The 57671-nt window shown below is 28.0% G+C and carries 61 protein-coding genes (2 of these 61 cut by a window edge); 6 read left to right on the top strand and 55 right to left on the bottom strand.

Translation table 11 applies throughout. The features are described 5' to 3' along the window. The 47 genes from fliQ to ACYUE0_RS06530 form a co-directional block, all read right to left on the bottom strand. Positions 1–133, bottom strand: the 5' portion of a protein-coding gene (gene fliQ, locus ACYUE0_RS06300; RefSeq protein ID WP_010292382.1) for a flagellar biosynthesis protein FliQ. The gene continues 131 nt to the left of window position 1, outside the view; only the first 133 of its 264 coding nucleotides appear in the window; it begins with the start codon at positions 131–133; its stop codon lies beyond the left edge, outside the window. A gap of 11 nt (positions 134–144) precedes the next feature. After that, positions 145–957, bottom strand: a complete 813-nt coding sequence (gene fliP / locus ACYUE0_RS06305; protein ID WP_061994890.1) for a flagellar type III secretion system pore protein FliP — start codon at positions 955–957, stop codon at positions 145–147. Positions 958–994: 37 nt separating this feature from the next. Beyond that, positions 995–1342 carry a flagellar biosynthetic protein FliO gene (locus ACYUE0_RS06310; RefSeq protein ID WP_460269899.1) on the bottom strand — a complete coding sequence of 116 codons (348 nt, stop codon included), beginning with the start codon at positions 1340–1342 and terminating at the stop codon, positions 995–997. 9 nt (positions 1343–1351) lie between these two features. Next, positions 1352–1858, bottom strand: coding sequence for a flagellar basal body-associated FliL family protein (locus tag ACYUE0_RS06315; RefSeq protein WP_199868856.1), 507 nt, complete (start codon positions 1856–1858; stop codon positions 1352–1354). A gap of 4 nt (positions 1859–1862) precedes the next feature. Continuing rightward, the gene (locus tag ACYUE0_RS06320; protein ID WP_199868854.1) at positions 1863–2591 is read right to left on the bottom strand and encodes a flagellar motor protein MotB; all 729 of its coding nucleotides are present in this window, start codon (positions 2589–2591) and stop codon (positions 1863–1865) included. Continuing rightward, positions 2584–3387, bottom strand: coding sequence for a motility protein A (locus tag ACYUE0_RS06325; RefSeq protein ID WP_460269900.1), 804 nt, complete (start codon positions 3385–3387; stop codon positions 2584–2586). The genes ACYUE0_RS06320 and ACYUE0_RS06325 overlap by 8 nt, the downstream gene beginning before the upstream one ends. Before the next feature lie 12 nt (positions 3388–3399). After that, positions 3400–3591 carry a flagellar FlbD family protein gene (locus tag ACYUE0_RS06330; protein ID WP_061994895.1) on the bottom strand — a complete coding sequence of 64 codons (192 nt, stop codon included), beginning with the start codon at positions 3589–3591 and terminating at the stop codon, positions 3400–3402. 492 nt (positions 3592–4083) lie between these two features. Beyond that, on the bottom strand, positions 4084–5094 hold the full coding sequence (locus tag ACYUE0_RS06335; protein WP_460269901.1) for a flagellar hook-basal body complex protein: 1011 nt from the start codon (positions 5092–5094) through the stop codon (positions 4084–4086). Between the two features lie 92 nt (positions 5095–5186). After that, the gene (locus ACYUE0_RS06340) at positions 5187–5582 is read right to left on the bottom strand and encodes a TIGR02530 family flagellar biosynthesis protein (RefSeq protein WP_061994897.1); all 396 of its coding nucleotides are present in this window, start codon (positions 5580–5582) and stop codon (positions 5187–5189) included. Between the two features lie 26 nt (positions 5583–5608). Continuing rightward, entirely contained in the window at positions 5609–6400 is a 792-nt protein-coding gene (locus ACYUE0_RS06345) for a flagellar hook capping FlgD N-terminal domain-containing protein (protein ID WP_460269902.1), read from the bottom strand. 42 nt (positions 6401–6442) lie between these two features. Further along, positions 6443–7693, bottom strand: a complete 1251-nt coding sequence (locus tag ACYUE0_RS06350; protein WP_460269903.1) for a flagellar hook-length control protein FliK — start codon at positions 7691–7693, stop codon at positions 6443–6445. Positions 7694–7698: 5 nt separating this feature from the next. After that, positions 7699–8136 (bottom strand): flagellar export protein FliJ, encoded by a 438-nt coding sequence (gene fliJ / locus ACYUE0_RS06355; protein ID WP_061994900.1) that lies wholly within the window; start codon positions 8134–8136, stop codon positions 7699–7701. A 94-nt stretch (positions 8137–8230) separates the two neighbouring features. Then, positions 8231–9544, bottom strand: coding sequence for a flagellar protein export ATPase FliI (gene fliI, locus ACYUE0_RS06360; RefSeq protein ID WP_061994901.1), 1314 nt, complete (start codon positions 9542–9544; stop codon positions 8231–8233). Positions 9545–9561: 17 nt separating this feature from the next. Further along, complete coding sequence (locus ACYUE0_RS06365) at positions 9562–10323, bottom strand: FliH/SctL family protein (RefSeq protein WP_460269905.1); 762 nt, start codon at positions 10321–10323, stop codon at positions 9562–9564. Continuing rightward, a complete protein-coding gene (fliG, locus tag ACYUE0_RS06370) occupies positions 10307–11323 on the bottom strand; it encodes a flagellar motor switch protein FliG (RefSeq protein WP_061994903.1) in 1017 nt (338 codons plus the stop codon). The genes ACYUE0_RS06365 and fliG overlap by 17 nt, the downstream gene beginning before the upstream one ends. Positions 11324–11326: 3 nt before the next feature. Then, positions 11327–12895: a flagellar basal-body MS-ring/collar protein FliF gene (fliF, locus tag ACYUE0_RS06375; RefSeq protein ID WP_460269907.1), complete on the bottom strand. Its 1569-nt coding sequence runs from the start codon at positions 12893–12895 to the stop codon at positions 11327–11329. 15 nt (positions 12896–12910) lie between these two features. Further along, positions 12911–13219: a flagellar hook-basal body complex protein FliE gene (fliE, locus tag ACYUE0_RS06380; protein WP_061994905.1), complete on the bottom strand. Its 309-nt coding sequence runs from the start codon at positions 13217–13219 to the stop codon at positions 12911–12913. Positions 13220–13228: 9 nt separating this feature from the next. After that, positions 13229–13660, bottom strand: a complete 432-nt coding sequence (gene flgC, locus ACYUE0_RS06385) for a flagellar basal body rod protein FlgC (RefSeq protein WP_061994906.1) — start codon at positions 13658–13660, stop codon at positions 13229–13231. 3 nt (positions 13661–13663) lie between these two features. Then, complete coding sequence (flgB, locus tag ACYUE0_RS06390) at positions 13664–14050, bottom strand: flagellar basal body rod protein FlgB (protein ID WP_082761149.1); 387 nt, start codon at positions 14048–14050, stop codon at positions 13664–13666. An 86-nt stretch (positions 14051–14136) separates the two neighbouring features. Further along, positions 14137–14961 (bottom strand): flagellin N-terminal helical domain-containing protein, encoded by an 825-nt coding sequence (locus ACYUE0_RS06395; RefSeq protein ID WP_061994907.1) that lies wholly within the window; start codon positions 14959–14961, stop codon positions 14137–14139. A 797-nt stretch (positions 14962–15758) separates the two neighbouring features. Then, positions 15759–16103, bottom strand: a complete 345-nt coding sequence (locus tag ACYUE0_RS06400; protein WP_460269908.1) for a hypothetical protein — start codon at positions 16101–16103, stop codon at positions 15759–15761. A 5-nt stretch (positions 16104–16108) separates the two neighbouring features. Continuing rightward, positions 16109–17620 carry a flagellar filament capping protein FliD gene (fliD, locus tag ACYUE0_RS06405; RefSeq protein WP_460269909.1) on the bottom strand — a complete coding sequence of 504 codons (1512 nt, stop codon included), beginning with the start codon at positions 17618–17620 and terminating at the stop codon, positions 16109–16111. 177 nt (positions 17621–17797) lie between these two features. Continuing rightward, positions 17798–18187: a flagellar export chaperone FliS gene (fliS, locus tag ACYUE0_RS06410; protein WP_460269911.1), complete on the bottom strand. Its 390-nt coding sequence runs from the start codon at positions 18185–18187 to the stop codon at positions 17798–17800. A gap of 19 nt (positions 18188–18206) precedes the next feature. After that, positions 18207–18611, bottom strand: a complete 405-nt coding sequence (locus ACYUE0_RS06415) for a flagellar protein FlaG (RefSeq protein ID WP_061994911.1) — start codon at positions 18609–18611, stop codon at positions 18207–18209. Between the two features lie 15 nt (positions 18612–18626). Beyond that, the gene (csrA, locus tag ACYUE0_RS06420; RefSeq protein WP_010292432.1) at positions 18627–18842 is read right to left on the bottom strand and encodes a carbon storage regulator CsrA; all 216 of its coding nucleotides are present in this window, start codon (positions 18840–18842) and stop codon (positions 18627–18629) included. After that, complete coding sequence (fliW, locus tag ACYUE0_RS06425) at positions 18836–19273, bottom strand: flagellar assembly protein FliW (protein ID WP_460269912.1); 438 nt, start codon at positions 19271–19273, stop codon at positions 18836–18838. The genes csrA and fliW overlap by 7 nt, the downstream gene beginning before the upstream one ends. A 19-nt stretch (positions 19274–19292) precedes the next feature. Then, positions 19293–20465 carry a flagellar hook-associated protein FlgL gene (gene flgL / locus ACYUE0_RS06430; protein ID WP_199868836.1) on the bottom strand — a complete coding sequence of 391 codons (1173 nt, stop codon included), beginning with the start codon at positions 20463–20465 and terminating at the stop codon, positions 19293–19295. A gap of 12 nt (positions 20466–20477) precedes the next feature. Next, positions 20478–22085 carry a flagellar hook-associated protein FlgK gene (flgK, locus tag ACYUE0_RS06435; protein WP_199868834.1) on the bottom strand — a complete coding sequence of 536 codons (1608 nt, stop codon included), beginning with the start codon at positions 22083–22085 and terminating at the stop codon, positions 20478–20480. Between the two features lie 12 nt (positions 22086–22097). Then, positions 22098–22514, bottom strand: a complete 417-nt coding sequence (locus ACYUE0_RS06440; RefSeq protein WP_460269913.1) for a flagellar protein FlgN — start codon at positions 22512–22514, stop codon at positions 22098–22100. Then, complete coding sequence (flgM, locus tag ACYUE0_RS06445) at positions 22514–22792, bottom strand: flagellar biosynthesis anti-sigma factor FlgM (protein WP_199868830.1); 279 nt, start codon at positions 22790–22792, stop codon at positions 22514–22516. The genes ACYUE0_RS06440 and flgM overlap by 1 nt, the downstream gene beginning before the upstream one ends. A gap of 210 nt (positions 22793–23002) precedes the next feature. Continuing rightward, on the bottom strand, positions 23003–24130 hold the full coding sequence (gene fliY, locus ACYUE0_RS06450; protein WP_460269914.1) for a flagellar motor switch phosphatase FliY: 1128 nt from the start codon (positions 24128–24130) through the stop codon (positions 23003–23005). Then, the gene (gene fliM / locus ACYUE0_RS06455) at positions 24123–25115 is read right to left on the bottom strand and encodes a flagellar motor switch protein FliM (protein ID WP_061994918.1); all 993 of its coding nucleotides are present in this window, start codon (positions 25113–25115) and stop codon (positions 24123–24125) included. The genes fliY and fliM overlap by 8 nt, the downstream gene beginning before the upstream one ends. A gap of 30 nt (positions 25116–25145) precedes the next feature. Then, positions 25146–25544 (bottom strand): chemotaxis protein CheW, encoded by a 399-nt coding sequence (locus tag ACYUE0_RS06460; protein ID WP_010292448.1) that lies wholly within the window; start codon positions 25542–25544, stop codon positions 25146–25148. Positions 25545–25555: 11 nt separating this feature from the next. Beyond that, positions 25556–25915, bottom strand: coding sequence for a response regulator (locus ACYUE0_RS06465; RefSeq protein ID WP_061994919.1), 360 nt, complete (start codon positions 25913–25915; stop codon positions 25556–25558). Beyond that, positions 25908–26522 (bottom strand): chemotaxis protein CheC, encoded by a 615-nt coding sequence (locus tag ACYUE0_RS06470; RefSeq protein ID WP_061994920.1) that lies wholly within the window; start codon positions 26520–26522, stop codon positions 25908–25910. The genes ACYUE0_RS06465 and ACYUE0_RS06470 overlap by 8 nt, the downstream gene beginning before the upstream one ends. A gap of 15 nt (positions 26523–26537) precedes the next feature. Continuing rightward, positions 26538–28964 carry a chemotaxis protein CheW gene (locus ACYUE0_RS06475; protein ID WP_061994921.1) on the bottom strand — a complete coding sequence of 809 codons (2427 nt, stop codon included), beginning with the start codon at positions 28962–28964 and terminating at the stop codon, positions 26538–26540. An 11-nt stretch (positions 28965–28975) separates the two neighbouring features. Continuing rightward, positions 28976–29740: a CheR family methyltransferase gene (locus ACYUE0_RS06480; RefSeq protein ID WP_199868821.1), complete on the bottom strand. Its 765-nt coding sequence runs from the start codon at positions 29738–29740 to the stop codon at positions 28976–28978. Between the two features lie 4 nt (positions 29741–29744). Then, positions 29745–30794 (bottom strand): protein-glutamate methylesterase/protein-glutamine glutaminase, encoded by a 1050-nt coding sequence (locus tag ACYUE0_RS06485; RefSeq protein WP_460269915.1) that lies wholly within the window; start codon positions 30792–30794, stop codon positions 29745–29747. A 25-nt stretch (positions 30795–30819) separates the two neighbouring features. Continuing rightward, on the bottom strand, positions 30820–31308 hold the full coding sequence (locus tag ACYUE0_RS06490) for a chemotaxis protein CheD (protein ID WP_061994924.1): 489 nt from the start codon (positions 31306–31308) through the stop codon (positions 30820–30822). An 8-nt stretch (positions 31309–31316) separates the two neighbouring features. Continuing rightward, on the bottom strand, positions 31317–31763 hold the full coding sequence (locus tag ACYUE0_RS06495; RefSeq protein WP_061994925.1) for a chemotaxis protein CheW: 447 nt from the start codon (positions 31761–31763) through the stop codon (positions 31317–31319). An 11-nt stretch (positions 31764–31774) separates the two neighbouring features. Continuing rightward, a complete protein-coding gene (locus ACYUE0_RS06500; protein WP_061994926.1) occupies positions 31775–33541 on the bottom strand; it encodes a FapA family protein in 1767 nt (588 codons plus the stop codon). 211 nt (positions 33542–33752) lie between these two features. Continuing rightward, complete coding sequence (locus tag ACYUE0_RS06505; protein ID WP_460269916.1) at positions 33753–34556, bottom strand: aminotransferase class IV; 804 nt, start codon at positions 34554–34556, stop codon at positions 33753–33755. A 14-nt stretch (positions 34557–34570) separates the two neighbouring features. Further along, entirely contained in the window at positions 34571–35212 is a 642-nt protein-coding gene (locus ACYUE0_RS06510; RefSeq protein WP_061994928.1) for an HAD-IB family hydrolase, read from the bottom strand. A 185-nt stretch (positions 35213–35397) separates the two neighbouring features. Next, positions 35398–35799 carry a DUF1292 domain-containing protein gene (locus tag ACYUE0_RS06515; RefSeq protein WP_460269918.1) on the bottom strand — a complete coding sequence of 134 codons (402 nt, stop codon included), beginning with the start codon at positions 35797–35799 and terminating at the stop codon, positions 35398–35400. Between the two features lie 242 nt (positions 35800–36041). Beyond that, a complete protein-coding gene (nifJ, locus tag ACYUE0_RS06520) occupies positions 36042–39563 on the bottom strand; it encodes a pyruvate:ferredoxin (flavodoxin) oxidoreductase (RefSeq protein WP_460269919.1) in 3522 nt (1173 codons plus the stop codon). Between the two features lie 279 nt (positions 39564–39842). Continuing rightward, a complete protein-coding gene (locus ACYUE0_RS06525) occupies positions 39843–41168 on the bottom strand; it encodes an MBL fold metallo-hydrolase RNA specificity domain-containing protein (RefSeq protein ID WP_460269920.1) in 1326 nt (441 codons plus the stop codon). Positions 41169–41324: 156 nt separating this feature from the next. Continuing rightward, the gene (locus ACYUE0_RS06530; protein ID WP_460269921.1) at positions 41325–42392 is read right to left on the bottom strand and encodes an undecaprenyldiphospho-muramoylpentapeptide beta-N-acetylglucosaminyltransferase; all 1068 of its coding nucleotides are present in this window, start codon (positions 42390–42392) and stop codon (positions 41325–41327) included. Between the two features lie 375 nt (positions 42393–42767). On the opposite strand from ACYUE0_RS06530, the gene ACYUE0_RS06535 reads away from it, so the two are divergent. The 4 genes from ACYUE0_RS06535 to ACYUE0_RS06550 all read left to right on the top strand — a co-directional run bounded on the left by ACYUE0_RS06535 (position 42768) and on the right by ACYUE0_RS06550 (position 43808). Continuing rightward, complete coding sequence (locus tag ACYUE0_RS06535; RefSeq protein ID WP_010292473.1) at positions 42768–42956, top strand: alpha/beta-type small acid-soluble spore protein; 189 nt, start codon at positions 42768–42770, stop codon at positions 42954–42956. Between the two features lie 94 nt (positions 42957–43050). Continuing rightward, a complete protein-coding gene (locus ACYUE0_RS06540; RefSeq protein WP_460269922.1) occupies positions 43051–43239 on the top strand; it encodes an alpha/beta-type small acid-soluble spore protein in 189 nt (62 codons plus the stop codon). Between the two features lie 88 nt (positions 43240–43327). Beyond that, a complete protein-coding gene (locus ACYUE0_RS06545; RefSeq protein WP_460269923.1) occupies positions 43328–43516 on the top strand; it encodes an alpha/beta-type small acid-soluble spore protein in 189 nt (62 codons plus the stop codon). A 103-nt stretch (positions 43517–43619) separates the two neighbouring features. Continuing rightward, complete coding sequence (locus tag ACYUE0_RS06550; protein ID WP_010292479.1) at positions 43620–43808, top strand: alpha/beta-type small acid-soluble spore protein; 189 nt, start codon at positions 43620–43622, stop codon at positions 43806–43808. A 242-nt stretch (positions 43809–44050) separates the two neighbouring features. On the opposite strand, the gene ACYUE0_RS06555 is transcribed toward ACYUE0_RS06550, so the two are convergent. Then, the gene (locus ACYUE0_RS06555; protein ID WP_460269924.1) at positions 44051–44278 is read right to left on the bottom strand and encodes a hypothetical protein; all 228 of its coding nucleotides are present in this window, start codon (positions 44276–44278) and stop codon (positions 44051–44053) included. 326 nt (positions 44279–44604) lie between these two features. On the opposite strand from ACYUE0_RS06555, the gene ACYUE0_RS06560 reads away from it, so the two are divergent. Then, positions 44605–45114 (top strand): QueT transporter family protein, encoded by a 510-nt coding sequence (locus ACYUE0_RS06560; RefSeq protein ID WP_061994935.1) that lies wholly within the window; start codon positions 44605–44607, stop codon positions 45112–45114. Positions 45115–45164: 50 nt separating this feature from the next. Here the strand turns inward: ACYUE0_RS06560 and recJ are convergent, their stop codons facing one another. After that, positions 45165–46931, bottom strand: a complete 1767-nt coding sequence (recJ, locus tag ACYUE0_RS06565; protein ID WP_460269925.1) for a single-stranded-DNA-specific exonuclease RecJ — start codon at positions 46929–46931, stop codon at positions 45165–45167. Positions 46932–47162: 231 nt separating this feature from the next. On the opposite strand from recJ, the gene ACYUE0_RS06570 reads away from it, so the two are divergent. Next, positions 47163–47981: a TIM barrel protein gene (locus tag ACYUE0_RS06570; RefSeq protein ID WP_460269926.1), complete on the top strand. Its 819-nt coding sequence runs from the start codon at positions 47163–47165 to the stop codon at positions 47979–47981. 55 nt (positions 47982–48036) lie between these two features. Here ACYUE0_RS06570 and ACYUE0_RS06575 read toward each other — a convergent pair whose 3' ends face one another. From ACYUE0_RS06575 to ACYUE0_RS06600, 6 genes are all read right to left on the bottom strand, one after another. Further along, positions 48037–49251: a M16 family metallopeptidase gene (locus ACYUE0_RS06575; RefSeq protein WP_460269927.1), complete on the bottom strand. Its 1215-nt coding sequence runs from the start codon at positions 49249–49251 to the stop codon at positions 48037–48039. A 78-nt stretch (positions 49252–49329) separates the two neighbouring features. Beyond that, complete coding sequence (locus ACYUE0_RS06580; RefSeq protein WP_460269928.1) at positions 49330–52239, bottom strand: DNA topoisomerase IV subunit A; 2910 nt, start codon at positions 52237–52239, stop codon at positions 49330–49332. Between the two features lie 12 nt (positions 52240–52251). Beyond that, entirely contained in the window at positions 52252–54195 is a 1944-nt protein-coding gene (locus ACYUE0_RS06585; RefSeq protein ID WP_061994940.1) for a DNA gyrase/topoisomerase IV subunit B, read from the bottom strand. A gap of 528 nt (positions 54196–54723) precedes the next feature. After that, positions 54724–55755 (bottom strand): tRNA 2-selenouridine(34) synthase MnmH, encoded by a 1032-nt coding sequence (mnmH, locus tag ACYUE0_RS06590; protein ID WP_061994941.1) that lies wholly within the window; start codon positions 55753–55755, stop codon positions 54724–54726. A 331-nt stretch (positions 55756–56086) separates the two neighbouring features. Further along, the gene (locus ACYUE0_RS06595; RefSeq protein ID WP_460269929.1) at positions 56087–57451 is read right to left on the bottom strand and encodes a vWA domain-containing protein; all 1365 of its coding nucleotides are present in this window, start codon (positions 57449–57451) and stop codon (positions 56087–56089) included. Positions 57452–57460: 9 nt separating this feature from the next. Next, positions 57461–57671 carry the end of an ATP-binding protein gene (locus ACYUE0_RS06600; protein ID WP_460269931.1) on the bottom strand. It continues 908 nt past the right edge of the window, so the window shows 211 of its 1119 coding nt (coding positions 909–1119); its start codon lies off the right edge, out of view; the stop codon is at positions 57461–57463.

Below are 57671 nucleotides of genomic sequence, written 5' to 3' on the forward strand. Positions count from 1 at the left end.
GTATTTGAGTAGTAGCTTGAAAAATACTTATCACAAGTCCTACAACTGTTGCTGTAATAAGCATAGGTCCTGCTAAAATAAGCGAGGTTTTTATAAGCTCCCTCATAAGTGCTATAACCAAATTTTCTGACATATAATCACTCCTTACTTAAAGCTCATAATCAATGATTGACTTATTAAATTCCAACCATCTACCAGTACAAATAATAACAATTTAAACGGTAATGATATCATTACTGGTGATAACATAAACATTCCCATTGCCATAAGTACACTGGAAGTAACTATATCAATTACTAAAAATGGAATAAATAATAAGAATCCTATTTCAAATGCCGTTCTTAATTCACTTATCATAAATGCTGGCATTATAGCATAAAGAGGAACATCGTCATATATTGGAACTTCTACGTTATCTTTTCCTTTTTCATATTTTACTGTGTCTTCAAGATTACCTACTTCTAAAAATAATTTTAAATCCTTTGTTCTTGTTTGCCTTAGCATAAAATCTCGCATTGGATTTATCGCATTAGTATATGCCACTTCAGTGGTAATTTTATTCTCCATATAAGGTTTTATTGAATTGTTATTAATATCTGTAATTGTAGGCGCCATAACAAAAAACGTAAGAAAAAGTGAAAGCCCTATTATAACCTGTCTTGGGACAGACTGCTGAATCCCTATAGCATTTTTTAATATAGATAATACAGTAACAATTCTTACAAAACCTGTTGTCATCATTATTATAGATGGTAATAATGTAAGTACTGTTAATGCTAATAGTATCTTTATATTCTCTACAAAATCAGTAGGATTTTCTCCACCTTTAAAATCAACACTTATATTAGGAATTGGTATTGTATTATTAGGTGCAGCACTTACTACCTTATATCCTATAAAGGAAATTATTAACGCCAACATAATTGTGGTAACATATTTCTTTTGTCTATTTTTCATATAAATTCCTCTTTTATATTTTAATTTTCTTAGAATATTATTTTTTGTGTTTTCGTCTATTTTTCCATATATCACTATATTTTTTTATACTTTCTTCATAATTGTTACTTTTCTCTTCTAGAATTTTTATCTCATCGCCATCTAATTCTCTTAGAATTCTTATTTCATTGTTAGTTGAACTTACTACACATACTTTTTCACCAATTTTAACTATTAAAATTGAACCCTCTTTAGATAAAGAGAGTTTTTCTATAACTTTCATATATTTTCCTGGAGGAGTTACATAAATTTTACTAGTAACTCTTCCAAGCAAATATATAAGAATTAGTATACATGGTAAAAATATTATAAGTTGTAGAAAGCTTTTTATAATTTCACTTTCCATAATAGACCTCTATTGAACTAATATTTCTGAAAAATAAACATTGTATAATTGTCCTGTACTTAATAATTCATTAATTCTTGTAATTAATTCATCCTTTAACTGTTCTTCTCCTTCTGGAGATAAATCAGCAGTTTTTTTAGTTCTTAAAGTATTTGTTATTGAATCTCTAATTGCAGATTTCTTTTTTTCTATTTCTGGTAGTAAATCCTTGTTTTTCTCATCATATCCTAATGAAATTTTTATCTTCAAATATCTTGGTTTTCCTTCATCTGCCAAATTTACTAAGAATTCATCTAAATCATAATATCCTTCATTTTTTAGTGAATTATTACTAATTACTTGTTGCTCATTTCCACTTACAGGAACATCATCCTTTGTACCGAAAAAATATCCTGCAAACATACATCCACCAGCTAATATTAAAAATAAAAGTATAATTAAAACAACTTTTAATACATTGCTCTTCTTGTTTTCACTACCTTCAATATTTTCTTTTTTGTTTTTTTCTTTAGCCATAATTCTACTCCTTTTTATTTGTAACAATAATTATATTTACCCTTCTGTTTTGAGCTCTATGCTCATCACTATCATTAGGTACTATAGGACTATATTCACCACAAGATACTGCCATAAACCTTTCTGGATTTTTATTGCCTTTTTCATTTATAAAATATTGCATTACGCTTATAGATCTTGCTGAAGATAAATGCCAATTGCTAGGATATATATCACTGTTTATAGGTACATTATCCGTATGTCCCTCTATAATTATTTTATTATTTATGTTAGATATTATTGTGTTAATTTTTGATAATATTTCCTTACTTTCAGGTAAAAGATCTGCCTTTCCAGAATTAAAAAGAACTGTCTCTTTCATTTGAATGTTTATACCTTTTTCATCTTCATAAACATTTACATCTGATTTTAAATCATTTTCCATTATAATTTCCATAACCTGTTCATATACATTATCTTGCATATGTTGACTGCTGTTTTTTTCACCTTCTGTCATTTCAGGTTGTCCAACAATTGGAACTTCTCCACTAGATGTATTGAAATCTAACACATTTTGTGATGAACTACCAGTAAACATAAGTTGGAAAGAATTAGACAATTGCATAAACTTTTCTTCATTTACTGTTGACATAGAATATAGTAGAACAAAGAATGTTAAAAGCAGTGTCATAGTATCTGCAAAAGTTCCAAGCCATTCATCAGTCCTCATATCCTTTTTGCTTTTTCTAGCCATTCTCTACCTCACCACCTGATTCAACTTTAAATGTTTCTTTTTCTACCGGTGATAAGTATGCTAATAATTTATCTTCCACAATTCTTGGGTTTGCACCAGATTGTATTGCAATAACTCCTTCAACTATCATTTCCATATTCGCAACTTCTAAAGCTGTTTTATTATCTAACTTTGCTGCTATAGGTAGTGCAATTAAATTTGCAATTAATGAACCATAAAATGTAGTTATAAGTGCTGCACCCATACCTTTTGTTAAAGCATCAGCATCAGTCATGTCTGATAGCATTTGTATAAGCCCTATAAGAGTACCACACATACCAAAAGCCGGAGCATATGCTCCCCATGATTTCAGCATTGCTGAGCCTTGGGAATGTCTAGTTTCTAATTGTTCAATTTCTAATGCCATTATTTCTTTTATCGCTTCTGGCTCTATTCCATCGACTACCATGCTTAATGCTTTTTTTGTAAATGGATTTTCTATAGATGAGATATCATCTTCTAAGGATAATAATCCTTCTCTTCTTGCTTTTCTTGACATCTCTGTAAAATTCAATACTATATCTGTTTTAGAACTAGCATCTTCTTTAAATGCTTTTGCTATAACTTTTCCAAGTCTTTTAATATCTTTCATTTCATAAGATATTAATACTGCACCTATAGATCCACCTCCAGTTATAGCAATAGACGCTACATCTATATATATCTTGGCATTACCTCCTGCATCCATTATTCCATAAATAACTAGCACCCATGCTACGATAAGGCCAATAATTGTTAGCATATCGTTCTTTTTCATATTTATGTCCTCCTAAAAGTTTCCTGAAAATATTTTTCTTTTAAATTCAATTATTTTTTTTATTACTTCATCACGATTTTCTTTTACTAAATAAACCTTACCATTACTTAAGGTAATAACTGTGTCTGGAACTGATTCTATTTTTTCAATATGATCACAATTTATAATAACTTTTTTCTCATTTAAAGTTGTAACTTCAACCATACCTCTCACCCTTTTCAATTTCAAATTTATATAAACACAAAATAAAGGAATTATCATCTAATAGATAGTTTGTCCACTTTTAGAAGATGTTAAATTTGTATCAGCTGATAACAAGATATTGGTAAATAAATTTTAACTTTAAGTTATTCCTCTTATAGGGTTCCAAGTTAACTTTTAAAATTATCCATTTCAAAACTTGAATACCTAAAATAGTGAGACATGCTCCGAATCACTTAGAATTCAACTCTACATTTTGTATAAAATATTTTAAGAGTGTTGAATAAATTTAAATTGGAGCTTGTTTTCCTATATTTGTGTTACATTCAAACCTAAATTTATTAAACTTTTTATATTATTTATAAGTATTATGTATAACAATATTTATATTTTTATATCCAACCTGCAAACTAATTTACAGGTTGGACAATGTATTAAAACTTTTAAATGCTTTTTAATTTTCTCTTAAATTTAAATTCTTATTAATTAAATTTTTTATCTTTTTAAATTAACTAACTCTTGAAGTATTTCATCACCAGTTGTTATAACCTTACTACAAGCTTGGAAAGAACGGCTGGCAACTATCATCTCTGTAAACTCTACAGCTAAATCTACGTTAGACATTTCAAGCATACCATTTATTATACTTCCATAAGCTGCTGCTGCTTTTTCATTTTCTGATCCCTTTCCTGGTCTATAGGCTGGCTTTCCTGAATTTACACCTGGAACATACATATTTTGACCTACCCCTTCAAGTCCGCCATCATTTACAAATGATGCCATAGCAACTTGACCTATTACAGCTGAAGTTCCATCTTCTAAAGAAACTTTTAAAATTCCATCTTTTTCTATAGTAAAACCTGTAACTTTAATCTTTTCTCCCTTACCATTTGTTACATTTTCAGGAATTACCAAAGGCTTTAAGTCTCCTTTCAAAGTACCTTCAGCTCTTTCCATTTCCCCTTCACCTAAGTCAGTAACTGTAACTTCTATTTTTTTAGACGTATCATTATAAGCAACAGTAGCTCCACCAGTATCTGGATAGTACCCCATAACTCTATACCCATTAGGTGTTACTAAATTTCCTAAGCTATCTCTTTTAAATTCTCCATCTCTTGTATAAAAAGGTTCTATAGTACCTTCAGCATCGCCAGTACCAGTAATATTTACACTACCAGTTACAGGCCCTTTTCCAACTATAAAATATCCACTTCCATCAATTGCATTATCTAGTGGTCTTCCTGTTGGGTTTAAGCTTCCCTGTCCTGTATTTACTTCTATACTTTGAAGATTAACGCCCATACCTATTTGCTTTGGGTTACTTCCTCCTAATGCTAAAACTGGTCCAGAACCTTTTCCTATAGTTTCACGCATTGTATCTTGAAAAGTAACTCTTGATGATTTAAATGATGTTGTTCCTGAGTTTGCTATATTATTACCTATAACGTCTAACTTTTTTTGTTGTGCATTCATTCCTGATATGCCTGAATACATGGATTTTATCATCTTTACTTCCTCCTTTAATTTCATCTCAAATCTATCGTTCATTGAGATAGAAGGCTTCCTAAAAAGGTCCAGCCTTTATTTAATATTTTTTACTATAATAGAACTACAGAATCTACATTAGTTACTACATTAATTTCATCTTTATTTTTTTCCATAGCAGTTATTATTGTTCTATTTTTTATACTTGCTATTAAGGCCATATCTTTATAAAGAATCAATGCTTCCCTACTTCCCTTTTCACTTGCTTTATTTATTCCTTCGTTGATTTTATCTAAAAGTTCACCACTAAGTTCTATATTTCTTTCTTTAAGTCTTTTTGCAGAGTGGTTTGATAAAGTAAATCCCTGGTTTTTGGCTTTTTCTGATTTAAATATATCATCAAAGCTTTTGCTTTCCTTAGCTTCATTTTTAGTAATATTTTTTTTATCCTGTAAATTACTAAAATCACCTATGGGATACAAAACTCCATTTATAATTCTATAACCCATTATAAAACCTCTAATCTTTTATAATTTTATTGTTGTTTTTTTATATTCATAATGTAATCAAATGGATAATCTTTAATCTCTGGTTTTCCATTCTCATCATATTTTAAGTTGCCATCTTCATCTTTAAGATGTACTTTTACTTTTATGCCTTCTTCATCTCTAAATATTTCTGTTACTGTACCATAAGGTCTCTTTTTCTCTGGTTTTTCAATTGGCTTTTCTTCTTCATCGCCTTCTTCATTACCTTCCTCAGGATCTTTTCCATCTACATCTTTATCCCAAAGTTCAATATCTTTACCTATTAAATTTGCTCCATTTATGAAGTTGATATAATCTAAAGTTGGATCATCTATTTCAGCTACTTCTAACACATCATTATAATCAAAGCTTTTAATCTCTCCATCAGCAGTTACAACTGTTATATATACATTGGATCCATTTTTATAAACAGATTGAACCACACCAACCTCTTGCTCACCCTTAGTATTAGCCGCATTTAATGCTACAAACTTTCCTACCAATCCTTGAGCACCAGAAAGTCTCATAGTAGTATTCAAATTAGCCATTTGTTCCAAGCTTGAAAATTGAGCCATTTGAGTTACATATTGAGTATTATCCTGTGGTTGAGTTGGATCTTGGTTTGCAAGTTCAGCAGCTAATATTTGTAAAAACATATTTTTATTCATATCATCGCCAGGTTTAACAACATTAGTTCCTCTTTCAGTTTTGCTAGCTGTAGCTGACGCTTTACTATCTTTCTTTAACTGATCCATTTGGAAACTAGAATTACCAGTTTTAGGTAAACTTACATTTGGCACTTTTAAAACCTCCTTTTCTTTTATAGTAAAATAATTCAAAACTTACACTAATACATTTAACATATCATCATTAGAATCTTTATCTTCACTTTCACTATTTAAATTTGATTCATCTATATTTTCTGTACCGTTAATATTATTATTTTTTTCTTTATTATTCTCATTAGATTGATTTTCTTTATAACTACCATCATTAAAATATGTTGTATCTTCGTTATAAACTGATACTTCAACATTTTGAATTTTTATTGTATCATTTGTAAGCTTGTCCATAATTTCTTTTACATTTGCGTTAAGTAATGCAACAGTTTCTTTATTAACAGCTTTTAATTGAGCTTTCATCATATCCCCTTCCATAGTAAGATTTATTACAATCTCACCTAAATGCTTAGGATTGACTTTCACAACTAGATCTTGAATATTATTAAGATTCATATACTTTATAGATTTAATAATATCCTCATTAAAAGAAGTTTTATTAATTAAGAAATTATCTTTTGGTATGTCTTCTACTGGATTATTACTTATTTTGCTTAAAAGATTATTAAACTTATTTAAAGGCAATTCTTGTTTTTCACCACTTATTTTTTCTAGTAATTTATCCTCTTTAATTAACTCACTTTTTAAAAGATTTTTACTACTATCATTGTTATTTTTATTGCTATTTTCCTTAGTATTGTCCTTTAAACTGTCTTTAGAATTCTCTTTGATATCTACTACTAATTTAGGCATTTCTTTATTTTCTGCATTGTTTACTTCTTTTTTAAATGAATTTATAGCTTCTTTCAATGATTTTTCAATTAGTTCCTTTATACTGCTATCGTTTATGTTTTCATCCATATTTAACTGTGATAATAGCTTTGTTAAGGATTCATCTAAAGAATTTTTATTTAAAATTTCACTAAAATCACAATTATCATTGATAAATTTACAAATTAAATCTTTTAACTGTTTATTACTTATATTTTCAACTTGTATTTCATCTGGATATACCTTAGCTAGTAAATTTACTATTTGTTTTCTTAACTCTTCTAAAGAATTTTCATCTAAATTTTCTATACATTCTTCAACTTTTTCTTCTAATTTTTCTTCAACCTTCTCGCTTTTCACTTCATTACTTCCAGATACTTTTTCATTATTAGATATCTTCTTTTCATCTGTATTAGTCTTACCTTTATCTAAAAGTTTTTGAAATGTATTAGAGTTTTCTTTATCTTTTGATACACTTTTTTCTTTTTGTGGTAAATTTTCCATTGCATCTTTTCTAATAGTATTTAAAAAATTTATTTCCATATTTTTCACCTCCTTTCAGCAACTTTCCTTATGTGACCATATAAAGCAAATTCATCTGCTTGCTTTTGCTCTTTCATTGATTCTTCATCTTTAAAACGTTTATAATCCTTTTCTTTTAAGATTTCTACGGTTTTTCTTTCCACTTGAGCCTGTACTAACTCTTTTCTTTTATTTTCTGTAGCTACCTTTCTATTTTTCAATTCCTTTTCTTCAGTTTCTATAGCCATATTTAATGTATTTAAATATTTAAGGACCACTTTTCTTTCTATAGTACTTAAATTTAAAGGAACATTTTTATACTGATTATAATCGGTTTTAAATTCCTTTATTTTCTTTTCAACTAAGTTTTGAGAAGTCACAGCTTGTACAAATTCTCTTTTTTTACCCTCTTCTTTTTCTTCTCTTATATCTAATAGCTTTTGAAGTTTAAATTTGTATGACATAGGTTCCCCCTTATATAAAATCAATTCTTAACCAAAACAAGTTTAAAATTTTATCATTTGATAAATATAATAAGTTTAAAAATTATTTTGAACTCTATAACTGACTAAATGTATTCTCAAGGAAAGACACATTTTCATCAAAATTTGATTCTTCTTTTATCCCTTGTCTTAAAAAATTTATAAGAACATCATTATATTTTATAGCCATATCTATTTTAGGATTACTACCTTCTACATATGCACCTAAATTAATTAAATCTTCGGCATCTTTATAAGTAGCTAATAAATCCCTAGCTTTAGATGAAGCATTTTTATGATTTTTACTACATATTTCTGGCATAAGTCTACTAACACTGTTTAATATATCTATAGCTGGGTAGTGATTTTTAGCTGCTAATGCCCTAGATAAAACAATGTGTCCATCTAATATACCTCTAACAGCATCTGCAATAGGTTCATTAAAGTCATCACCATCTACTAATACTGTGTAGAAAGCTGTTATTGAACCTTTATCAGACATCCCACTACGTTCTAATAATTTAGGCAGCATAGCAAACACTGATGGTGTATATCCTTTAGTAGCTGGTGGTTCACCTATAGCTAGTCCGACTTCTCTTTGTGCCATTGCAAAACGTGTTACTGAATCCATCATTAAAATTACTTTTTTTCCTTTATCTCTAAAATATTCTGCAATTGCTGTAGCTGTAAAGGCCCCTTTTAATCTTACAAGGGCAGGTTGGTCAGAAGTAGCACATACTACTACTGACTTTTTTAACCCTTCTGGTCCTAAATCTTTTTCTATAAAATCAAGAACCTCTCTTCCCCTTTCACCTATAAGACAAATAACATTTATTTCCGCCTGTGCTTCTCTAGCAATCATACCTAAAGTTGTACTTTTACCAACACCACTACCAGCAAAAATTCCTATCCTTTGACCTTCACCACAGGTTAAGAATCCGTCAATGGCTCTAACACCTGTTGGAATAACTTCTTTTATTCTTCGTCTTTTTAAAGGGTCCGGTGGCATAGCTTCTAAGGAATAATTAGTAAAAGTTGAAATTTCATACTCATTTAATGGATTTCCAAGTCCATTTAATACCTTTCCAAGTAATTCATCACTACATTTAACACTTAATGGTTTTCCTGTAGGAAGAACTCTACACCCTGGAGCAATACCCTTTAATTCACCTAAAGGCATTAGTATTACATTATCCCCTCTAAATCCAGTTACTTCACTTTCAACAGCTTCATTTAACTGATTATAAACTTTACAGACTTCTCCTACAAAAGCCCTTATACCTTTTACTTCTATAGTTAAACCTATAACATTTACTACTATTCCTTCTTTGTAATAATAATCAGCATTCTTAATTTTATCTTCTAGCTTGTTAAAATTTAAAGTTAACATTTAATATCACCTTTTAGCTATCTTTCCATAATTAATTCTTTTAATTTGTCCATAATATAATCAATACCTATCTCAACTTTTCCATTTTCTTTTTCTATAATGGCAACTCCATCTTCTAGTGAGTTATCCTCTACAATAAATATATCTCCACTAAAAGCTAACCTATTAATCATATTAAGCTTTTCATCTTCTAATGAATTTTTATATTTACAGTTGCATCTTATAATAAAATAATTTTCATTTTTTTCTTTCGAAAGAATATCATAGACAATATTGTTTAATGCATCGAAGTTGCTTAATTCCTTTTTTAACACTTCATTAACAGAAATTAATACAAGGTTTCTAAAATGCTCTTCTTTTTCTTCAACATACTTTTTATATTCTTCTTTAGCATTTGCAAGTACTGCCTTAGCATTTTCTATTATAAGAGCACCCTCATTTAAAGACTTTTCCATTCCTTCATCATAGCCTTTTTCAAAACCATTATTATATCCTTCTAAACTTCCTTTTTCAAAAGCATTGGTCTCTATTTCTTTAGCATCTTCTGATGCCTTAACTAAAATTTTGTCACTTTTTATTTGAGCATTTTTTATAATGCTATCAGCCATATTTTCCATACTTTTTAAAAGTTCATCATTATTAACTATATTAATAGTTTTCTCATTCTCTTTTCTATCTTCTTTTTCCTTATCAACAAGTTTGAAATTAATGGCAGAGATTTCTTTTTTTCCTTCTGTTATAACATCTTTGTTTTTAATAATATTATAAGATGATTGCATCCTCTCCACCTCTTGCTATTTGTATTTCACCAGCATCTTCTAATCTTCTTATTATTGCAACAACCTTTTGTTGAGCTTTTTCAACTTCAACAAGCCTTACTGGACCTAAGAATTCCATGTCCTCTTTTAGTGTAGCCGCTGCCCTCTTAGACTGATTCTTAAATATGGCATTTGCAACTTCTTCAGAGCACCCCTTAAGGGCAAGACATAATTCTTTATTATCCACTTCACGTAATATTCTTTGAATAACTGGATCTCCAAGAGTAATAATATCCTCAAATACGAACATAGATTCCTTAACTTTTTCTGCAAGTTCACTATCTTCATGATCTAAAGCTTCTGTAATATTTTTTTCTGTACTTCTATCAACCTGATTTAATATATTTACTAAGGAAGGAACACCTCCCACAATAGTACTTTCACTATTGTGGATTATATTAGATAACTTATCATTAAGCACTCCTTCGATTTCCTTAATAACCACAGGGTATATAGTGTTCATAGTGGCTATCCTATAAGCAACTTCCGCTTGAAGTTCAGGAGGAAGTTCTGACATTATTTGTCCTGCTTTATCCGGTTGAAGATAACAAAGTATTAACGCTATTGTTTGAGGATGTTCATTACGTATAACATTCATAAGCTGAGTTGCATCAGCTTTTCTAGCAATAGAGAATGGTCTGTATTGCTGGGTTGCTTCTGTAACTCTTTCTAATATTTCTGATGCTCTTTGAGTTCCTAATGCCTTAGATAAAAGATTTCTTGCATACTCTATTCCACCTTCTAAAATATAATCTTTAGCCTTATTCATCTCTAAGAATTCATCTAATATAAATTTTCGTTGTTGTGACGATACTGAGCTCATGTTAGCAATTTCATAAGTTACCTTTTGTATATCTTTTTCTGGTAGCCTTTTTATAATTCCTGAAGATGCTTCAGGCCCTAATGTTATAAATAATATTGCCGCTTTTTGAACACCGGTCAATTTCTCTACTTTAGCCATAAATTATCCCCTTTCATCATCTGCTAACCATGATTTAACAACATCTGCTACCTGTTCTGGCTTATTAGTTGCATACTTTTTAACTTCACCTGTAACATGCTCATTTTCATTTTTAGCGTCTAAATTTAAAGTTTCAAAAACTTCTTTTGGTTTTACGTCATCTCCGATTATAATATCAAAGTTTGAATCCTCATCTTCATACTCTTCTTCATCTTCTCCCCTTGATTTCTTAACTGCTAAAATTATTGCTAAAATTGCTATAAGCGCACCAACTCCACCTACTACCATAGCTATAATCTTGTTTCTTTTCGCAGCAGCTTCTTGTTTTTTCATATCTTCTAATTCTTTTTGAGCTGCTTCTTTTTCTGCATTATCAAAATCTAATGATTCAACAGTTACTGAATCTCCTCTTTTTTTATCTAATCCAATAGACTCGGTAACTAGATTTCTTATAGCATTTTTTGCTTGAGCATCTACTTTACCATCTACTACTACAGATGCTGATAATTTTTGAACTTCTCCTGGTGCTTTAATAACTGTTTGTTCCTTTTTAGATAGCTCATAATTTGTAGTATTTTCTTTATGAGTAACTCCTTTTTCTGTCTCTTCATTATTCTGAGTGTTATTCATATTATTATCTACTGGACTACCTGATGTGTTACCACTATCATTTTCTGTAGTAACAACTTCATGATTACTTACAACTGCGCCTTCTTTACCATAATCCACACTATTTTGCTCTACTGCATCAAAATTTAATTCTGCATTTACAGATACTCTAACTTTGTCTTTATATATAGGTTCAAGTACATTCATTATTTTTTTTGAATATTCTTCTTCCAATTGCTTTTTAGCTTGTAATTGCTTTTCAGTAGAATTAATAGATTTATTTTCACCTTTTTCATCATAAAGACCTTCTGTTAATAACTTGAAATCGTCAGATACAACAGTTACATTTTCATTTGGAAGGTTTTCTACACTTCCTGAAATCAATGAAACAATAGCCTTTACTTGATCCTCAGATAATTGCTTGCCTTTGCTCATTAATAATGTTACTGATGCCGATGCTGGAGTCGGTTTAGTTATAAATGCAGATTTATCTGGTATAACTAAATTAACTTTTGCATTCTCCACTTCCTCAAAAGATTTTATAGTTCTTTCTAATTCTCCAGCTAACGCCCTTTGATACATAACTTTAGTTTCTGTATCTGTAGAACCTACTGAACTTTTCTCATCAAACAATTCAAAACCATTGCTACCTTCTTTGAAAGATACTTGTGATAATAATTCCATTCTTAACTTATCTACATTTTTCTTTTCTACTAAAATAGAATCCCCTTGAATTCTATATTTATATTTTTTCTCTTCTAATTTTTCTATTACTGCGCCTGAATCCTCTGCTGTCATTTTGGAGAATAATACTGCATATTTAGGTTTTAAAGCAAGTACTGACATCGTTATTACAGTTATTATAGCAACGGAGGTAAGTATAGCTACAGCTATCTTTTTAGCCTTGCTCATTTCTTTTATTTTATCTTTTTGCTCTTTTAAGCTCTCAGATAGCTTACTCATTCTGTGCACTCCTTACTATATTTGCATTTTATTAAATTCTTCATAGGCATTTATAAGCTTATTTCTTACTTGAACTGCTAGTTCTAATGTCAATCTAGCTTCTTCCGCTGAAACCATTGCTTCATGTAAATTAACATCACCTTTTATAAAACCATTTGTTTCTTCTTCTGCTTTTACTTGTGTTTCATTAACCTTATTTAAAGCCGAATTTAACATTTCAGAAAAACTACTTCCTATATTGTTTTGCTCATTCTTATTCTCAATATTTCCTTTTACCCCTTCATTAAAAACCTTAATGCCGGGAACAAATTCGTTTGTTACCATAAAATTCACCTATCTTCCAATTTCTAATGTTTTTGATATCATATTCTTTTGAGTATTTAATGCTGTTATATTTCCTTCGTAGGCTCTTGAAGCAGCAATTAAATCTACTGTTTCATTTAATATATTTACATTAGGCATTGTTACATATCCCTTTTCATCTGCATCAGGATGGGATGGATCATAAACTTTTTTTAGTGGAGATTTATCATCTTCAACACCGACTGCTTTAATTCCCATCGGTTTTAGTTCTACCTTACCACTTGACTTATCTATCTCTTTTTGTAAATTTTCTTCAAAGGTTGCAATTTTTCTTACATAAGGCTTTCCATCAACGCCTCTTGTAGTATTTGCATTTACTATATTAGATGTTATTGTATCTAGTCTTAATCTTTCTGCTGAAAGACCACTAGCACTTATTCTCATACCTCTAAATGCTTCCATCTATTAATTACCTCCTTTTATCACTGTACTTCTCATATTGAATCTAGTATTAGCTTGTTTTACTAGCGCATCATACATTAAACTATTTGATGCTGCACTGGTCATTTCACTTTCTATATCAACATTATTTCCGTCTTCTCTCATACTAGATTTATTATCTTTTTTTACTTCTATATCATCTGCAGAAAACCCCATATGTTTATTGCTAGTTTTTTTTAATTCATAATTTTTTGAATTTTCCTCTTTAAGTGCTTCATCAAAATTAACATATTCTCTTTTATAATCCTTTGTATTTACATTTGATATGTTATTGTTTATAACCTTTCCACTTAAAGTTGTTACATCCATTCCTTTTTTTATTAAATTATATGTAACATTATCTATTCCCAATATTATCCCTCCTCTTTATACACTTAACTTCAGAATTACATCAAAAACTAAAGCTTATTTCCCTATATAGTTTCACTTTAATTTCTTTATTTTTTACCTATATTTCCAATAATGTTCAGCACATCTTGAGGAAGCTTATTTGCCTGAACCATAAGTGATAATCCTGCATTTACTAGAACATTATTTTTAGTATACTCTATAATCTCCTCGCTAATATCTGCACCAGTTAAAGAGCTCTCCGCATTTTGTGTTTTTAATGATAATTCATTTAACATTTCAGTATTACTAGTTAATCTATTTGATATAGCTCCCATTTTACTTCTGCAATCGTTTAATTTACTTATAGCAGTATTTATTGTATCTATAGACTTATTTATTTCTTCTGTAGTTAATACTTTAATTTGTCCATCTAATCCTAACCCTGAAGAACTTAAATCACTTGTTGGGATTGTAGTTTGCTCGCCGGCATTACTACCACATTGAACTAGTATTCCTTTATCTGACGATAATATCTTTTTACCGTTTATTTCTGTATTTTTAGCTATATCATCAATTCCTTCTAATATAGAATTTATTTCCTCTTGAATTATTTTTTTATCTTCTTCAGAGCCTGTCCCCCCTGCCTGTATAGTAAGCTCTTTAATTCTTATTAATGAATCTGATATATTCTGCGATGCACTATCAGCTGTTTGTAACATACTTATAGTATCTTGTGTATTTCTTGATGCCATTTCTAATGATCTTATTTGTATTTTCATATGCTCACTACTAGACAATTTATTAGGATCATCCTTAGCTGTTGCAACTTTTAATCCTGAATGAATTCTGCTCATAGCTGCATTTTGTTTAGATAAATTTTTACAATAGGCATTATATATGTTTAGAGCTGACATATTATGATTTAATCTCATCTACTTCACTCCATATTCTTAATTTAATATTTGTAAACACTGTATACAACAAATAGTTTACCACACTCTTATATAAAGACAATTACATAAGTATTTAGTAAACTTTTCAATAATTTAGATCTATTCCATATATGTATACTACCTTTTAATCCCTTAATGCTATAGGTAAACAAGCTCCAATTTAAATTTATTCAATAACCTTAAAATATTTTTATAAAAGATATAGTGTTGAATTCTAAGTGTTTCAGAGCATGTCTCACTATTTTGGGCATCCAAATTTTAAAATGAATAATTTTAAAAGTCAACTTGGAACCCTATAGTATACGAATTATATTAACATTGGATATTAATATATAAGTAAATCAAGCAAAAATTTCAACTTATACATTATCCAATTTTAAAATCATAATACTATAATGTTGATAGCGTCACTATAGTATTATGATTAAATTTGGGTTGATTTTTATAAACACATTTTTCGATAGTTATCATGTCTCACTATTTTGGGTATCCAAGTTTTAAAATAATCAATTTTAAAAGTTAACTTGAAACCCTATAGTTTATATTAAACAAGGTAGGTTGTCTTGTTTATTAGAACTTAAACACTTTTCTTACTTCTATATTAAGTTTTTAAATTTGCTTTTTCAATAAACTTGTCACAAAATGCACTTTAATTGTAACATATATACAAAATTATCATATATTTATCAAAAAATATCATAACTTCTATAATTTTATGAAATTTTATAAAAAAATTAAAGTCTACATAAACTTTTTATGTAGACTTTGTTTTAAATTTATACTTTTTCATTTATGAAATAAGAATTTCTATAAAAATCTTTATTATATTGATTATTAGCTACTTTATTTTTTGATATAATTTTTATCTTATCCTTTATTTCATCTTTTCTTGTGTTAAATAAAATTTTAATCTTTTTCTCATCCTCTAATAAATTTAATTTACATATAACACTTTTTAATCTTTCTTTATCTACATTAGAATTTTCTATTTTATTTATTATCATTTGTTTTTCTATAATTAAGCTTTCTATATTATCATAAGACGCATTTTCAATATCTTCACTAAGGCTTCTTATTATTTCTTGATTTATAGAAGAACATCTTTCAAGTAAATTTTCCATGTATCTTAACTACCCATCTGCTGTGTAAACCAATTCATTTGAGAATTTAATGAATTCATAACCTTCTCTAACTGAGCAAACTGTAGATAATATCTATTTTCCATTTCATTCATTTTCTTTACTTGTTCTTTTATCATATCTTCTTTATCTAATATGCTTTTAGTTAAAATATTATTCTTATCTGTTACACTACCTTCAATTCCAGCTTTTTCTAGTAGTAATCCTCTATTTCCAGTATCACCTAATATTCTTGTACTTGCATATTTTTTAAATGTTGTATCTACTTTTTCCATTCCTGTTTTAAAAGTATTAAATGTTTTTTCTGCATCTTCATTTAAGGCTTTTTTAAACTTATCTTCATCTAAAACAAGTTTTCCACCTTCTCGCACATTATCAGATGTTTCTATCCCTATACTAAATAAAGTATCCTTATCTCCAAACATATCCATTCTTAACTCTGACATCATGTTCTTAAGATAACTATCTCCTTTTAATATACCTTTTTTAGATTGTTCTTCCCATTTTTTTATTTCTTCCTCTTTCATATCTTTCTTTTCATCATCTGTAAGAGGCTTATAACTATAATTTCTTTTTTCTGTATTAAGTTTGTTAACCTTATCTATTAATTTATTATAATCTTCAATAAAGCTTTTAACTGTTTCCATTGCTTTACCATTGTCTTTAGTTATAGTTATAGTAAAATCTCCATCTTCGCTAGATACTTTACCATTTAAATCAGTATTTATTCCATTTAAATCAAAGTTTATTCCATCTTTTGAAAATTTATTTGTTTCACTATTTATATCTCCACTTTGTCCATTAGGAAGTGTTACTTTACAAGATGCGTTTTCACCTTTTGCTATATTCTCTGTTCCATCATCGGCTAAAACATTTAGTTTAAGTTTATCTTTTAGAAACTCTCCACCACTAATAACTTTTAAATTTGAATTAACCCCTGTTTTTAATGTACTTAATTCAAAGCTCTCAGTAATTTCACTATATTCAAGCTTTATTTCACCCTTACTTGCCTCTGATATAGCTTTAGCTAAATCACCAATTGTCATATCAGCAGTTGCTTCAACTTTGATAGTTTCTGTACTTTTGTTAACTTGAAATTCAAATGTTTTATCTTTACCTATTTTTGTTGACATATCTATTTCTTTCTCAACTTTTTCACCTTTAAAACTAGCATTTTCTGCAAGTTGTTCTACATTAACTTTATATGTTCCTTCTTTAGCCTCTGAATTTGCTGATATGTTTAACATTTCATTACTGCATTTAACTTTAGAACTATTTAAAGACTCTGAAGATAGTAAGTACGTATCTTTATTTAAAACATCAAAATATTTACCCATTAACCCATGAACGTCTTTTATAATGTCTCTATATATTTCTTGTTGCCAAAGCACTACTTGTTGTTGTTGCTTCATCGAATCTATTTTAAGCTGTTGTGGTTTAAGCATGTCTTTTATCATGGTATCTGTATCCATGCCTGTTGCCATACCTGTTATTCTCATATATTTCACCTCTCTAAAATTATAGGTTTTAAATTTAATGAATAAACTTAAATATAAACTTGTTTTCCTATAACAATATAGGGAATAAATTAGTTTTTATTCCCTACATACCTCTTAGCTAATATAATTAACATATTTATAAAAATTCAATGTATATGTTAATTTATATTTTCTTACTTATCTTTGTTTAGCTGATATTTTATATGCATCATTCCACATACTTCTAATATCTTCTATAAGTGGTATAATCTCATCCATTATCTTTATGTCAGATTTTATATTAGCTTCCATTAATCTATTATTTATAAATTCATATACAGATGATAAACCATCTATCCATTGTAGATTCGTACTTCTATCTAATGATATCATTAACTCATAAAATATATCCTGAGTTTTTACTAAGTTTTCATGCTTCTGTTTTATATCCTTGTCTAATATTGCTTGTCTTCCTATTTTGGCATATTTTACTGCTCCGTCTAAAAGCATCAATAATAATTGCTCTTTTGAAGCATAGTTTATGCTATTATTTTTATAAGCATTATATCCATTAGCATAAGAATTCATCCTTTAACCCACCTTTTACCTATGCTTTTTCATCTAGTAGAACTCCTGCCATTTCACACATAGCTGCCACCATATCTAATATTTTTTTAGGTGGTATTTCTTTTATTACTTTATCGTTTTCTTTATCCATTATTTTTACTATAAAAGTATTTCTAAAGAATTCATGCTGTTCATATTTTACATAGGAATCATGTTCCTTTAAAAATACATTTAATTTTTCTACAGCATTCTTTAATTTCTTCTCTTCAATATTTTCCTTTGAATTATATTTATCATTCAAACCAATACCTTTATTTTTTTCACCTTGAATATCTGAAGCTTTGTCTTGTTGTTCTACTAAATTAGCATCTTTTTTTTTGTTAGAATTTAATTTATTATAGTTTACTTCCTTGTTATCTACAATTTTCATTGTTCCAACTTCCATGTTTACACCTCTTAATTATTTTTTTAATTTTCCAAGGATTGAGGTATCTACTGAGACTGCATTTTTATTTTCTATAGTTACAGCATCCTTCAATTCCTTTCTTAGGATTGTAACATCTTTTGGTGCATTTATAGATAATTTTACTGACCCATTATCTAGTTTAACTACAACGATTTCAACATCTTCACCTATTAATATAGATTCCCCTTTTTTTCTACTTACAACTAACATTTTAAATTCTCCTTAAATAGTACTTCCTTTATATTATAGCTTTCATTATCTATTATAATTTGTTTTCCAAGATTGCTACTTATATTTAAAACTATAGGGGCTTTTAAATTAGTTGTAATTTTATTTATATCTGAATTTAATGTTACTGTAGTATAAACCGCTACTTCTTTTTCATTTTTAATCTTTAATTTAGATACTATTTTATCACTCAAATTAAACTCATAATCTTTCCTTACTAAAAATGGTGACATAATAACTATGCCTACTGATTCATCTTCAAGTGAATGAATAACTTTAAAATCTTCATTATCTTTTAGTGAAAATATTATATATTTTTTTAAATGCTCAAATCCTAAAAGACCATCACTTAAAGTTATAATTTCATCTTCATCATATTTTATAATGCCATGATACTTAGTCTTTAGTTCCATAATTTTTACTCCTTGTTCATTATCTTATAAAGTCTAATAAAGATGGTGGTAATATTTTAGATGCTGTTTGAAGCGATGCTAAATAAACAGTTTGTATCATTCCCATCTCCATGCTTTTTTCCACCCAGTCTATATCTTCATTGTAAGACAATATTGCTTTAAGGTTTATATTTTGGTCTTCATTTACATTTTTTGCACCTTTCATTCTATTTTGAAAAGTTCCAACCTTTGAACGAACACTTAAAAGATTACTAATTGCACTATCTAATCTTTCTAAGTCCTCATTATTAACTTTGGATATATCTCCATCTTCTCCTAAATCCTTTATTATATCATTTAATAAACCACTTAAAGTATCATCAGAAAAAGTTTTAGTTGTAGTTATCTTATTATCTATAGTTATTCCAGCTTCAGTTCCATCTTCTTTTAATAACTTTCCAGTATCTTTATCTACTTTTAACAACTTACCATCCTTATCAGTAAGTTTTCCGTCATTACTAACTGAAATGGCTCCTCCATTATACTGAATTTTATCGCCACTTTCATCTATTAAATATGAATCACTATTTACTCGTAGAGTGTTGCCATTTGCATCAAGCTTCACAGCCTTTTTATTTTTATCCTCTAAAGTTTGATTTTTAAAGTTTAAAAATTCATTAGCATTAACACTATATTCAATAACAACTCCAGAGGAGATTTCAACCTTTAAATTGTCTCCAATGGTTCCAGAGATAAGTTCTCCATCTTCACCTACAGTGGTAGGTTTTTTGTCACCATGGGTTCCACCAAAAATATATTTTCCATCAAAGGACGTATTTAATATTTGAGAAATTTCATTTACTTTCTCTGATATTTCATCTTTAACTGCTTTTAACTCATCTTTATCATAAGTACCATTTCCAGCTGAAACCATAAGTTCTCTTATTCTACTTAAAGACTTACCTAAATTATCTAATGCACTATCTGTTGTATCTAACCAGTTTATAGTATGATTTATATTAGTGTTATACTGCTCATTTGCATAAATTTCACTGTATATTTGCATAGAACGGGCTGCTCTAAATGGACTATCAGATGGTCTTTTAAATTCTTTACCTGTATCAAGTTGCTCTTGTTTACGTTTCATATGATTTAAGTTTATATTCATATCTGCTAAAAATGAATTTGACATCATTTTGTTAGTTATTCTCATAAAACCACCGTCCTAACGTTTTAATCCATTTATTACTACATCTAATAATTCATCTACAGTGGATATCATCTTTGCATTTGCTTGATAAGCATGATTAAACTGAACTAAATTTATAGTCTCTTCATCAATAGAAACTCCTGATGTAGACTCTCTTTTTTCAATAAAACTACCTAATAATATTTGTTTATTAGCAACATCTCTTTTAGCAGCTTGAGCTTCAATACCTAAGGTATTTATTATGCCTTTATAATATCCTTCTACACTTGCACCATCTTTATTATTTTCAAAGGTTACAATGCCTTCTGAAGTAACACCATCTTTTGTCTTATAACCATTATGTTTTTTAAAATCATCTAATGTAGTGTCTTTGTTTACACCATTTGTTTCATCATCTATTATAAATTTTATATCCCTAAGTTGTGCTATAACCAAGGCTCTTTTTCCATCTGTTCCACCACTATCTAAACCACTACTTACATTTAGAAGCATAGGATTTTTCAACAAATCCTCATTTATAGTTATATTTCCTGCAGTTATATTCATACCTGAATCGTCATTACCTATTTTATCTTCCTCTGTTCCATCAGTGAAAAAGTTTCTATTTCCACCACCATCTGAATGTATTGCATTAGTAGATAATGCTATAGTTTTTGCTAAGTTATCTAATTTATCTATGTTAGATTGTATTTTTTCATCTAATTTTAGTAATCCACCTAATGTTCCAGCTGATGGCTTAAAATCAACTATCTTAATAGTTAACTCAACTTCATACTGACTATCAGAACCTTTTCCTTCTTCATTTGATTCAATATTTTTACTAGTTTCTTTTGTAGCAACAAATTGATATCCTTTACCTTCTTCATACCTTATATGATATTTTAAATCACTATCTGTATCCTGTATTAAATTTATATCAGTTCCTTCTGGTTTTAATGATATTCCATTAAGATTCTCTGAAGTTACATCAATACCAAATTTTGTACTTAATTCATCTAATAATAAATCTCTAGAATCTAATAGATCATTAGGATTATTTCCGGCAAAAGTAACCTTTTTTATCTCTTTGTTAAGTTCATTTATTTGATCCAATAAATTATTTATATCTTCTACTGATTGTTTTTTTTCTGTCTCTAAGTTTCCTTTAGTATCTTCCAGTTGTTTATGTGTATGATTTAATAAATCTGTTAATTGTTTAGCTGTTTGAACTACTACTTGTCTTGCTTCTGATTTTTCTGGGTTTAATGATAATGTTTGCCATGCATCATAATACTCTGACAATAACTTTGATATAGCTGTATCGCTAGGCTCATTAAATATCCCTTCAATTTCAGATAAATATTTTTCTTTAGCTATTGAGTCAGCAAGATTACTAGACTCTCTTCTTATTTGATAATCTAAAAAAGTATCTCTTGTTCTTGTTATAGCTACTACATTTACCCCTGTTCCTATTTGACCTGGACCTGCAAGTGTTATAGGACGACTAGCGGATAAAATAGCATGTTGTCTTGAATACCCAGGAGTATTCACATTAGACATGTTATGTGATGTAGTGTTAAGAGCAGATTGTTGCGCAAGCATACCTAATTTAGATACTTGCATTGTCCCAAACAAACCTGACATTTTATCACCTCGCTACCTTCTAATTTTCCCATAAGAATTATAAGTGTTTATGGCACCTTTATCTTGTGGTTTTAACATGTTAATCATTGCATTAGTATAATTTAGTGCTTGCTTTAACAAAATGCTATTACTATCTTTTTGCATCTTTGTTTCCTCTAAAAGCATAATGCAATCATCATAATTTTTTTCTAATTCTCTATCTTTATATTCATCTATTACTTCTTTCATAGATCTTCCTTTTGTAATTTTTCTTCTTTCCATTTCAATTATTGCAATTTCTTTATTTGATTTTTCAATGTTAGAAATGATTGACTCCAACCCCAAAGCATCATCTTTAACTATTAAATTGTATTGTTGTTCTAATAAATTTAAAACTTCTCTAATAGCTTGTTTTTCCTTAATTAAAATATCATTCAATTTATTATTCATTAGTAGTATTCTCTCCCATTTAAATGTTCTATGATTTTTTCTGCTACTAACTTACTATCAACCTTATAAGTTCCTTCTTTGATTTGAGCTTTTATTTTCTCAATTCTTTCAGTAGAGGCTTCTTTTAAATCAGTTGCAGCCATAGTATTTAAAGTTTTTCCTAAGTTTGAAATTTCACAGCTATCTTTAATTGAAACTTCATTAGTTTTAGCCACTGTTTTATTCACATTTTTATATGAATTAATGGCCATAAAATTTGATGTACTATTAATTTTCATTTTTCATACCTACCTTGTGTTTATTCTAATAATTATATCGTTATCTTATATTAAAAGTTTATAGAAGAAAGTTTAAAAAATTATACTAAATTTAAATAAAAGTTAACATTTTTAAAATAAAAGGCTGCGAAAAATATATTTAATATACTTATTCACAGCCTTTTATTTATATCAATAGATTATAACTCTTAAAAATGTATACCATTGATTTTATTTACCAAGACTTCTAACTCTTTCTTCACCACTTACTATTCCTGTGATTTTAACACCAAAATTTTCATCAACTACAACTACTTCACCATAGGCTATTTTTTTGCCATTAACTAAGATATCCACTGGTTCCTCTGCTAATGTGTCTAACTCTATTAGTGATCCTGTAGTTAATTCTAATACTTCTCTTATATTTTTTCTAGTTTTACCAAGCACAACAGATACTTCTAGTGGTACATCTAGTATTAAATCTATATTATTTGGCATACTTGTAGTTGGTCTATTATTCAATTGACTAAAGGCAGCTTGTCTAACTTGAACCGGCTCATCATTAGTCTCTATTGATTTTGGTTCATAATCATAGTTAACATTTTCATTTTTTATCTGAATTTCTTCATTTGTGTTATTTTCTTCCACTACATTTTCTTCTTTAGGCGTAGTTTCTTCTTCTGTTCCCATCATTATAGTTATAATTTTTTGAGCAGTAACTAGTGGTAATACTTGCATAATACTACTGTCTACTAAATCTTCAATATTCATTCTAAATGATATAAATGCAATTTCTTCTTCTTCATTAATTTCTTCTGATAATGGTGATGTTGTTTCATCACAAATACTTGATAATGGTGGTGAAATATTTACTTCTCGTCTGAACATAGTAGCCATAGAAGTAGCAGCCGAACCTATCATTTGATTCATAGCTTCAGATACTGCACTAATTTCTATTTCTGAAAGCTCACTGATTCCATCTACTTTTCCATCTCCACCCATCATAAGGCTTGCAATAACCGCTGCATCGCTTATTTTCATTATTAATAAATTTCCACCCATTATTCCACTAGTAAATTTAACATCTAAAACTACATTTGGCGTTTCAAAGCCTTCTCTTACTTTTCTTAAAGTACTTACTTGTATATTTGGTGTAGTTATATTTACCTTTTTTCCTATAATGGTGGAAAGCGCTGTTGCAGCGGATCCCATAGAAATATTTCCAACTTCACCAAGAAGATCTTTTTCTATATCACTTAAAACTTCCTTTTCTTTTTCCTTTTCACTCTCTTTAGGTGAAGAGTCATTTCCATTTAATAAAGAATCTATTTCTTCTTGTGATAGAAATCCGTTACTCATCGTTCTCCACATCCTCGCTTATATATTCTATTATTTGAACTGCTCTTTGCTTTCCACTTAAGCCAGGTTTACCAATATAAGTCAATTGTTCTTCTACATAAACCTCTGCTGGTGAATCTATATTATTATCTAAAGTTATAACATCTCCTATATTTAAAGATAAGAAATCACTAACTGTTATTTCTGTTTTTCCAAGTATAGATAAAATATCTACATTTACTTTATCTAGTCTATGTCTTACCTTCTTCTTATGCTCATTTGCTAGTTCGTCATCATTGCTAAACCAATATCTAATTACGAGCTTATCTAAAACTTTCTCTATACTAAGATATGGTATACAAATATTCATAAACATAGTAGTGCTAAACATTTCAACGGTAAATGTTATAAGAGCAACTGGCTCATTAGGCGCTAGAGTTTGATTTAATGCTGGATTCGTTTCTATTTCTTGAATTTCTGGTTGTACGTCTAAAACATCTTCCCATGCTAATTTCAAATTTGATACTAATCCACTATTTAAAACTTTAATAAGTTTCTTTTCTATTTCTGTAAGCTCCTTTAATTTAGGCTTTTTATAACCTGAACCTCCTGCTAAAACATCATACATTCTAAGAACAAATTCTGCATTAGTTTCAAGTAATATATCTCCACTTAATGGTGGCATTTTAAAAAGTGTAAGCACTGTAGGATTTGGTATAGAGTGAATAAACTCTTCATAAGTTATTTGCTGAACACTTTCTACATTAACTTTTATATTACTTCTAAGTTGTGCAGTTAAATAATTAGAAATTATTCTACTGTAATTGTCATGAACAAGCTCTAAAGTTCTTATATGATCTTTAGTAAATTTTTGAGGCCTTCTAAAATCATAAGGTTTTACTTTAACTTTCTCTTCCTTCACTTCCAATGAATCTGCCTCTAAATCTCCAGAAGATAAAGCAAGCAAAAGAGCATCTATTTCTCTTTGAGATAATACTTCTGACATTACTCTACCTCATTCCTATATTCGTAGATTTTATATATTTATTTTATCAAAATCTAATAAAGTTATAATTCTATCTTTTAAATTAATTACACCTTTTATAAATACTTTTTCCTTATCACTAACTACTCTTTCTACAGAACCATCTTCTACTTCTAACACCTCATCTACTGAATCTACTGTAATACCAACAGCCTCATCTTCTAGATTTAATATTATAATATTTTGTTCCTCGGTATTAGCTGATTTCATATTTAATACTAAGTTTATATCTAAAATTGTAATTATAATCCCTCTTAAATTTATAAGCCCTTTTATATGACTTGGTGCCTTGGGTACTAATGTGATGTTCATCATATCACATATACTTTGAACTTTGCTAGTTTCAACAGCAAATTGTTCATCCCCAATCCTAAAAACAACAACTTGCATTGCTAGTCCCCCTATCCAATTACTTTATTTATAGCTTCTAATACTCTATCTGCTTGGAAAGGCTTAACTATAAAATCTTTTGCACCTGCTCTTATAGCATCCATAACCATGCTTTGTTGACCCATTGCACTACACATTACTATTTTGGCATTTGGATCAAACTCTTTTATAGCTTTTACAGCTTCTATACCATCCATATCCGGCATAGTTATATCCATTGTAACCACATCTGGTTTCTCAGATTTATAAAGTTCTACAGCCTTTATTCCATTTGGTGCTTCTCCTACTACTTCAAATCCATTCTTTTCAAGAATGTCCTTTATCATCATTCTCATAAATGTTGCGTCATCAACTATTAATACTTTAGCCATTTAAATTTCCCTCCATTATTCCTAAAGATTTCAATATTTTTTCTAATGAGCCAGGCATAGGAATATAATAAAAATGCCCGTTTAATGTTTCGTTTTCTTGAATAAATTCTGTTTCAATATCTAAAACAGACTCTCCATATTGACCAGCTTCCATAAATGTTGTTGAAAGTATAGCCCCTATCATATCACTAGCCACTGCTGGCACAGAAAGCGTTAAGCTCAAATTTGTAAGTGATGCAATGGCATTTATATAAGTGGATGAAATTATATTGCCAACCTCGGCTAAAACCGATAGTCCCATTTCATTTACTTCATCTCCACATTGGCCACAAAGACTACTTATTATATCCAAAAGAGAGTTTTCATCTATTATAAATAACATATTTCCTGGTGCATCACCAAGCACTCTAATTACAACTGCATAGACTAAATCTTCAGCATCATTTTCAAATATTTCTTCGTAAGGTATTAAATTTACTTTAGGAAAAGTTATATCAACCTTTTTATTTAAAAGATTAGATAATGCTGTTGCAGAATTTCCTATTCCTATATTTCCTACTTCCCTTAGTGCATCTAACTGGAGATCAGTTAGCTTCGTATATTCCAAATTTTAAGCACCTCCTTATATCAATGATGCAACATCTAGTATTAATGTTACTAATCCATCTCCTAAAATTGTAGCACCTATATATTCATTTAAATTCTTTAATGTCTTGCCAAAAGGTTTGATTACTATTTCCTGTTGGCCTAATAATGAATCTACAAGTAAGCCAACTTCCCTTTCTCCCACCTTAGTCATCACTACATATTTTTTCCCATGATCATCTTCTGGAATGTTTAATTTTTCATTAACTCTTATAAGATTAACTATATTATCGTTATAAATTATTACCTCTTTATTGTTTGTCTTTTTAGTTAATTCTTTCTTATATTCAACAACTCTATCTATATATCCTAAAGATATTGCCATTGTTTCAGATCCAACTTTTACAAGTAATGCCTGTATGATTTGAAGTGTAAGTGGAAGCCTTATAATAAAACTTGTTCCCTTACCTAATTCACTTATAGCATCTACAGTTCCTCCTAATGCAGCAATTTTAGTTTTTACTACATCCATACCAACACCTCTGCCTGATATGTCTGTAACTACTTCATTAGTACTAAATCCTTGGCTAAATATTAAATTTTTAATATCATTTTCGCTCATACCTTCTGTAGTTATTCCTACACTTTCAGCCTTAGCTCTAATTTTTTCAACATTTAATCCTTTTCCATCGTCTTCAACTTTGATTACAGCCTTAGTTCCTTCTGGATATGCTATAAGTTTTATTTTTCCATTTGGATTTTTACCTGCTTTAATTCTTTCTTCTGGACTTTCTATCCCATGGTCTGCTGCATTTCTTAGAAGGTGAATTAATGGTTCCCCAATTTCTTCTATAACTGTTCTATCAAGTTCAGTATCTTGTCCCAATATTTCAAGATCAATTTCCTTGCCTAATTCTATAGACAAGTCTCTTATCATCCTTGGAAATCTATTAAATACAGCATCTAATGGTAACATTCTTATTTTCATAACTAAGTCTTGTAAATCAGATGTACTTCTAGCTACTTGTTCTAAAGTTTCATTTAATTCTGGTATTTTATGATTTAAACTTATTTGTTCTAGTCTCGTTCTATGAATTACAAGTTCCGAAACCATATTCATAAATTTATCTAATCTTTCCAAATCTACTCTTACTGATTGTCCAACTGTTCTGCCCTTAGGATGTTTGTCTGAATTATGCTTATCATTATTTGTTTTCTTACTCTTAACATCCTTACCTTTTTCTATTTCTTTGTTTATTTCTTTTATTTTCTCTACTTTATTTGTAATTTCTTTTGGTTTTAAATTTTTTATATTTTTTTCATTATTAGTTTCTGAAATACTAACGATTTCTACACTTTTCACTTCCGATATTTTAAATAATATATCTTTAGTTTCTTTTTCAGTTTTCTTAGTAATATAAGTTAGTTCTATATTATAATCAAAATTTTCTGCCTCTAAATCTTCTGATGCAGGTATTGATTTTATAACCTCTCCATGGACCTCTAACTCTTGCATTATTATAAATACTCTTGCTGATTTTAATAATGTTCCTTCATCTAACTCAATACTTATATTAAGGGCATTAAATCCAACTTGCTTAGCTTGTTTTATAACATCCATATCATATTCTGATAAGCTATAATTTAAGCAATCACTATTAACACCATTTTTAACTTCTTCTTTATTTTTATCTGTTTTCACATCTGAAACTTCAACTATTCTTACTTCTGAAATATCCTCTATTAAACCTTTTATAATTTCTTTATTTTCTTTTGTTATATATGCAAAGTTTATATCCAAATCAAAATCTTCAATTTCTAAATCTTCTAAAATAGGTTGTGTTTTTATAATTTCTCCATGCTCTTCTAAAGCCTGCATTATTACAAATGCTCTTGCTGACTTTAAAATTGTCCCATCATCTAATTTCACATAAATACTATAAGCATTAAAGCCAGAATCCTTAGCTTGTTTAATTACATTTAAATCATATTCATTGAATTGAAGTTGATTTGCTACATCACAAACTGCCTCCATTGATTTTCCCTCTGTATTTTCAGCAGTCTCTTTAGCTTCATCACTTTGTTTTTTATTACCTATATCTTCTAATTGATGAACTATATCTGATATATCATAATCTAATTCTTCACCATCAGCAATAGTGTTTATCATATTCTCCAAATTATCTAGGCATCTAAATAATACTGTTACAACCTTTGGAGTTACATTTAATTCTCCTTCTCTAAACTTAGATAAAACATCCTCCATTTTATGAGTAAGTTCTGCTATAGTATTATATCCCATAGTCGCAGCCATACCTTTTATAGTATGTGCTACCCTAAATATTTCATTTAACCTTTCTTTATCATTAGGTTCTTGCTCTAAAATAAGGAGACTTTCATTTAAAGTTTGAAGATTATCCATTGATTCTTCTAAAAACATTGAAAGGTATTGTGACGTATCCATATTATTCCTCCTTAAAGCTTCCTATAAATAAAAGTGGATACTTTTTCAAAATTGAAAGCCTTATAATTATATATACTTTCCGTAGCCCCTACAAAAAGTATCCCACCTTTTTTTAAGGATCTACTAAATTTATCATAAATTCTATCTTTTATATCTTGATTAAAGTATATTACTACATTTCTACAAATTATTATGTCAAAATTACTTTCATAATTTTCTAAAATAAGGTCATGTTTTTTAAATGTTATCATTTTCTTTAATTTATTATCTATAACATAACTTTTATCATGACTTTTAAAATATTTTTTTAACAGCTGTGATGGTACATTCTTAATCTCTAAGCTAGTATATTCACCTTTTTTTGCTTTGTTTAATATATTATTATCAATATCTGTTGCTATAATTTTATGATTAACTCCTGGTGATATATCATCTAATATCATAGCTAAGGAATATGGCTCTGCACCAAGAGAACATGCTGCACTCCAAATTTTTAGCGGAGACTTATAGTTCAAGTTATTTTTTATAACATCCTTAAACTCATCGAAAATTTCAGGATTTCTAAAAAATTCCGTTACATTTATAGTTAAATAATCTAAGAATTTTTCTCTTTGAATTTTATCAGTTTTTAGCATTGTTATATATTCTTCTATTGAACTTACGCCTACTCTAGTCATTAAACTTTGGATTCTTCTATGCAATTGATTAGATTTATATGCCGTTAAATCTATTTGCAGCTCTCTTTTCACCCAAATTTCAAGCGGTTTAAAATCCATTATTTTAGTCAACTCCTCTAACTACTTTTGTTATTCTGCTTGATACATAATGTAATGGTAATACCTCATCTACTTTATTGGTTTCAAAAGCAGCTTTAGGCATACCATATATTATGCAAGTTGACTCATCTTCTGCCATAGTATAACCACCTCTATTTTTAACCTCTATTGTTCCATTAGCTCCATCTTTACCCATTCCCGTTAAAACAACACTTAATAACTTACTTCCATAAACTTTTGATGCTGATATAAAGAGTCTATCTACAGCTGGTTTAACACCACAAACTGGAGAAGTATCTGTAAGTCTTATATAATTTCCTTCTACCTCCATATGATATCCTGCTCTTGCAACATAAACAACATTTTCTTCTATACGCATTCTATCTTCAGCCTCAACAACTTTCAAATTACTTCCCCTATCTAATCTTTCTGCAAAAGCTTTAGTAAAACCAACCGGCATATGCTGAACAACAAAAATTGGAACTCCTAAGTTTTTAGGTAGTCCTGTAATAACACTGTACAATGCTTTAGGACCTCCTGTAGATGCTCCTATTACTACTGCATTTATATCTTTATGGTTAGTTTCCTTTTTTCTAAGTCTTTCCATAAAATTTAAATTTGTCTTATTTCTTATTGATATAGATTTAATTGTTCTTTTTTCATTTCTTATCTTTTTTATTAAATCATCCTTAACAGTATCTATATCTAATGAAATTGCTCCTGATGGTTTACATACAAAATCAAAAGCTCCAAGAGCAAGACAGTCCATAGTAATTTCAGCACCATCTTTAGTTAATGAACTTAACATTATTATTTTCGAAGCTATTTTCTTTTCTTTTAGCACTTTTAATGTAGAAATTCCATCTAAAATTGGCATTTCTATATCTAAAGTAATTACATCCGGTGTAATTACTTCTAGTTTTTTTAAAAGTTCTTCACCATTTCTAGCTATAGCAACTACCTCCATGTCTTCTTGCTCATTTATCATATCAGATATTATTTTTCTCATAAGAGCGGAATCATCAACTACTATAACCTTTATTTTCCTGTCCATTAACTATCACCTCTAATAATAAACTTTAAATATCCTTAATGCCTAAACCTATTGTTTTCACTTGAAGTACTCCATTCTCTGTATTTAAGGTGATAGTTCTTCCTTTATTTCCACCTACATCTTCTGACTCAATTGGAATTTTATATTTTTTAAGCATTTCCTTAACAGCTTTTGCGTTTCTATCGCCGATATCCATGTTCATATTTTTGTCTGCAAAACTAAACATAGATGCTCCCCCTGCAATTTTTGCTTTTAAAAACTTTTCATTTGCTCCTGCATTTTTCATCTTATCTACCAATATAGGTATAGCTAGGTCTGCAAATTTAAGCTTATTAGTAATTTTAGTGAACTTAGTACTATCTGGAAGCATTATATGGGCAAGTCCACCAATTTTAGAGTATTTATCAAAAAGTGCTATACCTATACATGATCCAAGACCTATTGTTATTAATCGATCTGGATTTTTTCCTATATTCAAGTCTCCTATACCAATTTTTATATCTTTTTTTTCCATAGTTTCACCTAATATACAAGTTCTTTTTCTTCATCTGATAATATATTGGAAAGAGATAAAAATATTATTATCCTATCTTTTTCTTTTATTAAACCTTGAATATATCTTTTTGATATATCAGATGCTATATCTGGAGCAACTTCAATATTATTAACACTAATAGGTTTTACTTCCGATACTGAATCAACTATTATTCCTATTTTTCGTTCGGCATCCCTTACTACTATTATTTTTAGCTCATCTTTAATTTTTTCACCATGTTTATTAAATTTATCCGAAAGTGATATTACTGGAAGTATGCTTCCTTCATAATTTATAATGCCTTTTAAAAAATTCGGTGCATCTGGTAATTCTGTAGGTTCTTCATAAATTAAAATTCTCTCTACATCCATAATATTCTCGGCATAAAATTGATCCCCTATTGAGAAAATTAGCATCTTTATTTCTTCATTCATTTTTTCACCCTCTATAACTTTAATTTTTCAACACATATTTCATCATCTTTATCTAAATAAACGTGAATATCTTTACTTGGTTCTTCTAATACATATTTTTTATTCCCAATTATAAACTTAGTGTTATAATAAGCCATAGCTACATATATATGTCCTTTATCTTTAACTTTCAATACATTCATAACACCATTAGGTGTTCCTACTATTTTAGCTTTTATTTCATTTTCAGCACTTATAACTCCGCCTCTAATTGTACTTTTATCATTTATAAAATATATGCTATCTAAAGAACTAACATTAGATTTATATATTCCTTTTCCATCAATATAAATATTTCCTGTGACACCAATATTACAATCTTGCGCATAAGTTATATACATATCACACCTTTTATATATTTTGCTACTTAATTCTTCTATTTTTTCTTTTAATAATTTCTCCATATAAATTACTTCATTTATAGTTTTAAAGTTATCAAAATAACAATTACACATTTTTACGGAAACAAATTTATATAAATCACACTGTATATCCTTTTGACTTTTCATTGAATTAATTAAATTATAAATATCCATATTAAAGTTTTTAAATCTGGCATCAATAATTGCATTTATTAAATCTTTTTCTTTGATTTGATTAGCTAAATTATTGCTACTATTTATTTTATAAAGATTTTCGCAAAGGTTGAATATTTTTTCATGAATTTTTTCCACCTGCTCTATATATTTAGAGTAGTCTGCACCAATATTTCCACCTAATATATTTGATGATATAATATTACCTTTTACTTCTATATCTCCTTCTGCATTTAACGCTCCTCTTAAAACGTTGCCATGAATAATTATACTATTTCCACTTTCAACCTTCATATCATCTTTAACATTGCCATGAACTATAACATCACCTATAAACCTTATATTACCTTTTGATATATCTACATCACCATCAACATTAAAAACCTCTTCAACAGAAAATGTGTTGCTTCTGAGGTAAGGTTTCCCGCTTATTGTGGCATATGCTCTATTTCCAACAATATTCACACCTTTTCCATTTTTTATGGTTTTAATTTTTCTTTTTGGTGGTTTAATTACTTGTCCATAAACATTAAAACCTATCTTCCCATTTTTACCTATCTTCAACTCACCAATTAAATCACCGGATTCTACAGTTTCCACTTCTCCTATAGATTTAAAATCAACTCTTCCATTATCATCTTCAACTAACTTCTTTTCATCCATTACATTAAAATATGCTTTGATTTCATCATCTATAGGTTTAATTGGCTCTTTCCCTATTGCTATACTAATGCTTTCTATAATATCGTTTTCACAACAATATTTTATAGCTTCATTATCTAATCCATAAATTATCCCTAATTTATTAAGTTCCATAGTCAATTCTGATTCAGTATATCTAGGTGCTGTCAATTCTCCTATTACCTCTATTGTTGGTCGTAGTATTGGTGAAATTTGAGAATCCTTAATTTTATATAGATTACATTTTTCTTCTTTTATTGTAACTTTTGCTTCTATTTTATCTTCTGATATCTCTATATTTAGATGCCTTTTTGGTTTTTCTTGATTTTTAATAGTAAATTCCACTACATTTTCTTGAAAAACTTCTACAGGTTCTGTAATAATTTTGCTATCAATTTTTATTTCTACTTCTGGTGATGGTAAAATTCTAGCCGGTAATTTTCCTTCTTCAGGATTTAGAACAAAAATTTTATTATTTTCTACCTTTATAACACCTAACCCATTTGTTTTTACTTCCACCATAAATCCCCCCAAATTAAAGTTAACCTAGAGGATTTTAAACGATTTTTCAGACTATAATAATTCTATTAAAGTTTATAACTTTTCTAATTTAGTCATATTCAACTAAATAATAGATTAAATATACTTTATAATTCTAATCTATTATTTTTTTTCATATGCCTAAATTATCGTCAAAATCCTCTATTACTTTATATATTCCCCTAAAAAATTACTAACTTATATCTTTTTTTATTAATTCATCAAACTTATTTTTTATATCATTTATTATTTTATTCTTTTGTGAATTTATTTTTAACTCATCTATACTTTTTATTGGCAATACCTTTGGAGATGTACCTGATATAAACGCCCCCTCTATTTTATCTAACTGTTTATAACATAATTCCTTCTCTTCTATTTCAAGACCTAATTCGTTACAACACTGAATTATTTTCATTCTTGTTATGCCTGGTAACACCTTACTTCCTGGCGATGTTACAATTTTCCCATCTATAACCATAAATATGTTAGACCTACTACCTTCTGTAATGTATCCATTTCTATCTACTAATATGGCTTCATAAGAATTGCTTTCGTCTATTTTTCTATTAACTCTTTCTCTAAATGTGTCATTTATTACTTTTGCGTTAGGATTTTCTCTTTCTCCAAAATATAATATTGTTTTTACACCATTAATATACAAATCTTGTGAAGGATAGCTATGTGGTATAAAAAACATATATCTATCGCTATTATCTAATATAATTTTAACATTTCCTTCTGTTACATTATTTACTTTTACTAATTTTTCTATTTCATCTTTTATAATTTCCGTAGTTACGACACAATTGCTATCTGTAATTTTCACAGAATTTATTAACCTTTCTATATGCTCTTTTAAAAATAAAGGCTTCTTATTTATAATTCTTATAACTTCATAAATTTGCTTTGATGATACTGGTTTTATTACTTCAAATTCATCTGTATTTTTTATATCTCCATTATATAGAATATATTCATTAGAAATTTTAACCATTACTGTAACACTCCCTACTTCCATTTTAGTATTTGCAACTTATCATGTTTCCTTTTGTAATTTATTAAATAGCCATTTCCAACTAAATTCAATAAAGGTAAGTCTGATAATGAATCAGAAAACATATATGAGTTTTTAAAATCTACCTCTATACCTTCTTTTTCTATTTCCTCCATTAACCTTTTAACCTTTTCTTCACCTTTGCAATTTACACCATCTATTATTGGTCTATGAATGCTATTTTCCACTTTAAATTTAGTACCTATAACTTTATCTACTTCTTTTATTTTATAAAATTCATTTATATAAAATTCAGCTGAAGCGGATATTAAATAAATTTTACATCCCTCTTTTTTTAATTTTTTCATCATATCAATAGCATCTTGATAAAGTATATTACAAAGTCTTTTCTCATAAAAATCTTTAACAATCTCCTGCATTTCATCTTCTTTAATTCCATCTATGAATCTTATAAACGTTTCTTTTGATTTTCCTGCATCCTTTAATCTTAACGCAAATAATAATGTGGATATTATATTCCTTGGTGCATATGTTATAAATTTAGGATTTTTCTTTATCATAAACATATAAAGTTCTAAAAGTGTTTCTCTTTTCGTTATAGTATAATCAATATCAAAAATAGCTAATTTCTCCATATCTTTCTCCTGACAAACAATATTTTATTAATATAATTTTTTTGCTAAATATTTTTAAAACGAATTTTCAAAATAATCTATCTATAAATACTATAAAAGTTAATAAGTACTATATAATTATTATTTTCCTTTATATTATTATAAAATAAAAAAGTCGTTTTGATAACGACTTTTTACTTTTTTAATTAATTTTGTTCTGTAATTGATTTTTCGTAATATTTTTTAGCTGCATCGTACTCTTCATCATCTGGAACTACTAATTCCCCAACTTCATCGTCTCCAACAACTTTAAATAAATATACTGAACCATCATTTGGATTTTGAACTAATGCAAATTCATTTTCATTAAAAACGAATCCATCTACTATCTCACATATTATAGTGTTTCCTTCTTCATCCTCTAATGCAACTGTTAAAACTTCGTGATCTTCACATCCGCATCCACAACCTTCATTTTCATGGTTATGTCCACATCCGCAACCTTCGTTTTCATTACTATGTCCGCCACATCCACAGCCTTCGTGTTTTACTTCATTCTCTTTGTTATCGCATCCACAGCCGCATCCGCAATCTTTATTATCATTCATATTTAACACCTCCTATATGGTTATATTCTAATTGTACCCTTAATTTAACTTTTTTAAAAGCTTTTTTAATAAAAATATATATATTATAAAATATACATAATTTTCATAACAAATATTACTTTATTTACACTAAGAATATATAAATTCTATATTTAACCTCTATAGTTTCTTTAGATTTGAATTCTATATAAATGAAAAAGGATTACTCAAACTTTGAGTAATCCTTTTTTATTTAAATTATATTAGATTTGTTGTTCTGCAAGTCTTTTATAATTTTCTCTTCTTTCTTTAGCATCTTGCTCTGTTTTAGCAAATAATGCTTCAGCATCTTCTGGGAATGCTTTTGCTAATGAAGCATATCTAACTTCTCCCATTAGATAATCTTTAAATGATAATGTTGGTTCTTTAGAATCTAAGCTGAATGGGTTTTTACCTTCTTCTTTTAATACTGGGTTATATCTATATAATGCCCAATATCCAGATTGAACAGCTAATTTAGATTCTAATTGAGTAGATCCCATACCTTTTTTGATTCCATGGTTTATACATGGTGCATAACCAATTATTAATGATGGACCATCATATGCTTCTGCTTCTCTTATAGCTTTAAGAGTTTGATTTTGATCAGCTCCCATAGCTACTTGAGCTACATAAACATATCCATAACTCATAGCCATCATTCCTAAATCTTTTTTCTTAGTTCTCTTACCTGCAGCTGCAAATTTAGCTATAGCAGCAGTTGGAGTAGATTTAGAAGATTGACCTCCTGTATTTGAGTAAACTTCTGTATCAAATACAAATACATTTACATTTTCTCCGCTTGCTAATACATGGTCTACTCCACCGTATCCGATGTCGTATGCCCAACCGTCTCCACCGAAGATCCATTGTGATCTTTTAACGAAGAAATCTTTTTTATTATAAACTTCAGCTAAAGCTTCATTTGATTTTTCATTTTCTAATAGTGGTAATATTTTAACTGCTAAAGCTTTTGTAGCTTCTGCATCATTTGCATTTTCTAACCATTCTTTTAATAAACCTTTTAATTCTTCACAGATATTAGCTTCAACAGCTTCTTTAACTGCTAAAACAAGTTTATCTCTTAATTGGTTAGCTCCTAAGAACATACCTAATCCAAACTCAGCGTTATCTTCGAATAATGAGTTTGCCCAAGCTGGACCTTGACCTTTATGGTTAGTTGTGTATGGAGTTGAAGGTGCACTTCCTCCCCAGATTGATGAACATCCAGTAGCATTAGCTATCATCATTCTATCTCCAAATAATTGTGTTATAAGTTTTGCATATGGAGTTTCTCCACATCCTGCACAAGCACCACTGAACTCTAGAAGTGGAGTTTCAAATTGGCTACCTTTAACACTGTTTACTCCCATTGGATTTTCAGCTTTTGCTGGTAAGTTTTTAACTGCAAAATCCCAAACTTCTTTTTCTTTTTCTTGAGTTGCGAAAGGTTTCATAACTAAAGCTTTTTCTTTTGCTGGACAAACTTGAGCACAGTTTCCACATCCAGTACAATCTTCAAGTGCTACTGTCATTGCAAATTTTAATCCTTCAAATGCTTTTCCGCCTTTAGCATCTACAATTTTCATATTTTCTGGAGCACCTTCAAATGCTTCTTCTTTAGCAACATATGGTCTTATAGTCGCATGTGGACATACATAAGCACATTGGTTACATTGAATACAATTTTCTGGTATCCATTCTGGAATATTGATTCCTATTGCTCTTTTCTCATATGCAGCTGTTCCTGGTTCAAATGTACCATCTTCTATACCTGCGAAGGCACTAACTGGTAAATTATCTCCTTCTTGTCTGTTCATAACATCTACAATGTTTTTAACGAAATCAGGTTTTTCTTGAATTGGAAGAGCTTCATCTTGAGCATCTTTCCAAGAAGCTGAAACTTCTACTTTAACAATAGATTCAATTCCTTTATCTATAGCATCATGGTTCATTTTTACAACTTTTTCACCTTTTTTGCCATATGATTTAATAACAGCATCTTTTAAGTGTTTAACTGCTTCTTCAGTTGGAATAATTTTTGATAATTCAAAGAACGCAGCTTGCATTATCATGTTTATTCTTCCACCTAAACCTAAATCTTGAGCTATTTTAACAGCATTGATTGTATAGAAGTTTATGTTATGTGCTGCAATATATCTCTTCATTGAAGCTGGTAAATGTTTTTCTAATTCTTCTTGATTCCAGATGCAGTTTAATAAGAATGTTCCATTATCTTTTATTCCTGCTAGAACATCATATTTATTAACATATGATTGGTTATGACATCCAACATAGTCTGCAGCATTTATTAAGTATGGTGATTTAATTGGCTTCTTACCAAATCTTAAGTGAGAAACTGTTATACCACCAGATTTTTTAGAGTCATATGCAAAGTATGCTTGAGCATACATATCTGTATTGTCTCCAATTATTTTTATAGCACTTTTGTTAGCTCCAACTGTACCATCTGATCCAAGACCCCAGAATTTACAAGCTGTAGTTCCTTTATCTGCAACTTGTATACTTCTTGATACTTCTAATGAAGTAAATGTTACATCATCATTTATTCCTATTGTGAAACCGTTTTTTAGTTCATTATTTTTTAAGTGATCAAATACAGTTACTATATGATCTGGAGTAGTATCTTTTGAACCTAATCCATATCTTCCACCTATTATAACTGGTTTATTTTCACAATCATAATATGCATTTCTTATATCTTGATATAGTGGTTCTCCAGCTGATCCTGGTTCTTTAGTTCTGTCAAGAACTGCTACTTTTTTAACAGTTTTTGGTATATGTTTAAAGAAATGATCTAATGAGAATGGTCTAAATAAACGTACTTTTAATAATCCAACTTTTTCGCCTTGAGTTGCTAGATAATCTATTGTTTCTTCTACAACATCACAAACTGAACCCATTGCAACTATTACTCTATCAGCATCTTGTGCACCATAGTAATTAAATACATGATAATCTGTTCCTATTTCTTTATTTACTTTTTCCATATATTTTTCAACTAATTCTGGAACAGCTTGATAGAATTTGTTTGAAGCTTCTCTAGTTTGGAAGTACACATCAGGGTTTTGAGCTGTACCTCTTGTTACTGGATTATTTGGATTTAATCCTCTATTTCTAAATGCTTCTACAGCATCTTTATCTACAAATTTTTCTAATGTTTCATAATCCCAAGCTTCTATTTTTTGAATTTCATGTGAAGTTCTAAATCCATCAAAGAAATTTAAGAATGGAACTCTTCCTTCAATTGCTACTAAGTGAGCAACTGGAGCTAAATCCATAACTTCTTGAACGCTATTGTTTGCAAGTAAAGCAAATCCTGTTTGTCTTGCAGCCATTACGTCTTGGTGATCTCCAAATATTGATAATGCTTGTGCTGCTAATGCTCTAGCAGTTACATGGAATACTCCTGGTAATAATTCCCCTGCTATTTTATACATGTTAGGAACCATAAGTAGTAATCCTTGAGAAGCTGTAAATGTAGTTGTTAATGCTCCTCCTTGTAATGATCCGTGAACCGCACCTGCTGCACCTGCCTCAGATTGCATTTCCATCATTTTTACAGTTTGCCCAAAAATATTTTTTCTACCTTGCGCAGCCCACTCATCGCAGTGCTCTGCCATTGGTGATGATGGTGTTATTGGATATATAGCAGCTACATCAGTGTAAGCATAAGCTACGTGAGCAGCAGCAGTATTTCCATCCATAGTTTTCATTTGTCTCATTGTCCAAACCTTCTTTCTTAATATCTATTATTATAATAATTTTTTTCGCTATTTGGTTAATACCTATCTTTTTTTTTAATTGTCTAAAATAATAACATAGTAATTATTTGATAATCATTATCCATGTCATCAAAAAAAAATTTAGGATAATACCTCGAAACAACTCAATTTTTATAATATTTTTACTAAAAATAGCATTTTATACAGCTTTCATAATCTATGATAATGCTATACCACTTAAATTTCAAGTGCTTAAAGGCCATTTTCATTGTTATTTTTTTAACTATTTGTATTTTCTATACACCCAATTGCAGGTATGGATACATCGAACTTCTTTTTTTCTAAATTGTCTTTCAATTCACAAAGTGCTGTTTCCTTTCCATGAACTAAAAATATTTTCTTAGGTTTAGTTTTAAAATTACATACCCATTTTTCCAAACTATTTTTATCAGCATGGCCAGATAACCCCTGCAAATTGTATATATTACAATTAATTTCTAACTCTTCTTTTAATATACAAATATTTCTTTTTCCACCTAAAATATGCCCACCGATTGTGTCATAACCCTGAGCACAAACAAAAACTAAAGAGCTATTTTCGTCCTCTATATTATTTTTTATATGATGTACAATCCTTCCCCCTTCACAATCACCACTAGAAGATATTATAACTATACCTTTCTTATTTTTTAGTTTTTTTGATTCTTCTAATTCCTCTATGAAGTGGAGATTTTTGAACTGAAAAGGATTATCTCCTTCATTTAAAAAATTTTTTGCCTCCTTATCAAAATATTTTTTATTATTTTCAAAAATTTTAGTAATCTTAGTAGCCATAGGGCTATCCACATATATCTCTATGTTGTAATCTTTTTCAGTTTCTATAAATTTGTTTAAAGTATATATTATTTCTTGGGTTCTTCCTAATGAAAATGCAGGTATAATTACATTCCCATTTTTAGAAATAGTTTTCTTTATAATCTCCATTAAAAAATCAAATTCATCTCTTTTAACATTGTGAATTTTATCACCATATGTACCTTCTAGTATTAAATAATCACTGCTATATATTTTTTGGGGATCATCAACTATTAATAAATTATCATTTCCAACATCCCCGCTATACACTAGTTTTATATTATTTTCATCATTTATTATAATTTCGCATATAGCAGAACCTAAAACATGTCCTGCATCTCTAAATATCAACGATACATCTTCGTTGATAATAATTTTTTCTTCATAGTCATATCCTATAAATTTTTCAAAATATATTTCACTTTTACTTTTTTCATCCTTATCACATGAATTTTCTATATCTGATAATAATACCTTACAAAGTTCTACTGTTGGCTTTGTGCATATAACATTACCTTTAAATCCTTGCTCGTATAGTTTTGGAATTCTTCCACTATGGTCTAAATGAGCATGGGATAATATTACCGCAGATATTTCTTTAGGGTTGAACATAAACTCATCATTATTAAATTCTTTTAAATCTTTTCCTTGAAATAAACCGCAATCTAATAATATTTTAGTGTCACTCACTTCTAACAAATGACATGAACCGGTTATACACTTAGCGGCTCCACAAAATTTAATTTTCATACTAACCCCTCTTTTATACTTATTTTTATAATAAATTAACTTTTAATTCATATATCTTTTTTATTCAAAAATATATTTTCCAAATAGCATTTTCTTTATACAAAATAAGATAGTACTTTAAAATATAAAGTACTATCTTATTTTGTATTTTAAGTTTTATATACTACATTTCTCTATTAATTCTATTATATTATCAACACTGTTTTTAACTTCACTCTTATTCATATTTTCAATGTATTTATCTTTATTACTGTTTAATTCTTTTATTTTTTCTAATAATATTTTTGAATTTAATTCTTCTTCTTCTAAAACCATACTATACCCATCTTTTTCAAAAGATCTAGCATTTAAAATTTGATCACCTCTACTAGCTCTAGCTGAAAGTGGTATAAGTAAATTTGGTTTTTTTAGTGCTAAAATTTCAAATATAACATTAGCGCCAGCACGTGATATTACTAATGAAGAGATTTTCATCAAATGTGGCAACTCTTCTTTTACATATTCAAATTGAACATATCCATCTTTTTTTATTGTATTATCTATATTTCCTTTTCCACATACATGTACTAAATTGAATTCTTTTAATAACTCATCTAAATTTTCTCTTATAGAATCATTTATAAATTTTGATCCTAAACTTCCACCGATAATTAAAATTATAGGTTTTTCATCCTTAAACCCACATATTCTTTTCCCTTCTATTTTGCTTCCATTTAGAATTTCTTCTCTTATAGGAAGTCCTGTTAATACACCTTTAGATTTCTCTATATGATTTAAAGCTTCTTTAAATGTAACACAAATTTTAGAACAATATGGCATAGATATTTTATTTGCAAGTCCTGGTGTCATATCAGCCTCATGAATTATAACAGGTATTTTTCTCATTTTTGCAGCTAAAACAACTGGTACTGATACAAATCCACCTTTTGAAAAAATTACATTTGGTTTTTCTTGCTTTAATATTTTTTTTGCATCAAAAATTCCCTTTATAACCTTGAATGGATCCGAAAAATTTTTAAAATCAAAATATCTTCTTAGTTTTCCACTAGATATTATATGATATTTTATGTTTTCTGCTTCAATAAGTCTTCTTTCAATTCCATCTTTAGTTCCTATGTACTCTATATCATAACCTAATTCTTTTAACTTTGGCATAAGAGCTATATTAGGTGTAACGTGACCTGCAGTTCCACCACCAGTTAAAATTATTTTTTTACTACTCAAAATATTTCCTCCTACCTTTTCTATTAATTATTTTTTTAATTCATATCTTAATCTTTAATATACCTAAAAACTATAATTTTTAAATGCATGATATTTTTAAAAATTATCCTACATTATATATAATATATTTTTTATAATTTTAAAATAACCTCAAACTATTTTATATATTATTTATTTAAACATTATAACTCAATAATTTAAAATTATTTTTCAAAACTACATTATATAATATTTTTTTTAATTTTCATAGTTAATTTATTACCTAATATATTACAAAACAAGAATTTTATTCAGAAGTTTCCTTTAAACTAATAAAATAAAACTTTTATATTCGGTTAAAATAAGACTACAAACAACAAAAGGAGGTGAAAAACAATGGGATATAATAGAGTATTAGTTCCAGAAGCTAAAGAAGGATTAAACAACTTCAAAATGGAAGCTGCTAAAGAAGTTGGAGTTAATCTTAAAAATGGCTACAATGGAGACTTAACTTCTAAAGAAGCTGGTTCTGTTGGTGGTCAAATGGTTAAAAAAATGGTAGAATCTTATGAAAAAAATTTATAATTAAATTTATAAGATAATAGAATTAATTATACTAATTCTATACTATCTACCTAAAATTATTTAATTATTCAATTTGATTAGGAGGTGCTCTACTATGAGTAGAAACAGAGTATTAGTTCCAGAAGCTAAAGAAGGATTAAATAACTTTAAAATGGAAGCTGCTAGAGAAGTTGGAGTTAATCTTAAAAATGGTTACAATGGAGACCTAACTTCTAGAGAAGCTGGTTCAATTGGTGGCCAAATGGTTAAAAAAATGGTAGAGACTTACGAAAGAAATCTGTAGTAGGCTAATTTACCTAGGGTTTATTAAATCTAGTCTTTAATTTAATAATTATATAAATTAGAGATACATTAATAAGGAGGTGCTCATAATGAGCCAAAATAGAGTATTAGTTCCAGAAGCTAAAGAAGGATTAAATAATTTCAAAATGGAAGCTGCTAAAGAAGTTGGAGTTAATCTTAAAAATGGTTACAATGGAGACTTAACTTCTAAAGAAGCTGGTTCTGTTGGTGGTCAAATGGTTAAAAAAATGGTAGAATCTTACGAAAAATCATTATAATAAAACTTTTGACACTTTATCAAATATCAAACAAGCTACAAAATTTTATATTAAAAACCATTTAAAGTATTTAAATATACTTATATTAAAGGAGGCAATTTAAATGAGCAGAAATAGAGTATTAGTTCCAGAAGCTAAAGAAGGATTAAACAATTTCAAAATGGAGGCTGCTAAAGAAGTTGGAGTTAACCTAAAAAACGGTTATAATGGAGACTTAACTTCTAGAGAAGCCGGCTCAATTGGTGGCCAAATGGTTAAAAAAATGGTAGAAGCTTACGAAAGAAATTTATAATAAATATTTTTCAAAATTTATTATAAACTTTTAACCTGATGTTTGATATATAGTTTAGATTTATAGTATTTTACTATATATTAATATCTCATAAAAGAGTTGTTTAAAATATTTTAAATATTTTAAACAACTCTTTTCCTTTATTTATTTTTGTAAAACTCACTTTTTAATGTAACTCTTATAAATTTTCATATAAAAAAGATTGTATCAGATTTATAGATACAATCTCTTTTTATAATTAATTATTGAAAAGAGTTTGATTTATTTTTTTTAGCATCATCTGCTTCGATTTTGTTTTCTATGGATTTTGCATTACTTAAACTATTTTGAACTGAGTTCAATTCATTTTGCAATTGTGCTTTAGTACTATTACTTTCAACAGTATTAGCTGCATTGTCAATTGAATTTTTAACATTTTCTAATTGATTTACTGAATCTTTAACATTTTGTTTAGCATTTTTTTTTGTCATTTACTATTCCTCCTTAAATGTTCTTTTACAAGAATATTATGTGCAACTATATTTTAAATATACTTATGATTTTCAAGTTTACACATCTATGTTTTTAATCTATAATTTAAATTTATTAATCCAATATTTTTTAGAATTTCTTTGAACCTCTAATGTTAATAGAATCAATACCTATCTTTTTTAATTATCAAGCAGTTTTAATTTCCAACTTATTTCCTTATCTCGCTCTTGATTTTAGGCTGTTATAAATATATAATTATTATAGTATTGGCTAAGACAGTTCGTAACCATCCTGTCTAAAAACAAAACTATGGAGGTATATATAAATGAATAAACAAAACAATACTAAAAAAATTGCATTTGCAGCTCTTTTAGCAGCAATATATGCAACACTTACTGTAACTCTTAACTTTATGAGTTATGGGCCTATTCAAATTAGAATTGCAGAAGGATTAACAGTTTTACCTTATTTCTCACCTTATGCGATTTGGGGACTTTTTTTAGGTTGCTTAATGTCTAATATTATTAGTCCTATGGGCATTCCTGATTTAATAGTAGGTTCTTTAGCTACTTTATTAGCTTCTTATTTAACCTATAAAATTGGAAAAAGCAATTTAAAACATAAAAGATTATTAGCTCCACTTCCAGCGGTATTAGTTAATGCTATTGTAATTGGAAGTATGTTAAAAGTTCTTTATGCTCCAAATGTACCTTTGATTTTCAATATGATTTATGTTGGAATAGGTCAATTTATTTGTTGTTATGGATTAGGACTTCCATTAATATCAGCTTTAGAAAAAAATTCAAAGATAAGTAATATGCTTAAACTAAATTAAGATTTAAAATAAGGAAAAAGCAGTAATTATATATTACTGCTTTTATATTTTTATTGTATTTTAAAATTATTTATTTTTAGTTGCACTGATACATTTCCATTATACTCATTAATTGATGGTGAAAAAATTAAATCTATTTTCATACCACAAGGATTTTCTAACATATATTCATAACTCTCACCATATGCTTCTTTTAAATTTTCTATAAATTCCTCTACTTTATTAAAACATATTCCATCTATATATTTATTTGTATCATTAATTCTACATCTTAATTTTAATGTATTTCTATTTTCTCCTAATATACTTATTTTTTCTATAGATACATTTTTTTCAGCAAGTACTGGAGATGCATTTCCTTTTCCAAAGGGCTCTAAGGTTTTCAATTCATCTATAACTCTAAAATTTATATTTTTCAATGATAATCTTTCATCTATCCTTATTTTGTATATTAAATCATTTTCTGTTAATCTACATAATTCATTTATTTTTAATCTAAAATCATTAATATTTTCTTTTTTTATTGAAAGTCCTGCCGCCATAGGATGTCCACCAAACTTTTCTAAAAGACTTTTACATTTTATTAATTCTTCAAACATATTATATTCTGAAATAGATCTTGCTGAACCTTTTGGCATTTGTTTTCCTTTAGTTAAAACTATAGTTGGGCGATTATAACTATCTTTAATCCTTCCAGCAACTATGCCTGCTATGCTCTCATGTATTTTTTCATTATAAATTACTAAAATTTTATCATTTTTCAAATTAGAATTTTCTATAATTTCCCTTACTTCCTCCACTGCCTCATTTGTTAATTCTTGTCTTGTCTTATTCAGTTCTACTAAAGTTTTTGCCAATTCTTTAGCTTTTTCTTCAGTGTCTGCCAATAATAAATCTACAGATAAAAATGCTGTTTCCAATCTTCCAGTAGCATTTATGCATGGTCCTATTAAAAAACCTATATGATATGAAGATACTTCACCTTTTATGTTTAACTCTTCTTTTAAAGCAGCAATGCCTAAATTTTTAGTATTCGCTAAAATTTTCAATCCTTCTTTTGCTATAATTCTATTCTCATCAACTAAATCTACTACATCACAAATGGTTCCAATAGCCGCCATATCTATAAGTTCATAAGCTTTTTCTTTAGGTATATTCATCTCATTATAAATACCTTGGGCAAATTTAAAAGCTATTCCTGCACCACATAAATTTTTAAATGGATAATCGCAATCTAATCTTTTAGGATTTATAACTGCATCTGCATTAGGAAGCTTATATACTCTTTCTCCTTTTTCTTTCTCTTCAAAAGGAAGTTCATGATGATCTGTAACTACAATAGTCATTCCTAACTCTTTTGCTTTTTCAACTTGTTGTAGTGCTGATATTCCATTATCACAAGTAATTACCACGTTATAGCCTTCTTCTTTAATTTTTTCAAGTCTTTCGCTTGACATACCATATCCTTCTGTTTCTCTATTGGGTATATAATAGTTTACCTTTGCACCACATAAAGTTAATGCTTTATATAATATTACTGTACTCGTAACGCCATCGGCATCATAATCTCCATAAATCATAATTCTTTCTTTATTTAAAATAGCACCTTTAATAATATTTATACCATTTTCCATATCCTTCATTAAAAACGGATTATTCAAATCTTCTAAATGTGGATTTAAAAATTTTTTCATATCTTCTATGGTATTAATTCCTCTATTTATCATAATTTTTACTATGAGAGGACTCACGCCTAAAATTCTTCCGACTTTATTTAAATTAGTTTTTGTAGTTCTCAACATCCATTTAGTTTTCATTTCCTCACCCCTAAAATATAATATAAAACATAACGCATAAATAATATTTTATATATTTACTTACTTAAATACAATAATTTAATTTTATCATATTTTCCATTTAAGCAAAGGTTATATAACTTTTAATTAATAATTATTATTTTAAAATTATTATTACTATTGATTTTTAATAATTATTTGATAGAATTATTTATTATATATAAATTTTAAAATATGTTTAGGAGGAATATTATGGATAAATTACTTTTTGGAATATCAGGTCTACCCTTAGGTGAACTTAACTCTAAATTCACCTATAAAACAGGCATACCTTATTTAAAAAACTTAGGATTAGATGCTATGGAATTACCCTTTGTTAGATCTGTTAATATTACTGACAAAAATAAAGATGATGTTTTAAAGGCTAAAAATGATAATAACTTTTATCTTTCAGCTCATGGATCATATTATATAAATCTAAATGCAGATGAAATTGAAAAACAAGAAAAATCTATAGAAAGAATTATTCAAGGTGCTGAAGGTTTAAAAAAAGTTAATGGCCGTAGTTTAATTTTTCATCCTGGGTTTTATCTTAAAGATTCAAAAGAAGAAACTTTTGAAACTATAAAAGAAAATTTGCTTAAACTTCCCAATATAGGTATCGATTATAGACTTGAAACTACAGGTAAAGGAACTCAATTTGGTGATTTAGAAGAATTAGTATCCCTTTGCAAGCATGTACCTACATGTAAACTTTGCGTTGATTTTTCCCATATTCATGCAAGATATAATGGTACATTAAAAAGTTATGATGATTTTGCTAAAATATTAACTTATATAGGTGACAATTTAGGTGAAGATGCTTTAAATGATATGCATATACATATATCTGGAATAAACTATGGTGAAAAAGGTGAAAAAAACCACTTACCTTTCGAAGAAAGTGATTTCAATTATAAAGCATGTATGAAAGCATTTAAAAATTTTAATATCAAAGGTTGTATCATTTGCGAAAGTCCTATACTTGAAAATGATTCCTTATTACTAAAAAATACTTATCAATCTCTTTAATAAAAAACTATGAAATTATTTATTAAAATTAATTTCATAGTTTTACATGTTTTAACTAACCTGTTATAACTTGTATTGTAGGGTTTTTCAATACTTTATTTATAACTTCTAGAATTTCATTTTCCGTTATATTTTCAATTTCAAATTCGTCAAATAATAAATTACAATCTCCATACATAAGTTCATATATAGCAGTATTAAAGCTTAATGTTATTGATTTTTCAAGACCTAACATTCTTTTTAATTTACAATTTTTAAGTATAGATTGTATTTTTTCCTCTGTAAATATATTTTTTAAATTTACAGTTTTTTTTATGTTATCATCTATTAATTTCATTGCTAATTCTATATTTTCCTTAGATGTTCCTAGACTTATTGAATATAATTTTATTCCTGATTCATTTTTCAAAAAACCTTTTATATCATATACTAGCCCTCTTTTAGTTCTTATTTCATCATACAAAACTGAGCTAGTTCCCTCTCCAAAATAACTATTAAAAATTCTCAAAATAGTTATTTCTCTATCACTTAACTCATCGATAGAAAAGATATACTGTATTTTACTAGAATTTATTCCTTCTTTATATTCATAAAAAATATTATTTATGTTTTTTTCATAAAGGATGCTTTCTTTTTCTTTTTCTTTAATATAGCCATTTTTAAAATAGTTTTCAACTATCTTTATCACTTCTTCAAAGGATATAGATGAAACTACTGATATAACCATATTATTAATATGATAATACTTATTATAATATTTTTTCACATCTTCTATAGTATATTTTTTTATTAAACTTTCATTTCCTATAATTAGATCTTTAATTCTTCTTTTAGAAAATCCATTATATAAAACTTTATCTTCACAATGTTGTGATACATCATCACTCCATTCTTTAAGTTCTTCACATATAACTGAAATTTCTTCTTTAAAATATTTCTCTTCAAATGTAGGATTTAAAATTATATCACTATAAAGTTCTAATCCACGTTCAAAGCCTTCTGATAAAGATGTTCCATAATATACTACATAAGGATAATTTGTCATAGCATTATGAAATCCAAAAATTTTATCACACTCTTTGTTTATATCTATTTCACTTCTACTTTGTGTTCCTTTAAATACCATATGCTCTACTATATGACTAAGCCCTATTTCATCTTCTCTTTCCTTTATGGCTCCACCATCTATTGCTATAGTGAAGGATGTAATATCTGTTTTTGTATTAGTATAAATCAATTTTAATCCATTATCTAAAACTACTTTTTCCATATCTTACCCCTATTTATAAATTTTAAAAATAACTAGCCAAATAGATTTTTAAGCTCTATATTAGCTAGTTATTATTTTTTATTCTATATTTACTTCTGCAATTTCATCATCTAGTAACTGCATTATACTTCTTCCTCTTCCAGCTCTATTTTGAGGTATTATCTCATTTATAGATATCTTTTTACTATTTCCACTTACAGTAGTAAGAATTAAACTACTATTTAATTTATCAACACAAACCTCATCATTAATAATATCTTCATTTGCATCTACTATTTTAGCATAACTAACTATATCATCATCTTTTAAACTAATAGCAGTTACCCCACTAGCATTTCTTCCCATAGGATTTATGCTTTCTAATGCAAATCTTATAGCCATTGCATTCTTAGTAATAACTATGATATCATTTTCACCCTTATCTTCTACAACTTTTATAACATTATCGGCACCTCTTAATTTGCATGCTACTGTATCTATATAGCTTCCACTAAATTCTGTAATGTTAGTTCTTTTTATTAATCCATTTTGTGTTATAAAATAGAAACTTAAATCATCATTATATTTATTAAAAGAATACATTGATATTATAGTGTCTTTAGGCTCATACTCTTCTACAAATTCTTTCAATGAATTACCTTTTTTATTACCTACATTATGCAACATATATCCCTTTAATTTATATACAATCCCACCTTCAGTGAAAATTAATATTTCTTCCATACTGTTTGTTAGAATACATACATCTTCTTGTGTAGCTCTTTGAGATACTCTTAGTAAATTTTTAGAATTAATACTTAAATAGAATTCTTTAAAATAAAACTCACCAGTATATTCAGCATTTATTCCCTCATCGTTATTAGGCAATGTATATATTTCCCTTCCCAAAGCATTCTTATCTGTACATTCTAAAGTAGGCTCCTCTACAGTAAACACCAATCCATTTTTACTTTCTATTTTTATAAACTGTTCTTCTCTATCTTTGTTTAATATCGACACATTTATTAACTTTTCATCATGTCTAAGCTTTATAGCTAGAAGCTTAGAGTAATTAGTATTAAATTTACTAAGCTCTGTTTTTTTCAAGATTCCTTTTGAAGTTATAAACATTACATCTAAAGGTTTTTCAAAAGCATCTACTACAAAAGCATTAATTATTTGTTCATTATCCAAATCTAATGTTTTTATAATACTTTCAATTTTTTCACCTTTTTCTTTCCATTTGAATTCTGGTATATTATTTATTTTCACTTGATACATATTACCTAAATTAGTAAACATCACAAGAGTATCTTTTGTATTCCCATGTATTAGGAATTTATTAAAATCTCCTTCTCTATGTTCTATATCATTTATATCCTGTGAAGTTCTAATAAATGATTTTTGAGCAATTCTCTTTACAAATCCTTCATTAGAAAGTGTAATTACAACATCTTCTTCAATTATCAACTCTTCTACTTCAATTTTAGCTTCTTCATCATTCTCAACAATAACAGTTCTTCTATCATCATTATACTTATCTTTTATTTCTAAAAGTTCTTTTCTTATAACCTTTATAAGTTCTTTTTCATCACTTAATATTTTTCTTAACTTTCTCATAAAGCTTTCAAGTTCTTTATATTCCTTTTCAAAAGTTTTAACCTCAAGACCTGTAAGCCTATACAGCATAAGCTCTAAAATAGCTTCTGATTGTATTTGAGTAAATGCAAAGTTATTTATTAAGTTTATAGACGCATCCTTTTTAGATTTAGATTGTCTTATCGTCTTAATAACATCATCCATGACATCTATAGCTTTTATAAAACCTTCTACTATATGAAATCTTTTTTCTGCTCTTTCAAGGTCTTTTTTTGTTCTTTTTGTTACAACATCCTTTTGATGATTTACATAATGAGATATTATAGATTTTAGTCCTAATGTTTCAGGCTTTCCATTTGCAATAGCTACCATATTAAAGGATATATTACATTGAAGCTCTGTTTTTTTAAATAAATATTTTTGAACTTTATTTACAAGTTCTTTTGTTGCACTTTTTTTAAATTCTATAACAGCCCTAATTCCATTTCTATCTGATTCATCTCTTATATCTGAAATTATATCTAATGCTTTTGAATGTTTTTTATCACCGGTCATATCTGATATGTTTTGAAGTATTTTAGCTTTGTTTTTTCTATATGGGAATTCATTTATAACTATAGCTAATCTATTATTTTCTAGTTCTTCTATATGTGTTTTTGCCCTTAATGTAACCTTTCCTTCTCCTGTCTCATATGCAGCTAGTATAGCATTTTTTCCTATAAGCGTTCCACCTGTTGGAAGGTCCGGTCCTTTTATATAGTTCATTAATTCTTTTGTGGTTATTTCACTATTTTCAGCATAAGCAAGTGCACCATCTATTACCTCACCTAAATTATGTGGTGGTATATTTGTAGCAAGTCCTACAGCTATACCAAAAACTCCATTTACTAATAAATTAGGATATCTAGCAGGTAATACTGTAGGTTCCTTTTCTGTATCAGAATAGTTTAAATCCATGTCTACTACATCTTTTTCTATATCTCTTAACATTTCCATTGCAATATTAGAAAGTCTCGCTTCAGTATAACGCATAGCTGCTGCACTATCTCCATCTATACTTCCCCAGTTTCCATGACCATCTATAAGTGGCATTCTTGTTGAAAAGTCTTGAGCTAATATTACCATTGCATCATATACAGAAGTATCTCCATGTGGATGATATTTACCTAATATATCTCCTACAATTCTAGCTGACTTATAATACGGCTTATCCGGATATGCCTTTAACATATATGCACCATAAAGAATTCTTCTATGAACTGGCTTTAATCCATCTCTAACATCTGGAAGTGCTCTATCTTTTGCAACCTCAACTGCATAAGGAAGATAATTCTCTGGCATAGCTTCATCTATTGGTGTATTTAAAATATTGTTATCTTTTGGTATTTCTTTATTTATTTTTTTCGCCATAAATTCTCCCTCCTAAAATTCTGCATACTTATACATATAATTTTTTCTTGGTTCAACAATATCACCCATTAAAAGTGAAATCATTTTTTCAGCTTTTGCCGCATCTTCTATTGTAACTCTTTGAAGTGTTCTTGTTTCTGGATTTAGTGTTGTGTTCCATAATTGATCTGGATTCATCTCTCCAAGACCTTTATATCTTTGAATTAATGCACCTTTGCCAATTTTTTTCTTAGCTTCTTCTAATTTTTCATCATTATAAACATAAATATTTTGTTCTTTATTTTTAACATTTTTATAAACCTTATATAATGGTGGAAGTGCTATATAAAGATGTCCATTTTGAATTAATTGTCTCATATATCTATAAATATATGTCATCCATAGTGTTCTAATATGATACCCATCCACATCAGCATCACTTAATATTATTATTTTATCGTACTTAAGATTTTCTTCTTTATAACTATCTAAAATTCCAGTTCCAATAGCTGTATTAAATATTTTTAATTCTTCACTAGCAATAACATTTTCTAGCTTTTGTTTTTCCGTATTCATTATTTTACCTTTTGAAGGCATTATACTTTGAAATCTTCTATCTCTGGCTTGCTTTGCACTTCCTCCTGCCGAGTCACCTTCAACAACTATAAACTCAGTAAAACTATTATCTTTTAGTGTGCATACTGCTACTTTTCCTGCTAAAGGAGAAGTTCCATTTCCTATCTTTTTCTTTTCTGCATCATTTATTTTTTTTATTTTTTCTCTACGTTGAGATGCAAGTATAGCATTATTCATTATACTTGTAGCAACTTCTTTGTTATCTTCTATCCATTCTCCAATTTTATTATAACAAAGTTCGTTCATCATAGAATAAGCTTCAGCATTACCAAGCTTAGTTTTAGTCTGACCTTCAAATATAGGGTTACTAACTTTTATTTTAACTATTGCAGTCATACCCTCCCTTAAATCATCACCTTCAAACTCTTTATCTTTTTCCTTGAGAAGATTAAGTTTTTTACACCATTCTTTGAATATTCTCGTCATACCAGTCTTAAATCCTGTTTCATGGGTTCCAGCTTCAGTAGTTGGAATATTATTTACATAACTTGCTATGTACTCCGTTGTTGAATCTGTAAACTGTATACAAACTTCACCTTCTAAATTCAATCCATTTATTTGTTTTTCTCCGCTAAAAATTATAGGATCTTTATGCAATGGTGTTTTACTTTCATTTAAATATTCTATAAAATCTAAAAGTCCTCTTTCTGAATGATAAACTTTTTCCACTGCCTCTTCTTTTCTTTCATCTCTTAAAACTAAAGTTATACCTTTATTTTGAAAAGCTAACTCTTGTAATCTTTCATCTATAATATCAAACTTATAGTCTACGTTCCCAAATATTTCTTTATCTAATAAGAAAGTTATTTTGGTACCTGTTTTTTTTGTATTTCCTATTGCTTCTAAAGCAGTAACAGGTGTACCTGGCATTTTTCTTTTTAATTGCTTATCATGTGCATACTCAAATCTTTGTCTGAAAATCTTACCCTTTTGCATTACCTCTACTTGAAGCCACGAAGACAATGCATTAACAACAGCTGCACCAACACCATGTAGCCCCCCAGATGTTTTATAATTAGAATTGTTAAACTTTCCTCCAGTATGGAGCTCAGTATAAACCATTTCTACTCCTGATTTTTTCTTTAAAGGATGTATACCAGTAGGAATACCTCTACCATTATCCGTAATTGTTACACTTTTATCTTTATTTAATATAACTTCTGCTTTATCACCATATCCATTGGCAACTTCATCTATAGCATTATCTAATATTTCCCAAATACAATGGTGTAATCCTTTAGTTCCTGTAGAACCAATATACATACCAGGTCTTACTCTTACAGGCTCTAATTTTTCTAAAGAGGTCAAATCCGTAACTTCATAACTATTAACTTCCTTCATTTTAAGCCTCCTATGTTAATTATTTTACTTTATTTTCAAAATTAAAGAGTTCTAAATTCGTATTTCAACTCTTATATATTTTTAATTCTTATTATTTTATAAACACAAATAAACCTTATATAAATAAATTTTGCTTAAATAAGTGTCTAAATATTTACCTTCCTCTTATCATAATTATTAAATAAAAAACTTCAATTATGGAGGAAAAAATTTGATTTTTTCATAAAATCTATTTTAAATACATCAAGGAATATATTATAACCTATTTTTATTAAAATACAAAATTTTATATATTGTGTAATTTTAATTAATTGAAAATAGACAACTAGTAACCTATTAATATTTATCTTAGCTTTATAAAAACAATACAAAATCAATAGTCACATTCTATTTTTATATTGTTTTAAATCAAGTATAATATTAATTTTAATAATTACCAATTGCCATTTTTAATAATTGTTATTTGAATCAAATTGTAAATTTTGTGAATTTCTTAATATTCTAAATATGTATATAAAGATAAACTACTTACTTTTTTAAATGATTATCTACAAAACTCTCTAATTCTTTAGCCGCTTTTTCTACTGTTGAAACGAAAATTTTCAAGTCGTAATCATATTGATTAGCACTATGCATATACATTGGATCATAGTACTTTACCATAAGTTCTTTTACTACTTCTTCATAGTCATTTTCCATAACTTTTTTGCAAAATTCTTCTAAACATTCTTTACTTAAAATCTTTTTTATTTTAATTATTGAATCACAGATTTCTTCATTTGATGTTTTACATTTAGTATATTCTTTAACTATTAAATTACATCTAAAATCTAAATCTGCATCTACAAATATATGTATTCCATTTTTCATTGATTCATGTATGTACTCTGGAATAATTACTCTACCTATCCTTTTGCTCTCCGCTTCTATAAAAACAAAGTCACTATTCCTATGTTTAAGTTCATTTAAAATTAAACTTTCAAACTTTTTCTGTGAATTAACATCACCAAGGCCTACAGATCCTAAAATAGAACCTCGATGATTAGCAAACCCTTCTAAATCTAATATATCATACCCATCAGATTTTAATTTTTTTAATATTTCTGTTTTACCTACACCTGTATTGCCATGAAGAACTATATATTTAACTTGTTCATTGACCTTTGGTAATTCTTCTAAAACATAACTTCTATAACTTTTATATCCACCTTTAATCCTTTCAACTCTCATCCCTAGAGATGATAATAATGCAACTAAAGATCCACTTCTCATGCCACCTCTAGCACAAAAAAGTACTATTTTTTTATGATTTTTTCCCAATTCCAAAAATTCATCGTATATTGACGGCAATTTTTTCGATACTATTTCCATACCAGTTCTTTTAGCTTTTTCTGTAGATTCCTGTTTGTATATAGTTCCTACTAAAGCTCTTTCTTCGTCATTAAAAAGTGGTATGTTTACAGCACCTGGAATAGTATTTTCTTTATATTCTAGTGGACTTCTAACATCTACTAAAACATAATCTCCTTTTAATTCCTTATATTCTGTGGTCTGAAACATAATAAGCCTCCAAATCTTCAATTCACAATTCACAGTCCACAAATAATAAATATTTATTTAAAAATCTATATATTTTTATGCCTTGTGAATTATAAATTGTTAAAGTTTCTACTCAAAGTTATATTTTAATAGTTTCAATGCACCAATGTCAACATATGCTTAATTTAAATTTTAAATAATTACGATTATTTTTTTAAATTTATTAAACAAAATAAAAAAAGGTGTTTTTTAAAAATTATTATATTAAACTCTAAAACACCTTATTTTTATTAGTTTATTTTGTTTTTTAATTTAATCATATAATTTAATTAAGCTTCAATTTGTTATTTTATTATAATATAGGTTGTTGATTGTTCATTGACCAACCATCACTTCTTATATCCATCATATCTATGGTATCTTCTTTACTTTTTACATCTTTTAGTTTTTTTATTACCCCAAATTTATTTTCAAGGGATAATTCATCACCTTTCCCTGATATAATCCAAAGTGTTTTGTATTTTCCTGGTTTTACTTCTAATTCTCGTTCTCCTTTTCCATCTGTAAAATATATTAATATATTTGTATCTGTATTATTTACATATTTAAATACTGGTGAAAAACTAGTTCCACCCCTAGTATTTAATCTATCCTTTATATCTTTTGAAATTTTAACTTTATATGTCCTTCTAATTTTAGTGTCACACTCTATTATTGTAATTTCATATTTATAATTCTTAACAATATTTAACACTTCATTTATTGCCTCATTAAATTCTTCATCACTTATACTTCCACTTATATCTATAGCTACTACAATTCTAGCAATATGATTAGAAAGTTCCCCCCTTAAATCTAATCTATTAGGCTGTCTTCTATTTCTTCTTGTTATTGTCTTTTTTCGTCCTTTTTCTAGTGTTCCCATAATTTTTTTTAAGTATAAATTCCATGAAATCTTATTATTATTGGAGTTCAAATCTGATAGGATGTTTTCCACATAGAAATCAACATTATTTTTTTTAGAATCATTAACAATCTTTTGGGTTATACTTTTTACAATCTTTTCATCATAAAAATCACTTTTTCCCCAACTATCATGGGTTCTAGCTACATCATATTCTTTTTCTATTAAATCGTTTTCTTTTGTATCCTCCTCTTCTCCATCTTTATTATCATCTAATAAATCTAATTCCTTTTGAATTTCTAAGATATATTCCTCCATACTCCTATAAGGCTTTAAAGCTAAATTATACTTTAAATTTACCCATTCAATAGTTGTTGCATATGGTGGCAAATAATCAAGATATTGGTTTACGACTATATCCATAGCCATATTTATAGCCAGAGTGCTAAATTTGTTTTTTAATTCTTTACCTCTTACTAAATGTAATGATATTATATGTATAATTTCATGTTTAATTGAGGTTTTCATCTGATTTAAATCTAACATTAAAAACAATATTGGATTAAAATATATAGTATATCCAGAAATATTCAGACTTATAGCTGTAGGTGATGTAACATCATATTTTATTTTTCTATCCATTTTCAATAAAAAGTATCCATAGAAATTTTCACTATCATCTATTAATAAAAAATTAATTTTATCTATTAATTGAAAAAATCTATCCTCAAAATCATTATTTATATCTTTTATATATTGAATATCAGATATTTCATTGTATAACTCTTCCTTTAATTCATAAAAACTTTTCATAATCCTCACCTATCCATTTATGCTGGTATATGCCTTAAAATAACCTTCTATAAAATTATTATTTTTCAAACATTCTTTATAAATATTTTTGTATTGTCCTTTTATATCCTTCATAATTCCAATTTTTAAATCAACGGGATAGTATCCTATGAATTCTACTAAACGCTGTATTTTTTCAGAAGATATTTCACTATTTTCCATAGAAATTAATATGTTTTTT

It is taken from the genome of Clostridium sp. CTA-19, assembly GCF_054767855.1.

What these genes read in the sequence shown, in the direction of transcription:
- ACYUE0_RS06570 (WP_460269926.1), top strand. Translation starts at nt 47,163, where the DNA reads ATGGATAAATTACTTTTTGGAATATCAGGTCTACCCTTAGGTGAACTT.
- ACYUE0_RS06560 (WP_061994935.1), top strand. Translation starts at nt 44,605, where the DNA reads ATGAATAAACAAAACAATACTAAAAAAATTGCATTTGCAGCTCTTTTA.
- ACYUE0_RS06545 (WP_460269923.1), top strand. Translation starts at nt 43,328, where the DNA reads ATGAGCCAAAATAGAGTATTAGTTCCAGAAGCTAAAGAAGGATTAAAT.
- fliD (WP_460269909.1), bottom strand. Translation starts at nt 17,620, where the DNA reads ATGAGAATAACAGGTATGGCAACAGGCATGGATACAGATACCATGATA.
- ACYUE0_RS06415 (WP_061994911.1), bottom strand. Translation starts at nt 18,611, where the DNA reads ATGGAAGTTGGAACAATGAAAATTGTAGATAACAAGGAAGTAAACTAT.
- flgM (WP_199868830.1), bottom strand. Translation starts at nt 22,792, where the DNA reads ATGAAAATTAATAGTACATCAAATTTTATGGCCATTAATTCATATAAA.
- ACYUE0_RS06335 (WP_460269901.1), bottom strand. Translation starts at nt 5,094, where the DNA reads ATGATAAAATCCATGTATTCAGGCATATCAGGAATGAATGCACAACAA.
- ACYUE0_RS06315 (WP_199868856.1), bottom strand. Translation starts at nt 1,858, where the DNA reads ATGGCTAAAGAAAAAAACAAAAAAGAAAATATTGAAGGTAGTGAAAAC.
- fliJ (WP_061994900.1), bottom strand. Translation starts at nt 8,136, where the DNA reads ATGTCATACAAATTTAAACTTCAAAAGCTATTAGATATAAGAGAAGAA.
- recJ (WP_460269925.1), bottom strand. Translation starts at nt 46,931, where the DNA reads ATGAAAACTAAATGGATGTTGAGAACTACAAAAACTAATTTAAATAAA.
- ACYUE0_RS06480 (WP_199868821.1), bottom strand. Translation starts at nt 29,740, where the DNA reads ATGGATTTTAAACCGCTTGAAATTTGGGTGAAAAGAGAGCTGCAAATA.
- ACYUE0_RS06395 (WP_061994907.1), bottom strand. Translation starts at nt 14,961, where the DNA reads ATGAGATTAAATCATAATATGTCAGCTCTAAACATATATAATGCCTAT.
- ACYUE0_RS06485 (WP_460269915.1), bottom strand. Translation starts at nt 30,794, where the DNA reads ATGGACAGGAAAATAAAGGTTATAGTAGTTGATGATTCCGCTCTTATG.
- fliE (WP_061994905.1), bottom strand. Translation starts at nt 13,219, where the DNA reads ATGGTAACAAACGAATTTGTTCCCGGCATTAAGGTTTTTAATGAAGGG.
- ACYUE0_RS06440 (WP_460269913.1), bottom strand. Translation starts at nt 22,514, where the DNA reads ATGAATAATAAATTGAATGATATTTTAATTAAGGAAAAACAAGCTATT.
- ACYUE0_RS06325 (WP_460269900.1), bottom strand. Translation starts at nt 3,387, where the DNA reads ATGAAAAAGAACGATATGCTAACAATTATTGGCCTTATCGTAGCATGG.
- ACYUE0_RS06490 (WP_061994924.1), bottom strand. Translation starts at nt 31,308, where the DNA reads ATGGAAAAAAAAGATATAAAAATTGGTATAGGAGACTTGAATATAGGA.
- ACYUE0_RS06365 (WP_460269905.1), bottom strand. Translation starts at nt 10,323, where the DNA reads ATGCAATCATCTTATAATATTATTAAAAACAAAGATGTTATAACAGAA.
- fliS (WP_460269911.1), bottom strand. Translation starts at nt 18,187, where the DNA reads ATGAATTCTTATGCTAATGGATATAATGCTTATAAAAATAATAGCATA.
- ACYUE0_RS06595 (WP_460269929.1), bottom strand. Translation starts at nt 57,451, where the DNA reads ATGAAAAGTTTTTATGAATTAAAGGAAGAGTTATACAATGAAATATCT.
- mnmH (WP_061994941.1), bottom strand. Translation starts at nt 55,755, where the DNA reads ATGTTTCAGACCACAGAATATAAGGAATTAAAAGGAGATTATGTTTTA.
- ACYUE0_RS06310 (WP_460269899.1), bottom strand. Translation starts at nt 1,342, where the DNA reads ATGGAAAGTGAAATTATAAAAAGCTTTCTACAACTTATAATATTTTTA.
- ACYUE0_RS06540 (WP_460269922.1), top strand. Translation starts at nt 43,051, where the DNA reads ATGAGTAGAAACAGAGTATTAGTTCCAGAAGCTAAAGAAGGATTAAAT.
- ACYUE0_RS06320 (WP_199868854.1), bottom strand. Translation starts at nt 2,591, where the DNA reads ATGGCTAGAAAAAGCAAAAAGGATATGAGGACTGATGAATGGCTTGGA.
- fliP (WP_061994890.1), bottom strand. Translation starts at nt 957, where the DNA reads ATGAAAAATAGACAAAAGAAATATGTTACCACAATTATGTTGGCGTTA.
- fliI (WP_061994901.1), bottom strand. Translation starts at nt 9,544, where the DNA reads ATGTTAACTTTAAATTTTAACAAGCTAGAAGATAAAATTAAGAATGCT.
- flgK (WP_199868834.1), bottom strand. Translation starts at nt 22,085, where the DNA reads ATGTCAGGTTTGTTTGGGACAATGCAAGTATCTAAATTAGGTATGCTT.
- ACYUE0_RS06535 (WP_010292473.1), top strand. Translation starts at nt 42,768, where the DNA reads ATGGGATATAATAGAGTATTAGTTCCAGAAGCTAAAGAAGGATTAAAC.
- ACYUE0_RS06330 (WP_061994895.1), bottom strand. Translation starts at nt 3,591, where the DNA reads ATGGTTGAAGTTACAACTTTAAATGAGAAAAAAGTTATTATAAATTGT.
- csrA (WP_010292432.1), bottom strand. Translation starts at nt 18,842, where the DNA reads ATGTTAGTTGTAAGTAGAAAAAAAGGGGAATCTATATTAATAGGTGAA.
- fliM (WP_061994918.1), bottom strand. Translation starts at nt 25,115, where the DNA reads ATGTCAGAAGTATTATCTCAAAGAGAAATAGATGCTCTTTTGCTTGCT.
- ACYUE0_RS06575 (WP_460269927.1), bottom strand. Translation starts at nt 49,251, where the DNA reads ATGGAAAAAGTAGTTTTAGATAATGGATTAAAATTGATTTATACTAAT.
- ACYUE0_RS06585 (WP_061994940.1), bottom strand. Translation starts at nt 54,195, where the DNA reads ATGAAGGAAGTTAATAGTTATGAAGTTACGGATTTGACCTCTTTAGAA.
- fliY (WP_460269914.1), bottom strand. Translation starts at nt 24,130, where the DNA reads ATGAGTAACGGATTTCTATCACAAGAAGAAATAGATTCTTTATTAAAT.
- ACYUE0_RS06400 (WP_460269908.1), bottom strand. Translation starts at nt 16,103, where the DNA reads ATGGAAAATTTACTTGAAAGATGTTCTTCTATAAATCAAGAAATAATA.
- ACYUE0_RS06555 (WP_460269924.1), bottom strand. Translation starts at nt 44,278, where the DNA reads ATGACAAAAAAAAATGCTAAACAAAATGTTAAAGATTCAGTAAATCAA.
- ACYUE0_RS06500 (WP_061994926.1), bottom strand. Translation starts at nt 33,541, where the DNA reads ATGGTGGAAGTAAAAACAAATGGGTTAGGTGTTATAAAGGTAGAAAAT.
- ACYUE0_RS06475 (WP_061994921.1), bottom strand. Translation starts at nt 28,964, where the DNA reads ATGGATACGTCACAATACCTTTCAATGTTTTTAGAAGAATCAATGGAT.
- ACYUE0_RS06350 (WP_460269903.1), bottom strand. Translation starts at nt 7,693, where the DNA reads ATGGAAATAAATTTTTTAAATACTATTAGAAAAGATGCAATGGAAAAT.
- fliG (WP_061994903.1), bottom strand. Translation starts at nt 11,323, where the DNA reads ATGGCTAAAGTAGAGAAATTGACCGGTGTTCAAAAAGCGGCAATATTA.
- ACYUE0_RS06525 (WP_460269920.1), bottom strand. Translation starts at nt 41,168, where the DNA reads ATGAAAATTAAATTTTGTGGAGCCGCTAAGTGTATAACCGGTTCATGT.
- fliW (WP_460269912.1), bottom strand. Translation starts at nt 19,273, where the DNA reads ATGGAACTAAAGACTAAGTATCATGGCATTATAAAATATGATGAAGAT.
- fliF (WP_460269907.1), bottom strand. Translation starts at nt 12,895, where the DNA reads ATGAGTAAGCTATCTGAGAGCTTAAAAGAGCAAAAAGATAAAATAAAA.
- ACYUE0_RS06515 (WP_460269918.1), bottom strand. Translation starts at nt 35,799, where the DNA reads ATGAATGATAATAAAGATTGCGGATGCGGCTGTGGATGCGATAACAAA.
- ACYUE0_RS06465 (WP_061994919.1), bottom strand. Translation starts at nt 25,915, where the DNA reads ATGGCTAAAGTATTAATAGTTGATGACGCAACATTTATGAGAATGATG.
- ACYUE0_RS06550 (WP_010292479.1), top strand. Translation starts at nt 43,620, where the DNA reads ATGAGCAGAAATAGAGTATTAGTTCCAGAAGCTAAAGAAGGATTAAAC.
- flgC (WP_061994906.1), bottom strand. Translation starts at nt 13,660, where the DNA reads ATGGAAGCATTTAGAGGTATGAGAATAAGTGCTAGTGGTCTTTCAGCA.
- ACYUE0_RS06505 (WP_460269916.1), bottom strand. Translation starts at nt 34,556, where the DNA reads ATGGTTAAAATTTCTAATGAATATATTCTATATAATGGAGATATAAAA.
- ACYUE0_RS06510 (WP_061994928.1), bottom strand. Translation starts at nt 35,212, where the DNA reads ATGGAGAAATTAGCTATTTTTGATATTGATTATACTATAACGAAAAGA.
- ACYUE0_RS06580 (WP_460269928.1), bottom strand. Translation starts at nt 52,239, where the DNA reads ATGGCGAAAAAAATAAATAAAGAAATACCAAAAGATAACAATATTTTA.
- nifJ (WP_460269919.1), bottom strand. Translation starts at nt 39,563, where the DNA reads ATGAGACAAATGAAAACTATGGATGGAAATACTGCTGCTGCTCACGTA.
- flgL (WP_199868836.1), bottom strand. Translation starts at nt 20,465, where the DNA reads ATGAGAATAACTAACAAAATGATGTCAAATTCATTTTTAGCAGATATG.
- ACYUE0_RS06460 (WP_010292448.1), bottom strand. Translation starts at nt 25,544, where the DNA reads ATGCAAGTTGTTGTTTTTAGGATTGGGGATGAACAATTTGCTGTTGAA.
- ACYUE0_RS06340 (WP_061994897.1), bottom strand. Translation starts at nt 5,582, where the DNA reads ATGGGTTATAGAATTATAAATGGAGTTTTGTATCCCATAGGTGATTTT.
- ACYUE0_RS06495 (WP_061994925.1), bottom strand. Translation starts at nt 31,763, where the DNA reads ATGAATGAAGAAATAAAGATGCTAATTTTCTCAATAGGGGATCAATTT.